The organism is Sporomusa acidovorans, from assembly GCF_900101845.1.
GTDB lineage: Bacteria > Bacillota > Negativicutes > Sporomusales > Sporomusaceae > Sporomusa > Sporomusa acidovorans.
Genome location: NZ_FNAM01000015.1, coordinates 1 through 57,671 on the forward strand (window position 1 = coordinate 1; position 57,671 = coordinate 57,671).

Below are 57,671 nucleotides of genomic sequence, written 5' to 3' on the forward strand. Positions count from 1 at the left end.
ATATAAATCCTGAGTTTTGCAGCAAAACAAGTAAAAAAGCTCTGCTAGTCCAGTAAATACGCGGACTAGAGAGCTTTATTTTTTTGGCAAAATAGTGCGGACATATAGGGACGTTCCTTTTTCGTCCCCAAAATGGTAAAATGTAAAAAAGAGTTGATAAAAAATTGTCCAGACAGGTCAGAAAGTTAAGCGCTACGGGTTATTACCATATAGTTTTCCGGGGGATAAATCGTCAGAGCTTATTTGGGGGGGACATGGGGACAGGCCCTATGTCCCCCCCAGAAATATACGGATAATGCCGTTTCCAAGACCGTCAATCTAAGTAGTAAAGCCACCAGGGAAGATGTTAAAGACGTATTTAACTAGTGGAGCGTCTACGCTGAAATCATAATTACTTCGCGGGCCTTTTTCCGCAATGCTTCGTTGTCGTCGGCTTACATATTCCCGATATGCGCACCTCCTCCGCCTCGCCTTGCGAAAAAATTCCCGCGAATTCTTTTACGCTTTCAACGTAGACGCTCCACTAGCCTATGAGACCGGTTGCAAAGGTGTAACCATCTACCTGGACGGCAGTAGAGACCTGCAGGTACTGAACATCGGCAAGGTTAATGGTAAAGAGACAGTCGACCAGGACAACAGACAGGAAGCTTTTGCCCCCGGTCCAGGCCGGATATCAGAAGTTCTATACTTTTTAAGAATAAATGTAGTAAATCCCAAGTGCGGGTAATTTTGTTAAAAGCAGGAATTATTACAAAATAAACAGAAAATAATTTTATTGGAGAAAGAAGGGATTAATATATTGATGGGAAATAGTGTAGATAAACCTGATGTGATGTTTGTGGATGACAGTACACCAAATGAACAGGGAGTAAATGTAGAGTGAGTAAGATTGGAATAGTGGGACCATATATGTCAGTAGAACGAATACTGAATATCGCCAAAAAAATGAAATTGAACATAGAATTTGTTCCTTTGCCATATGCGGAAACGTCTGAAGTATCTGATATTGTGAAGCTTAATGTTTCCAATGTAAAGGGATGGTTATTTTCGGGGCTGATTCCCTATATAGCGGCCCGAAAAGTTTTAAGCTCAGATGCGATTATATCGTACTGTCCTCGGACGAGCTATAGTATTTATAAATGCATCTTGCAAATGATATATCATCAAAAAAAAATTGTGAAGCAGTTCTCTTTTGATATGTATGAATTTATAGACGAAGCAGTAAATTTGAATGAATTGGTAATTCCGGATATTGGAATGATTACAAAATATTATGGTAGGGAAAGGATTGATTCTCGGGAGATAGTTCAGTTTCATCTTGACTTGTTTAAAACCGGAAAAGCGGACGGGGCAATAACGACACTGCAATCAGTTTACCTTGCACTAAAGCAAGAAGGCGTTTCTGTCTACCATGTAGATTCAAGTATCGAAGATATTCGCCATACTATTAATAATCTGGTCGAAAAGATAAATGTGTCCTATTTCAAGGAGGGACAAGTTGCTTCGGAAGTCATTGAAATAGCGGACTTTGATAAAATTATCCAAAAATCAAAAACGTCATATGAGTTGCAACATTTAGAATTACGATTAAAAAACATAATACTTCCGCTTTGCGAGAAAGTCAGCGGATATGTTGTGGAGAAAGGTGACGGTAGGTACGAAATCTTTAGCTCTCGCGGGAGAGTCGAAAAAGAAATAACGGTGTTACAGGAGGCTATCGAGCAGGTATCTGTTGACGTGGATCGGCCGGTATTTGTTGGCATTGGTTTTGGTAATACGGTTTATGCGGCCAGTAAAAATGCTTATCAAGCGCTTGAACATGCTAAGAAAAAAGAGCAACCGATTGTTATTATTCAAGATGACGGTTTCCTTGTAGAATATATGGGTCAAAAAGAAGAGTTGATGTACGATTATTTTTCCGACGACAAGGAACTATTGGAGAAACTGCATCAGGCAAGTGTCAGTATAAAGACATACAAAAAGATTGCAGCAATGATACGGCGTAAAGGCTGGAATTCTTTTACTGCGGTTCAGCTATCAGAAGAATTAAAAGTGACGGACCGTAATGTTCGTCGCATTATCGCAAGTTTGTGCAAGGTCGGTTTGTTTGAATGTATTGGTGAAGAAGATTCTTCCGTACGAGGTAGACCGAGTAAGGTATATTGTTTAAAGTAACTAGTACAAAATAAAAAATGAATTAATTTAAGATAATGAAGCCTTCGCATTTAAGCGCGAAGGCTTTTTATGTCTAATTGAGACAACGACGTCTTGGAGGGATAAGGTAATTTCTTAATAACTCCAGTTTCGCATAGGGCTGAAAATCTTGTTAGGCTTGGAACTGTGGGACCAACTGGAAAATAGTGAAACAGAATCGCAATCTATTTTTTGGATGATAACAATCAGTTTTTTGAATTTTACAATACTGAATGTTTTGTATTATCATAATAAAAGATAAAGTCTAATACTATATATATCTGCGGAAGTTGAGTCAAGTGAATATTATATTATAGGAGCGAACCAGGAGATAACTGAATTGGAATTGTGTGGAAGTTCTTTTGGTTTTCCATATTACAAAAGTAAAGGGGGCTGGAAGATCGTAAACGAGAAAATACTGCTATTTATGGAATACAAAAGGACAATTTCCTGATAATGCTAAATTTATAGCTTGCGAGTGAATATTATTATAGGAGCGAACAGGGTATAACTGGATTGGAATTGTATGGAAGTTCTTTTGGTTTTCCATATTAGAAAAGTAAAAGGGGGTTAGAAGATCGTAAACGGGAAAATACCGCTATTTATGGAACACAAAAGGATAATTTCCTTATAATGCAAAATTTATAGTTTGGGAGTGGGTCTTGTGGAAACTAGGAGTGAACAGAAGACAACTAAATTAGAATTACTACAATTTGGTTTTGGGGGAGGGGGTTTCAATCTAATTAATAATGGCTTAGTTGGCATGTATTTTTTGTTTTTTATGACAGATCAAGCTAAAATACCTGCGGCAATTGCCGGAACGTACCTTTTAATTGGAAAGTTTGTGCAAATGTTTTTGTATCCGGTTGTGGGAGCATTTTATGACAAAACCACTACCAGATGGGGGAGATATCGGCCTTATTTGTTATTTGTTACGCCTATAACTGCTGTTTTAGCAGTATTGCTATTCTCAGTTGTTTCCGGATTGTCGATAACGCAAAAGACGGTTTATTACGGAGCAATATATGTCGCTTTTTGCATTACTTGTAATATCGGTGTCGGACTTGCTATGCAATCTTTAATTCCACTAATGTCAACAGATAGAACAATAAGAAACTTCGCGGTGATGTCCAAACAGGTAATTGGGAATTTAGGAATTGCGGCAGGTTCAGCTATGGTGTTGCCGATGGTAGGCTTTTTTAGTGGAACTGCGCAGCCATGGCAAGCAGTGGCGATGGTATATGGGGCAATTCTTGTCCTCTGTATGTATATTTGCGCTTATGGAGTGAGAAGGTTTGACGTTGGGCAAGAAACAGTTGCAAAAAAGAAATCCGCAACGTTTAAAGAACAGATACAAATTCTTAGAGTCAACAAACCGCTCTTGTTTTTGGCTTGCGCTTATTTCTTCCTGCTCATGTCGGCGACTATAACCGGCAGTATTTCAATGTATTTGTATAAATATGTTATTAAGCAGCCCTCATTGATGGTTCAACTGCCCATGCTGCAGTTGCCGTTTGCAATCGCACTGGGGGTAGCGATGCCCTATATTTTTAAGAAAATTAGTAAGAGAACTTGTTTTATAACTGCTGGAGTCTTGTTATGTATTTATCCCGCAGTGCTTGTGGTTTTCAAGCCATTTGCCAATCAATTCTTGATCCTGGGATTAGGAGCTTTTTCAATAATGCTCGGTGGAATATGTGCCATAATTGGTTGGTCAATTTTACCGGATTGCATTGATTATGCAGAATGGAAGACCGGAAAAAGAAGTGATGCGCTCGTAACATCATGTATGTCGTTAGCCACCAGTCTGGGGATTGCGACCGGTCCTTTTTTGACTGGATGGTTATTAAGCGCCATAGGATATTCCGGTGGAGTTATGATGACCCAGAAGATGCTAGACTCCATTCTCTATATCGCAACAATACTGCCTATTTGTTGCACATTGATTGCCTTGATTTTCATGAAGTTATTCCCAATAACGGATACATTCTATAATACAATGCTTGCTGAACTTAAGGAAATTAGGCAGGCGAAACAAGCTCTTTAAAACCAAATATACTTTTTGAGCTAAGGGTCGGACATCGAATGCGATTGGGATGGAGTATTATATAAGCCGGTCAATTAGACAAGCAATTTCGAGACGACAAATTTGTGGGAAGAAAGTGATAGTGGAATGCGAAAAATTAGGCTGGATGAAATAATTGATGAGAAGCAAGATGTTTTTATTACTGTTAATAATAAAATATGGGAATATGCAGAAACGGGGTTTGAGGAGTTTAATTCAGCAGAATTATTGTGCGCGATTTTAGAAGATGAAGGTTTTTCTGTCAAAAAAGGCATTGCGGGAATTTCGACAGCTTTTGTGGCAAGTTTCGGGCGCGGAAAACCTGTTATCGGCATATTGGGTGAATATGACGCATTATCAGGAATGAGTCAAAAAGGCGGTATAGCGAGGAAAGAACCTCTTAGAGAAGGCGGGAATGGACATGGCTGCGGCCATAATACATTAGGCGCAGGCGCTCTTGCAGCAGCGGTGGCTGTAAAGCATTTTATGGAAGCAAATAATATAGCGGGAACGGTTCGTTACTACGGTTGTCCAGGGGAAGAGGGTGGCTCAGGAAAAACCTTTATGGCAAGAGAAGGAGTCTTTGACAATCTTGATATTGCATTAACATGGCATCCGCTAATACATAACATTATTGTTTCAGACAGTACGCTTGCCAACTATCAAGTCGCTTTTAAATTTCACGGTAAAAGCGCTCACGCGGGAGTGGAGCCGCATTTAGGCAGAAGCGCGTTAGACGCTGTTGAATTAATGAATGTCGGAGTCAATTATTTGAGAGAACATATTGTTCCGGAGGCTCGCATGCACTATGCGGTTACTAATACGGGAGGAAATTCTCCTAATGTGGTTCAGGCGAAAGCGGAAGTTTTATATCTCATTAGAGGGCCTAAAGTCACGCAAGTTCAGGAAATATATGAGCGGGTATGCAAAGTGGCAAATGGGGCAGCGCTCATGACGGAGACAGAATGTGAAATAGTCTTTCATAAAGCCTGTTCGAATTATATTTCAAACAATACGCTTGAAAAACTTCTGTATGCAAATTTTCAAGAAGTAGGTGTTCCGAAGCTGGATGAAAAAGATAAAAAATTTGCAAGAGAGATAAAAAGCACTTTATCAGATGCGGATATTAACAACGCTCTGATGCAGGCAAAGGGCGCTCTGGGCGAGCGCGGGCAAGAAACTGTAAATAAATTAAAAGAAAAAGAAGTAGCTGATATCATTTTGCCTCATGTGCATTCCTCTAGGGTATTACCATTTTCCACAGATGTGGGAGATGTGAGCTGGATTGTACCAACAGCGCAATTTGGTGTAGCCTGCAACGTTTTGGGCACACCTGTCCATTCTTGGCAGAATGTGGCGCAAGGAGTAACCGGTATAGCACATAAGGGGATGTTGATAGCAGGAAAAATAATTGCAAGAACTGTTGTTGATGTATTAATAAATCCCGAAATTGTTATAAAAGCGAAAGATGAATTGCGAGAAAAGCTTAATGGAGCGACATATATCTGTCCCATACCGCCAGAAGTGAAGCCATCGCAATCTACCTTACGCTAGTTCAATAATGATCGGTCAATTGAAAAATATTTATTACGTAGTTTGATGGGGGGCGAGTTAATCGTGAATATAAAGATCAGCGATATGGCAAAAGCACTGCAGGCGAAGACTGTTGCCAGACGGCGGGACTTTCATAAACATCCGGAAGCTGGCTGGACGGAATTTCGTACGGCGGCGGTAGTTGCCGATGCCTTGACACAGCTTGGATATGATGTTTTTGTTGGTGACGATGTAATCAATACGCAGGCGATGATGGGGGTCCCGACACAGGCAGAACTGGAACGGCAGGCTAAGCGTGCCTTGGAGCAGGGGGCCAATCCGGAATGGGTAGCGAAAATGAGTGACGGGAAAACAGGCGTTGTCGGAGTTATGGGTTTTAGTCGACCGGGACCGACAGTGGCACTGCGCTTTGATATGGATGCTAATGATTTAATGGAAGCCGAAGACGATAAACACCGGCCGTATCGAGAAAAATTTGCTTCTTTGAACGAAGGCGTTATGCATGCGTGCGGGCATGACGGCCATACGGCGGCAGGATTGGCAGTGGCTGAAATTATCAGTATGATGTCGGCAGAATTGCAAGGGACAGTCAAATTGATTTTCCAACCGGCTGAGGAAGGTGTGCGCGGGGCAAAATCAATGGTGGAAAAAGGTATGGTTGATGATGTTGATTTTATGATTGGTATGCATCTGGTTGGCGCTCCTTTCGGAATTGGACAAGTGGGGTATCCATCAGGGTTTATGGCCACTACCAAGGTCGACGCCGATTTCACCGGAGTACCGGCTCATGCGGGTGCTAACCCGGAAGCGGGGAGGAATGCGCTATTAGCCGCCGCAAACGCACTGATTCATTTGCATGCCATTTCCCGCCATAGCGGAGGTGATTCGCGGGTTAATGTTGGGGTGCTGCAAGGCGGCAGCGGGAGGAATGTAATTCCGGCCAATGCATCTATAAAAATGGAAATCCGAGGCAGCAGCAGTGAAGTGAATGACTACATGTACCATGAGTCTATCCGTATTATCGAAGCTGCTGCGGCCATGCAAGGCGTTGCAGTTACAACGAAACTGATGGGGAGCGCAGCCGGCGGCAGCAATAGCAAACAACTGGAGACACGCATCACGGACATTGCTAAACGATTAGGCATATTCAAGGAAATCACAACGCAGAGCCCTGCCGGAGCTTGTGATGATTATTCTTATTTTATGGAGAGAGTACAACAAAAGAGCGGACAAGCTGTCTATACTGTTGTCGGCGCTGAAACAGCTGCGGTGCATCATAATTCCTACTTCGATTTCAATGAAGATGCATTGCAGATGGCAGTCGTTTTTCTAGTCAATGCAACAGTTGAATTGCTTAAGTCCGAAAAATAGATATTTTCAGGAACAAAATGCCGACCTTGGAGGAGGTGTTTGTAGGGCTTTCGGCACGAAAAACATCGTTGATGAAATGTTTGCAAGCATTTCATCCTAAGAACGTAGAACTTTATATCTGTATGAGGGGGATATGAAATGAAAAAAACACTGGCGCTTCTTCTTACACTACTGTTTGTTTTGAGTACCTGCGGCGTTGCTTTTGCTGATTTCACTGATATTTACAGTGATGTTCCGACCAGTCATTGGTCCTATGATGCAGTCAAAAAGTTGGCTCAAGCAGGTATTGTTACTGGTTATAGTGACGGTACTTTCCAAGGGAACAGAGCTATCACACGCTATGAAATGGCACAAATTATAGCCAATGCTTTAACCAAGCTTGATAAAGCGGATGCCGAAAATAAAGCTATCATAAATAAGTTGGCCAGCGAGTATGCTGATGAATTAAAAAAACTCGACGTTCGGGTGAACAAGCTGGAGGAATTCAGAAAAAAAACAATTAGAGTCCGGTTTGACACCAATCTGGCCTTTGGGTTTGACAGCCCTCCCGGCAATATTCGGAAAGTACAGGATAATGATAGGTTTCACTGGCGTACACGGTTGTGGTTCAACGGCGATCTTAACGAGAAAACAAAATATACAGGGCGTATTACAACTAGTTTCGGCACCTTCGGCATGAATTCAACTGATATGGGAAATAACTCTACTCCTTACTTTGATATGGGGTATTTAACTTCATCTGATGTTCTTGGTTTTGATACCATCCAATATGGTCGCCACGGAGTGTCGCTGCTTGGCGGCTTAGTCAGCAAGGGGGGGAATAGTGACGGGGTTACCCTAACGAAAAAGCTGAGCGATAAAACGACCTTAAAGATGGCCGCTGTAGATGTTAGCAAACAGATCACAAAAACCCCAACTTCTAGTGGTCATGGGCAGACACTTAATTTCATTGAATTGACTTCTCAGGTTACTCCCAAATTGAAAATCGGCGGTATGTTCGTAGATAACAATGTGAAAGTACCAATGAACGCGACAGGATGGGGTTATAGCAATAACGGTTCGAAAATTGCGGGGGTTTCTGCGCTTTACAAGATGGGTGGCTTGATGTTGCTTGGTGAGTACGACTGGGCTCATGTAAATGATGTAGTAAACGGGACTTCTTATGGCGACTACAATGGTACTGCTAGATCTTCCGCTAATGCTTGGGCTTTTCAGATCACCAACGGAACAGGTTGGAATAAGACATTCTACCCGTATCAGATGTGTGTTGTTAACCTTAGTAAGCCAGGGGATAACGCCTTTGTTCTTTCGTACCATAAGGTAGAAGCCGGCGCAACTCCAAATTCTCTCGGTGCTTGGCGCAACACGGTCGCTACTTCTACCGCATATACGCTTGGAGGCGGTAAATATACTGACGGCGTTGACAATCTTAAAGGCTGGACTGTCAGCTACCAACACGTTTTGCAGAAAAACCTCGTATTGTCACTTGATTTTCAGAAACTGAACCGCGCTGACAATGGACGTTTCTTTGACAGGGTTTTCGGCATAGGCATTAGTAGCTATTTGTATTAATTAGCTTCCTAAAAAGGTCTATAGGTAGGAATATTACAAGGACAATACGGTTGTAGCATTGCGTGTGTTAAAATGTTCTTGCAATGGCTGATTGTAATAATTTGAGTTATGCTTTCAGGAAATAAAGGGACTGTCTCAGTAAGCAAATGAGGCAGTCCCATTGTTTTGAGGAAAATACGAGAGACAGGCTTCATGGAACCTGTCTCTTAATGTAAAATTAAACTGACATGAAAAACTTTCCCTACGCTTTTACTAACACCCTGCCTGTAAATTTTTATTGGATACTATATAGTTTTGCCCATGAATATTGAAATACTTATCCCGAAATAAAGGAGTAGTGGCTTGCGCTGCAGAAAAAATAATATTTACGTCGAAAATGTCGAAAATATAGAGGCAACTTATACAAATTAACTACTTCGACGACAATGAAAATATCAGAATTTTGAGATTAAGCAGTGTGCCGTTAAAGTGCCGGTTGAGATCTCCCGGGGCAAAAAATCCATTAACTTTAACTGCCAGGGGAGCCGGTAGTAAGAATTAATGCATTTTACGAAAAAAGAGGCGGGGTTACTTGATGAAAAAGCTTGCAATAGTATCCTACTCAAAAAAAGCGGGCCATTTACAATATCATATCCTTCAAAAACTTTTGCAGAATAAAGTTCTTATTGAAAGATATTCTGTAGAGGAAAACAGCCTGGAAAACGGTATTGATGCTGATTTGATTGTTAGTACGGCAAACATAGATAAAATTGTAAAGAAATATATTATTGGCGGTGGACGTCTTATTATTGCAAATTTAACTATTCTTAGAAGTGGATTTCGCCGTATTCTTTCTTTGCCGGCTCATACAAAGGCACTGCTGGTTCAAGCCGATATGCGGGAAGCAATGCAGTGTATCGATCAGATTTATCAATTAGGGGCCAAACATTTGGAGCTTATTCCCTATTCGCCGTGCAACGGAGAGGCGGACGACATTGAAGTTGCAATTTCTCCCGGAGAAAATCGCAATGTGCCGCCTTCGGTTAAGCAAATTATTAACATCGGTAACAGGGTATTGGATATTAGCACCATTATGTATATTCTTATTTATTTTAAGCTGGAGGATTTATTCAATACTCCGGTGATGCGAGATTATTGCGACAAAATTATGTTGTTTAATTTCACGCCAGGACTTGACTTTATTTATGTTCCGTCTAATTTAAATGATGTAATGATGGCTTATTATAAAACCGGTATTATTACTTTTTCACCAGCAGGATTTATATTGCACTATAATCATATGGCAGAAAAACTTCTTGGGCAGAGCGGCAAACTGGTGGTTGGCGGAAATATTCTTAATCTCTTTACGCAAAATTCAATTCAGGATGCTATCAAGAATATGAAACCGATGGTGCAAAAGCAAATTAAAATCAATGGAATGGATTTACTTGTAAAAATTGTCGTTGCTGGTTCCAGCACGGCTCAAATTCAACATTTGACAATAGAAAAGGCTTATGAATCGGCAGTGAAGCTGCCAAGCTTTAAAAAATATGCTATCGGCCGCGGTTATGTGGCTAAATACTATTTTGACGATATTATTACAATGGAAGAAAATATGAAAAAAGTTAAGGACATTGCCGCTAGGAGCGCAGTCTCCGATTCATCAATTTTGGTTACTGGTGAAAGCGGCACTGGCAAGGAGCTACTCGTGCAGGCTATTCATAACGCCTCAAAAAGGAAAGATAATCCTTTCGTCGCAGTGAATTGCGCGGCAGTTCCCGAAAACCTGATTGAAAGCGAACTATTTGGCTATGATGAAGGAGCATTTACCGGAGCACGGCATGGGGGGAAGATGGGTTTATTTGAGTTAGCTCATTCCGGTACGGTGTTTTTGGATGAAATCGGTGAAATGCCGGTTCACCTGCAAGCCAGATTGCTGAGAGTTTTACAGGAAAAAGAAGTTACCCGTATCGGCGGACAAAAAGTAATTAGTGTGGATGTACGGGTCATTGCCGCTACCAATTGCAATATTCCTGATTTGATCAATGCCGGTAAGTTTCGCCGTGATCTTTACTACCGGCTTAATGTAATTCCGCTTAGAATACCGCCGCTAAGAGAAAGAGTCAAGGATATTCCCCTGCTTTGTGAAGTATTTATGAAACGAATTGAAGCGGACTATTCCATCTCTGATGAGGCAATGTCACATCTTCAGCAGTACTATTGGGAAGGAAATATTCGGGAACTACAAAATTACATTGAGTATTTTCATAACCTCAATAAGAAAATAATTGATATAGCTGATTTGCCCTTTCCTGTGGAAACAGAAAAAATAAATCAGCTAAGTAAAGAGGAAGAAGAAGTCCTTGTAGAGTTGCGCTCTTGTGGTGAAAATAAGACTTTGAAATACCTTTTTGTTTTAGAAACGCTGAAGAGCTTGAGTGCTGATCATGCGCAAGCAGGTCGGCGCAGCTTGGCTGAGTATTCACGCCAGCAGCAGGAAAAAATTTCGGAAATAGAAATGCGCAAACTGTTAGCGGATTTGGAGCAATACAGAATGGTAAAAGTATGTAAAGGGCGAAAAGGAACAGTACTTACTGAATTAGGGGTAAAGGGAATTACCATAATTAAAAGAAGTTTAAAAGATAGATAATGCTTTATGATGAAAGATTGCAAGGATTACATTGGCTGCCGTTTTCACTATAGCTGGTGTAATCCTTAGTTTTTTTACACCAATTAAGGGATTAATGGGATTTTTTCATCCCATTAATCCCTTTTATTTTAGTCCAACAGAATTTATAACAGAATTTTATTTACATAAGTTCAACCATCCAAGACCCGTTGTTAGCTGTCTTTTCTAATATTTGCGAAAATACCGAATCTAAGCATTTCCTATATTTTTTTGAAAATTTTTATTTGGCATAAAACTTGCTCTAGATATAATTGTGCATGCGCAATATTAAAAAAGGGGGATAAGAAAGTGGATCAACGTGTTGTGAACAGTGAAAAGGCACCGCAAGCGATTGGCCCTTACTCGCAAGGAATCAAAGCAGGAGATTTTTTGTTTATATCGGGGCAGCTTCCGGTCAATCCAGTGTCAGGAATGCTGATAGAGGGTATTGAGGCCCAGACGCGGCAGTCTATTGAAAACATCGCAGCAATTCTGACAAGCGAAGGATTAGGGTTGGAGAGTATCATAAAAACCACGGTATTCTTAAAAGATATCAATGATTTTGAAAGTATGAATGCTGTTTACGGAAAATACTTTCCATTAAAGGCTCCGGCCAGAGTTTGCGTCCAAGTAGCTAAGCTGCCCAAAGACGCGCTAGTGGAAATTGAAGCAGTAGCTTTCTGCCGATAGCCGGCAAGGTATTGCGGAGTGGTCTGAATTTTAGTTGCCAGCACGACACTCACAAAGGATAAACGGGAGGTATTATACCTAATGAGATATGACTTTGATCAAGAAATAAACCGTTACAATACTGCTTCCTTGAAATGGGATGATGTAGAAAGACAATTTGGCGAGAAAGACCTTATTCCTCTGTGGGTTGCCGATATGGATTTCATGTCTTGCATGCCTGTTATCGAAGCACTGAAAAAGACTATGGAGCATGGTATTTTTGGCTATCCAATCCAGACAGAAGCTTATCGTGAAGCGGTTGTTAACTGGATGAAAAAAAGATTTCAATGGGAAATACGGCCTGAATGGCTGCACTATAGTCCGGGAGTTGTTGCTGCTTTAAGTTTTTTGGTACAGGCATTCACCCAGCCGGGGGATAAGGTGTTGATTCAATCTCCTGTCTATTATCCATTTAGTAAAGCAGTTACAGATAATGGGAGGCAATTGCTGCATAATCCGCTGAAGCATGAAGGCGAACGGTACGAAATGGATTTTGACGACTTGCGTCAAAAGATCGCTCTGGGTGCCAAAATGCTAATTCTGTGCAGTCCGCATAATCCTGTTGGCCGCGTATGGACCAAGGAAGAACTTACGGAACTCGGGGAAATTTGTATAGCAAATAATGTGCTGGTTATTGCTGATGAAATTCATGCCGATTTATTGTACCCGGGCTATAAACATACCCCTTTTGCTGCTATTTCGGAAGAATTTGCCCAGAACTGTGTTGTTTGTACGGCGGCTAGCAAGACTTTCAATTTAGCGGGTTTGCAGAATGCCAATATCATTATTCCCAATACTATATTAGGAAAAATGTTCCGTGCAGTGATGGATGCGCCGCATCTGGTACGCACTAATATATTCGGTGCTGTTGCCACAGAGGCCGCTTACCGTCACGGCGAGGAATGGCTGGAACAGATATTGGTGTACCTGCATCAAAATCTTCAATTCTTAACGCACTATATTGCCAACAACATAAAACAGCTTAAAGTGGTGCAGCCGGAAGGGACTTATCTCGTATGGATCGATTGCTCAGCGTTAGGCATGAATTCTAAGGAACTGGAACAGTTCATGCGTAAACAGGCGAAAGTAGCAATTGATGACGGCTATATTTTTGGTCCCGGCGGTGAAGGATTTATCAGAATCAATATCGCTTGTACCCGGAAAACTTTAGCGGCAGGGCTGCGCCGGCTTGAAAATGCGGTTAATGGCAAAAAGTAACGTGGTATGACATTTGCAGGGTTTCCTTAAACGAGATACAACGCATGAGGAGGAACTAGAATGGCAACTAGCCAGGAAGCTAATTTTAAAAAAGTTTTAGGGCTTAGCGACGTTGTTGGCATGGCTTTGGGTCAGATTATCGGGGCCGGTGTTTTAATCTTTACCGGAATTGGTATTGGCATGACCGGTAAGGGGATCATGATCGCTTTTCTTGTTGCCGCAGCCATGACGGCAATTACAATCTTACCGATGGCGCAATTGTCTTCAGCGATTCCGACTACAGGTGCCGCTTACCGGTATTCCAGCCGTTTACTGGGACCTAAGTGGGGCTTTTACTGGATGATCGGGTTAATGCTTTCTAAGGTGACCATTGCTTTGTATGCGCTTTCTTTTGCGCAGTACTTGCAAGGACTGGTTCCGTGGATCAATGTGAAGGTTGTTGCACTAGTCATGATGACTACGTTTTATGTTACTAACATTGTTGGAATCAAGAGTGCAGCAGTAGCGGAAAAATGGATGGTAGTGATTAAAATTTCGGCATTGGCCGTCTTTATTATCTGGGGGATACCTAATGTTGATTTTTCCTCGTTTACATTACCCTCTTTAGTACCGAACGGAATAGACGGGCTTCTCCAGGCAATCGGCTTACTGGCTTTTGCTGCGGTAGGAGCAAATAGTATTGCGGAATTGGGCGGAGAAATGAAGAATCCTGCCAGAGATATTCCTCTAGCGATGATTGGTTCAACCGTTGCAGTTGGTGTGATTTACTCCCTGGTTGGGGTTGTTGCTGTTGGCGTTTTGCCATGGGAAAGTGTGGCGAATAAGCCGCTGACAGATGTAGCGAGAGTCATCTTACCCGCCCCGTTGCTTTATTTCTTTATCATAGGCGGCGCTTTGGTGGCAATGGCTACTACGATGAATGCCGTGTTTGCCTGGGTGACCAAGGGAATGGTTATCGCCTGTCAGGACGGCTGGCTGCCGAAATCGCTAGGCGCAGTTAACAAAAAGTTTGGAACGCCGCATCGCTTGCTGTCGATATTTTATGCAATTGGTGTAACGACGATTATTGCCGATATTCCCATGGCGTCAGTTGCCAAAATTGGGATGGGAGTATTGACCGCGGTCAATATTATTCCGGTAATTGCGGCCTATTTTTTACCTACCCAATATCCCGAACAGCTTGCTAAGGCAAAATTTAGCATGAAGCCCCATGTCTTGCGGGTAGTTGTCGTGGTTTCAGTAGCTATTATGGCCTTCCAGGCATTCTATTCCATGAAGAGCTTGCCGAATGAGATTTTGTTATTTATAGCGGGCGTTATGACGGCTGGTTTAATTTACGTAAATATTGTAGGGAATAACGCGCGCTTTAAAACAAGTGAGGCAACGAGTTTCTACGTTGACAATGAGCAGGATGTGTCTGAATAAGTCCTAACAACATAGTTGAAAACCTATTTTACTAGGAGGAAAAGTAATGAAAAAAACATTTGTCATTATTCTGGCAATGCTAGTTACTTTATGTTTGGCCGCTCCGGCATTTGCAGCTCTCACGTCTCCGTTTAGCGATGTTCCCGCTGGGCACTGGGCATATGATGCAGTATCTAAGCTAGTGAAAGATGGTCTTGTGGAAGGGTATAACGGGCGTTTTGCCGGCGATAACAAATTAACCCGCTATGAAATGGCCGAAATTATCGCGAATGTTTTGACTAAGGTAGATCAGGCCAACGCTGAAGATAAGAGTATTATTCAAAAACTGCAAACCGAATTTGCTGACGAATTGAATAAACTCGGCGTCCGGGTCGCAACTTTAGAGAAGAAATCTTCCAGTATTAAATTTACCGGTGATGGGCGTTTGCGTTACCGGGTCAACGCGGACCAATCGGCGACGAATCTAAGTAAAACAACGAAAAGTCGTTTTGATGAACGCATTCGCTTGAACTTATCGGCTGATTTCACCGATCATTGGACATTCCTAGGCCGCATAGAACAAAATAACTACTCCAACAGCCGGGCGACTGATGGCACGAAAAAAACATCCACCACTGATTCGCTAGCTTTTGATCGTGCCGAATTTGACTGGAAAAACGGCGATACGGTTATTCAACTCGGCCGGTTCTGTCCTGAAATCGGCCAGGGACAATTATTATGGGCTTATCCTTTCGCGGTAGACGGCTTTTATATTAACAAAAATATAAATAAGGTTAGTTTATATGCCGGTTATGCTGATCTTTCCGCTGCATTTGACAATTATACCGGCGGAGTGGGGAGTAGTATGGGGTCAGTGAATGCCCTGCTGGCAAATGTTAAGTATAAATTCGACAAGAACGCGAACGTAACGCTTGGGTACTTGGATGTTCTGAATCCGCAAGATAATGGATATAAGTTTAAACAATTAGCCTATGGTACTACGTTTAAAAGTGGAGAGTTTACTGTTACCGCAGAAGGTATAACAAATCATGCGCCCGACCTTCCGGCTAACGCGGAAAAGAGTGGTTATTATGCTAAATTGCAATGGAAAGGGCTTGATTTGAAAAAGCCTGGAAGCTGGAGTCCGTATATTGAATATATGAAACTGGGAAACTGGGCAATTGATTCCACATACGCCATGATTGGTATTAACGGTGATGGTGGTAATGGAATTGGCAAAGATGGGGCAAAAGGATATGGTGGCGGTATCGATGTTGTACTTACGAAAGATGCTGTTTTTACAGCTGCAGCCTACTTCTTAAAACCATATGACAGAGAGCGCACCGGCGCTGCTTTTGATAGCTACAAGAATTTTTATGTTGTTCAAACCAGCTTCCGTTTCTAATTTAGAAAATACAGACAAACCAATTTTGGGGATTTATCCGTAGATTTGCCGGACAGTATTGTTTTTGCTTATTAGTTATGTTGACATAATAACGCGGATATCAAGGCAAAGCAACTGTTCAACTATATGAACAGTTGCTTTAACCTTTATGTAGTAAGTACAAAGCCAGACGGAGCATATTGGGCAGCGCGGGTTGGCGATGTGGGGTGAGGTTTTAGAAATTAATTCCGCGTTGGAAGGAATTCGCACATCAGTCAATAAACTTACAAATAGAAGTAAAATTCTGATAGCATTGTCGACGGGCAAGCCGCCTCTACTCAAAAAATGACAAATGACAGGCAAACCTTGGCTTCTTTAGCCAGTGAGTTGAGCCGGGCTGCCGATTCGATGGTTCAGGAGTAAGGACTTTGGTTTAGAATTAAGTGCGGTAAAATGGGGGAGTTAAGAATGATGAACAAAGATTTGGATTTATCTATTTTTAATAGGTTTGAGTTTGAGTACCAGCCGGTAGGGGTGAAGTTTTTACTGACGAAACCGGAGGGCCTAAAACAGCTTGACAAACATGTTGCTTTCTGCGAAATGCTTACTGTTGCGCAGACAGCGGAACCTTTTTATACGACAAAAGAAAATCATGAATGCAAGGCCGGACCTATTTTAACAGGGATGGTTGAACCTGACCCTGTTTTTGAGAGTGGCCAAGTCGGGCCTAAGTTGGGTGTCTATGAAGATCCTCGTGCAAACAGACAAATTTATCAGAGTATGTCGAGGCTGGAGCGAAACACAGTAAATTATATTGCCTATGCTTCCTTGGACAAACTAACATTCGACCCTGATTTATTAATTATTACAGCTAAACCGAGTCAGGCAGAAATTTTATTGAGAGCAGCCAGTTATAGGACCGGAAAAGGTTGGAATGCAAAAGGTACAAGTGTGTTGGGATGTGCCTGGCTTTATATGTATCCGTATGTGCAGGGTGAAATTAATCTTATGGTTACCGGCCTCCACCATGGCATGAAAGCGCGTAAGCTATTGCCTGAGGGTTTGCTTTTGATTACACTCCCCTATCAACTGCTGCCTGAAATTGCGGCAAATTTGGAAAAAATAGAATGGGATTTGCCACAATACAGCTGGGGAAAAGAAGCCCATAGGCAAAGAATGCAGGAAATTGCCGAGGAAATAAGAAATGAGATGGAAAAATAGGCAGACCCCGCGTTAGACGCGGGGGTCAGAAAAGCTAAATAATCGTTACCCTTAACCGCATCCTCTGAGGTGCGGTTTTTGCTTTCCAAACACAATTCCAATAATAAAAATATATAATTTTTTTGAAACTATAACAGGATTGACAAAATGTGACAAAAGTGGTAACTTTAATTATATAATCGATAATGCTTACAATTTAATATTGTACGAATTTGGGTGAAGACAGTGTTCCGCTGTCATGCTTAATAGAGAAACAGGTGTAAATCCTGTACGGTCCCGCCGCTGTAAGGATGAGCGACTTTGTGTTATGCCACTGATGAATAATCGGGAAGGTGCAAAGAAGCAATGACTCCAAGCCAGAAGAACTGCCGAAATTCAGGCCTCTTTAGATCAGGGTTGTGTCTAAAGACCATGCGGTAGACGTGGTAAAAGGCAGAGATTCTTTTCGGTATTATATTTGCGGAAAGATGTCTTTATGAAATCATTTAAATACTCCATTGCGTTTTTATCGCAATGGAGTATTTTTGTGTACGCCCAGCAGGGGGCGTCATCTATGACACACACAATCTGAAGGATGCTGGCGGCAAACATTTGACCCGAGGTACACGAACCCAAAGGAGAGAGGAACCTATGCGTTCGCGCAATGAGCAAAGAAAGCCGCCAACTTCATACGAAGGTTCGCGGCAAAAAGTAGCGGTGAAACCGCAAGGGTATGCCGGAGCGCCGAGCTCATCGCGGCCCATGGGCTATGGCTCGGGACACAAACAATGCCCTCGACACTTCCTAATGGAAGAATCGAGGGCTGAAGAGCTTACTTGAGCGGTTTTTTTTATTACTCTTGATTAGAAATTTTGTCTAAATTAAATAAATATGTTCTGTAAAACGGGGAAGTCGAGGAAGGAGTCGACGCTGTCACGCAACCGTGACAGACAAATTAGCCTGAAGTCGGAATGCAGTTTACAGGATTTTCCTTTAAGTCGGCGCATGACAGGCGGAAAATGCAGTTATTTTTACAAAACTGTGAAAGGGTTTATTCCCCTTGTGCTCAAATATGGAGGTTTTATCTTGGAAAGCGACGAGAACGTAATAGAAGTATTATGCGACAGAAGAATAACGTTGATAGAAAGACTTACTTTAAGCCAGCGGCTTCTGGTACAAAGAATGCTTCTTTTTGTAAAAAACGGACATACTCACAAATTTGTCTACAAGGCAAGTTTTTGTGATTTTAAGAAAATGCAGTATAAATACCTTGCTATGACAGGCAGGACTTATGAATTTCAAGACTTTTGCAATGATTTGTCCGAGATGGCTCAAAAAAGTGTTGAATATTACAACGAAGCCGGTGAAAAAGTTCGTCTGACATGGGTCATGAATGTCAAGATTAATAAATATTTTGCAAGCATAAAGTATAACCTGCCCAAAAAGTTATCCAGACTTTACCTGCATTTTGAAGGTAAGGCTTTTATCCTTTTTCTTCTGGATTTTATGGAATTAGAAAACAGGTATGCCAGGCGATTGTTTCACTTTATCTCCCTGTGCCGGAACAGCAGAATAACCTGTCATAAGGCAGAGGATATGCTGAAATACTTCGGAGTTTCTAAATCGGAAAGTATAGAGGATTTTTTGAAGGAAATCATTCAGCCGGCTATACAGGAAATAACGGATAAAAGTTTGTTTAGTTCTGGAATTTGACTGCCGAAATATTTGAAAAGGAGGGCGTGCCATATGTCAGAATAGCTTTTGTTTCTGCGGTTAAAAATTATATGTCGGATTGTACAAGCAGCCATAAGAAACCTAAGAAAATTAAATCAGAGAAGTGGATCAAATGCTAGGAGGCTTAGCCATGTATAGAAAACGGGAACTAGAGAAGAAAATAGTTATAACTCTTCTCTTAGGCTTAAGTTGCACAGGAATGGGATACGCAGAAAAAGTCAGCGATGGAAGCGATGGACCCAGCTTTGATTTGGGGACCATTACGGTCGAGGCAAAACGTCCGGATTGGGAAAGCAAGCTTTCGCCTGGCACAGTCACTGTTATCCGTCCGGATGACTACGAAGGTGAACAAAAGGATTTGTCTGAATTATTGAAAATGGTACCTGGTGTACATGTGCGTGAACTAAACGGCAAGGGACAGTATACTACTGTAAGTGTGCGGGGATCAACAGCTGCGCAGGTTGGGGTTTTTGTTGATGGTGTGCTTTATAATTTGGGCGGTGATGCTGCTGTAGATATTTCTACGATTCCTGTTAAGAACGTGGAACGCATAGAAGTTTACCGTGGCTATATTCCAGCTCGTTTCGGAGGGACATATATCGGCGGGGTAATTAATATTGTCACCAAAAGACCGTCTAAGCCTAATGTGTCGGCTAGCTTCGGGAAAAGCTCTTATGGCGGCTATAAAGGAAGCCTCCAGATAGATGCGCCTTTAGGAAAAGGAAGTTTTATGCTAGGCGTTAACCGTGATCAAAGCCAAGGGGACTTCAGATATCAAAATTACAATAACGATGAAGCCGTGGTATCCTATCAAAAGGTAATTGATGTGGAGCAAGGTTATATTGACTCCGCCTATGCCAGCGCGATAACAACTACTTTTAGTGCTTTAAAGGTTACTGAAATAAATGGCCATACTGCCGAGTACTATGCAAGTAATCTTGCGGAATGGAATACCTATCTTGCATCCAATGCGGCGTATAGTGCGGCATACGATACGGTAATTGCCGCAACATCAAGCACGTTAAGTGTAAATAAAATTGGCTCGCGTCTTTATAGCCTGAGCGATTATAATATAAGCAGTAATCCTAAATACACGTATGTTAAAGAAAGCTTAAGTGTCGCTGAACTGGCGATGGTTACACCTGTGTTGGCTTATGCCAGTGCATCGGAACGTGCGGCATACATCCAATCTATGATTAATAACGGAACATATACATATGCTGACTATTGGAATTTATATGTCAAGCTTACTTCACTGCAAAAATTATCATATACCTATGGGGTGCCTCTCTCCAATGCAAAAAGGCTGGCAGCCATTGAAAAATATAAATCTTTGCAAGAAAAATACGGCGATGGCACACGCTACAGAAAATATAACGACTACAAAAACACGGATGTTATTGCAAAATGGCAGGATGACCACTGGCTTGCCAAGGCAACTTGGAAGGAGATCGACAGGCATCTTCCGCGCAGCCTCATGTGGCAGAACAGTCCCAGTGCCGTGGTTGATACCGATATTCCCAGCTTTGCCAATGCCCGGACGAAGCAGACCATTATAAGCAAAGAAGCCCTGGTTGGCCGCCGCGATACGATAGGTAATCTGGAATGGGGCTGGAATATAAATTATCTCAATCAGGCCAAACGGTATAAATGTGAAAATTGGAAAGATCTGGACAAATTTTACAAATGGTTTTACGACACAGACAACGTACAAGACATGTACAGCAAGATTCCTATGCGCAAGTGGAGTGTTTATGACAGCAGACGTTGGGGGACATCTATAGATGGTACGTATAAAGCAGGTAATAATCATATGTTGGAGTTTATGATAAATTATTCTGATGAGAATATGGACGTAAAGGGATCAGGGATTACTGACGGGACTTTGGAAACAGGATATTCTTCTACTAACCGTTATCGTACTGATTATACGCAAAAGTTGTTTAATGTCCAGTTGCAGGATACTATAACACTGAATAAGAGAGGAGATTTATGGCTTACTCCGAGCATTCGTTATAACCAGTCTGAAATAAACAGCGGTAAGGCTGTGGGGTGGGCAACTAATGTGGGAACTCCGCCGGAATGGATGTTCGACAGTATTGACCAGCAGGATAATAAGGTAACATGGCAACTGGCTCTTAAAAAGCAGATCAATGAAAATTTAACTTTGCGGACTACCTGCGGAACTTATTACCGGTTGCTTAATCTTTATGAAATTGCCGGCGATGGCGGCAGCATTCTTCCAGCACCAATCAGCAGCAACAGCGCGGTTAAAAGCCTTAATTTTCCTGTACCTGAAGAAGGAAAACAGTTTGATATTAGTGCCATCTGGAATGGCAGGGCTTTAGGAGCGGACAGCAAAGTTCAGTTGACATATTTTTATCGCAATGCAGATAAATTGCTGATGCTGTGGCGATATGGCTATGATTATTGGAGTTACACAAATACTTCTAACGGCAAGGCCAAGGGCGTTGAAATTCAAACAGATATGTCATGGAAAAAATGGGATTTGAATCTGGGAGCAACTTATCTGAAGGCATCTGCCGCCCGCTGGAATGATTCACCTGCTGTAGGTCAAACCAGTGCTGATTCTTATTCTGTACATCAGACTTATACTCCGGAATGGGAAGGCTTCTGCAGATTAGGTTATAGGCCTGATAAAAAGACAATGCTTTTTGGCGAAATAAAGTATGTTGATGAAATGTATACCTCATATGATAAAAATATACCGAGCGTGCAAGATTCTTTAACTACAGTGGGTCTTGGGATAAAACACCAATTCGGCAAAGATTTTCAGGCAGTTGTCGGGTGCAGTGACATCTTTAATAAAGGACCACAACTGAAAGTACACGAAGGCAACATGACTTATAACGCGGATTATCCTTTGCAGGGACGTACTTATTACACGACCTTACAGTATAAATTTTAAAATGCTTTTTGGACAGATTATTGCTAATAATTCATTCTGTATGCCGCCTAAAGCGCAGCTATACATTTTACGGTCGTGCAGTTCTAACGAACGTTGCTAATGCCGTTTAGCCTCCTGGTATTACCATTCCTGTATTCTCGTACTGTTCCTTTCCGTATGGCAGGGGACAGTACGAATTATTTGGCGTATTTGTTTACGGTATGGAGCTAAATAGCGGCAGTGGTACGGAAGCATTGTGTCGTAATAAGACGAGGCGAATTTTAGTTGGTGGAAAGCTATAGTAATATTGGCGGTTTTAATCGACAAGGAGGAAAAATTAATGCGAAAGATACTAATGCTTTTTTTGATGGTCTGCGTTATTTTGCCATGCCTGCAAGCACGTGCGGCAGAAAAGACGGAAAAAGCGGACACAATTTGGGAGATGGAAATATCTGGAGAAAGAAAATTAACGTCGGAGGAAGAGGAAAGAAGTAGATGGATTGGTGTTTTCGCTAATGATATAGGGAGTTATCTGTTTGACAAGAAATCTTTAGCACGGGTAGAAAATAAAAAAGATCAGATAAAAGTGCTTGGAAGAACTATATTTAATAGCCCTGAAGTATTAGAGCAACTTCAAAGTCAATACAAAACAAAACTTCCAGCAGATGATAAAGTCGGTTTTAGTGACATTCAGATGATTTTCAATGTGGAAAAAAGGAAATATGCTGTTACAGAAACAAAATTATTTAGTGAGCATGGCATTTTACTGGAGGATATTGTTGCGAAAGAGGTTCTTTTTAAACCGGTGCCTGTTAAAACTTTCGCTGATTCAATGTATGAAATAGCGAAATTGTTTAACCAAAACCAATAAAGAGTTGGGAGGCAGGCCACAAATCTTTAAACAATAAGGATAAAAGAATTATGTGTAACATTGGTATGCTGATTTTATGTTTTCGGCGATGAGTGAAGTAAAAGGGACTGTTCGTGCGCCACGCAGGGGCGCATCATAGAAGAAGCAAGGGGACGTAGAATCTGCTTCGTAACAACACTTGATTTTATGCTTTCTGGAGGGGGAGCGGGGCCTGGCACAACAGAAGCAAAGTGTACGTCCGAAACCACTGAAAAAGTCAATAAATAAACAAACCTCCCTCTATTATGGTAAAATATAACTGTAGATATTTGCCGGAATGGAGGGTTTTACTTTGCTTAGACATGTGCCGCAACAATTAAGCATATATAGCGTACTCTATGACAAAATTTCCAACGACCATATACTGAAGATTATCGCTGCCAATGTTGATTTCAGTTTTATTAACGATTTGCTAAAAGATTCATATTGTAAGCACCTGGGGCGGCCTGCTAAAGAGCCCGAAATGCTAGCGAAGTTACTTATCTTGCAATATCTATATAACTTATCCGATGTCAAAGTCATTGAAGAAGCTAGACTAAACTTAGCCTATATGTGGTTTTTGGGACTAAATCCCGAAGATGATTTGCCAGAAGCCAGTCTACTTACCAAGTTTAGGAGACATAGATTAAAAGAAACAAGTGTGGATGATATTATCCAGGAAGTGGTCCGGCAATGCGTAAAAAAGGGCATTCTTAAAGATACGGGCCTGAGCTTTGATGCCACTCATACCAATGCCAATACAATTAAAAAAGTTCCGGAAAGAATCATGAAGCACCTAGCTAGAAGAATCATAAGGGCTATTGAGGAAGAAAACGGAGAAATTCCATCCGAGCTCATTGGGGAAGTTCCCAACTACAAGCTCATAGAGGACCACAACGAAGCGAAGCAGATTATGAAGACATATTTAGAAAACCTAATCAGTAAAGCCGAAAACCATGTAGATCTCTCCATTCTGCCCAGTAGCCAACAAGCTGTTAACGAAGCAAGGCAAATATTACAAGATCCTAAATTTATCATACAAAAAGGAATCCGGTCACTTGTAGATAAAGATGCCCGTGTGGGGTACAAATCTCAAACAGACAGCTTAGGGGACAAAGGGACAGGTTCCTTGTCCCTCCTTCACCTGCCCGCTTCACATGGCTGCAAAGTTGGACCCAACGTCAATTACCGCTCCGCCTAACGATACACTCAGGCCGCTTTGCTTGAATTCATACTTGTATTGGCTATCATAGGTATTGATGGTGTTGTCAATACTCACATTCTTACCGGCGATGTTGGTATCTTTGCCGCTGACAACCGTTGTGCCTTCGCTGGTACGTTGACGTTACCGGCAATAGAACCTACTGCGCTGCCGATTTCATCTTTGACTTGTTCGTTCAAGGTTGTGGTGGTGGATTGCTTGCCGATGGTAAAACCAAGGCCGCCGCCACTAAAGAGGCCAGATTTTTTACTTTTTAGAATGAGTTAAAGAACCGTCACCTGACTCATTCCGTTCCGTCCGCTATTCCACGTCCCATTGACAACGCCTTTCGCCCTGCGCCGCTGCTTCGGGACATTTTGTCCAGAAGTCCCGCCCGGATTTACCCCTCCTGTTCTTTGGGGGAGGACGGGGGCGCGGGGGCAGAGCCACCGTAAAAAGCTGTCGATTACCGCCAATGTAGCGGAGCCGGTTTTGCCGTAAAATAGGGCGGTCGGCAACGGGGCAGGATTTTATCCTGTTCCCCGTTGTCGGCGGCGCAATGGTACAGCAAAAATCCAGCCAGTCAAGGGGTTAAGAGTGGAGATTTTGCGTCAGCAAAATACTACTCGGCCCTTGACTGGCTGGATAGGCGTAGCGGCCTGATTCACAGACAATTTCATAACTGGACATTCACATTATACTTCTATTGTGACGTAAACTAATCAGCCATTTGATACTAAGATTTTACGAAATAGAAAGGCGCATTGTTCTGGATATAGTAGTGAATTGTTCCCGTTCGTAAAAGTTTTGCCCGATTTGGTTTTTTTCTAATACCATTAATTCAATATATTCAAGATTGCGGGATTGCGCCCAACTTTTCGCTTTTTCTAAAAGCAAATGCCCTATCTTCTTTCTTCTATATTCTTCTTTTACAAAAAAATCAATGATACAAGCGTATTTATGAGACTTAACAGAAGGGTATGGCGGCGTTGCGTCTTCTTCAACATGTACCAACCCAACAATTTCATTGTCAATTTCAGCTACAATAAAGTCACCAGTATTGCTGCTTATTATAGCACACGGATATTCACCGTTTTCTGTCACAGAAACATAATTTGCAGGCTGTTGACCAGCGTTATATGCAAAAAACTCCGTTAATAGGTTGCTAATCGCTTGAAGGTCATCAAGAGTTGCCAATCTTATATTCATATACTGTCTCCTTACCTTGTCAGCCTGATATTTCAAATGGCTACTATTGCTTACATTACTTTAATTACGAACCTATAACAAATTCATTCTACCACATAAAGCCAACCTTGTCATTTCTGTTTCTTTCTGCCCCGCTTTTTGCCTTGCCCCTTCAAATGCTTGGACTTTTGAAACACTTGAAGTGAGTCAAGGAACCGTCCCCTGACTCACTGCTGACTCACTGACTCACTTTTAACGGACGATACACTACAGAGGTTTATACTGGCGGCGAAGCGGAGTTCCGTTTTACAGAGTATACCAAGGGGCTTCATAATACTGACCTGAGTGCGCAGAATATTATTTGGAATGACCTTTTCAGACACTATTCCCGCGCTGCTGATGGGCAACTTGTTGTTTTGAATAAAGATAAAAAAGATTTGATGAATTATGACAGCAACTCGGTTGCTTTTATCGTTGGTACGGCAAAAGCTTTAATTGGAGGTAAAAAACAAATTGTTTTGGAGAAGGCACCAAAGGAAGCTTATGCGGATAAGACGCTGGTACCCTTGAGCGCAATTGTCCAGGTTTTCGGCGCCAAAGTGAAGTATGACTCAGATAGTAAACAAATTACCATTAGATATGGAAAAAATGTTGGGGTTTTGACTGCTGATAATCCGTTAATATCTATTAATGGGAATATTATTAGACAGATTGATTATATGAATCCGATTGTCGATGACGGCGTAGTGATGGTTCCTGTTCGACCGGTGGTTGAGCTAATTCTTGGTAAATACGTGTCTTATAGCAGCGGCGCCGTTTATATTTCAAATGATCCCTTTGTCCAGATAGGTCAAGGTACAGCACATGTATTAGGGAGAGTGCTGGAATGAGTTTTTTTCATTAAGCATTCAAATGATATTGGCGGTTGATATTCTCGGTAACGGCATGCTCTGCAAGGTGAGTGACAAGAGGCTTGCCTACTTGTTGTTTCAATAGAATGCAGATAGCAAGGCGAAGTGACTGTTCAATTATGGGAACAGTCACTTCCGTATATTGACTCTATTGTTCTCGTCTACTGGGCACCTTATGCCCCAAAACGTTGCTGCTTTGTTTCCATTATTTCCAACCCTGAACAATAGCAGATTTGGATTAAGGAGAAATGTGATGGCAGAAGAAAATATAAGGAAAAAACTTACGGCAGAAGAAGTGTTAGAAAGGTTTGCGGAAATTGTTCAATATTTACCTGGCATAGTTGCGGAGAAAATAGGTGTTGCTATAATAAAGGACGGAATTAACATTGCCGAAATGCGAGCCACACCTAATTCCAATCAACCATCTGACATTGGTAAACCGGTTAGAGGTGGAGTGAGTCTTGAATGCCTGGAGACCGGTCAACGTGTAGTTAAAGTAGTACCAATAGAAAAATCCCATATCGGAATGCCTTATGTTGCTTGTGCGCTGCCGATTAAAGAAGGTAATCGGGTGATAGGCTGTGTAACTACAGCTCAGTTTATTGATAAACAACAAATGGTTTCGAGTGTAGCGACAGACGTGGCTTCTTCCGCGCAGGAATTGACCGCTGGTATGGAAGAATTGTCAGCTGGTTCACAAACTGTTGCAGATACAAGCCGGGAACTTGATTTGTTAAGCCGGGAATTGTCAAAAGCAAGTGTAAAAACCGATGAAATTGTACATTTCATTAAGAACATTGCCGACCAAACTAACTTGTTGGGACTTAATGCAGCTATTGAGGCCGCACGGGTTGGCGATATGGGACGGGGTTTTGGGGTAGTGGCCGAAGAAGTCCGAAAGCTTGTAACAGCAAGTGCGATTCAGTAAAAGACATTAATTCCGCATTGGAGGGGATTCGGGCAGCAGTCAATAAGCTTACAGACAGAAGTAAAATTCTTGATACTATTGTTGACGGGCAAGCTACCTCTATTCAAGAAATGGCAAGTGCCAGTCAAATCTTGGCTTCTTTAGCCGGTGAGTTGAGCTGGGTTGCCGATTCGATGTATCAAGAGTAAGGAAAGGACTTTGGTTTAGAATTAAGTGCCGTAAAATGGAGGGAGTTAAGAATGATGAACAAAGATCTGGATTTATCCATTATTAATAGGTTTCAGTTTGAGTACCAGCCGGTAGGTGTGAAGTTCTTACTGACCAAACCGGAGGGCCTAAAACAGCTTGACTGGTGCTTTCTGCGAAATGCTTACGGTTGCGCAGACAGCGGAACCTTTTTATACGACAAAAGAAAATCATGAATGCAAGGCCGGACCTATTTTAACAGGGATGGTTGAACCTGACCCTGTTTTTGAGAGTGGTCAAGTCGGACCTAAGCTGGGGGTCTACGAAGATCCTCGTGCAAACAGACAAATTTATCAGAGTATGTCGAGACTGGAGCGAAACACAGTAAATTATATTGCCTATGCTTCCTTGGACAAACTAACATTCGACCCTGATTTATTAATTATTACAGCTAAACCGAGTCAGGCAGAAATTTTATTGAGAGCAGCCAGTTATAGGACCGGAAAAGGTTGGAATGCAAAAGGCACAAGTGTGCTGGGCTGTGCCTGGCTATATATGTATCCGTATGTGCAGGGTGAAATTAATCTCATGGTTACCGGCCTCCACCATGGAATGAAAGCGCGTAAGCTATTGCCTGAGGGTTTGCTTTTGATTACACTCCCATATCAACTGCTGCCTGAAATTGCAGCAAATTTGGGAAAAATAGAATGGGATTTGCCACAATACAGCTGGGGAAAAGAGGCCCATAGACAAAGAATGCGGCAAATCGCCGAGGAAATAAGAAATGAGATGGAAAAATAATTAGTACGATACATGGCATGTAATTCACTTTCCGCACCCTTTTAGAAAGCCTGTTAATAATTGGCCGTCATTTTGTAAAAAATCGGGAATATCAGTTTGACGGACATCCTCTGCAGTCGCCAGAAGCAGTAACTTGAGTAAAGGTCAGTATACGGTACGAAAAATAGAGACACTACTCCCTTTTACCACTCTACTGGTCTCAAAAGCAGAGATCGTTTACGGTTTTAAGAGATCTTCTTCCGTGACTCCCAATAGCCGCATTAATAATTGTAGCCGCTGAAACTCTCTGTCGTTACAGGGAGCATAAAAATGGTTGCCTTGGGTTGTTAAGATCCGATGATTAGTTAGCAATATCAATATTTTTTCGCATGTCGAGGATGCTATCTTGCGGTTATCCGTATCCCGAATCCTCTTCCTGGGAATCTTTGAGTCGCAACCGTGCCGGGCGCTGCATGTGACGAAAAAGGAACGTCCCTTGATGTCCTTCCTTGATGTCCTTCTTGATGTCTTCTCCTGGGCAGGACGGATGGGCAGATATCCAGGAGTCAGTTGTGCATTTTTTACCTGAAATTTACAGTTTCCGGCTGTTTGTAATCCAGTAAATGGATAAGCGGGCTATTGACTGTAAAATATTAGGCGATTCAGAGGGTATGATTCAATAAATAATGACAAAAAATCTTACGATTTTTTTCATGAACACGCCCTGTAAGGACCACCCACCAGCGAACAGGTTGATACACAATCACTGCAAACCAAAGAAGTGCCGATAATCGCGGCCGAGTAACCGAGGAGCCGGATGAGGGGAAACTCTCAACAAACCGCGTGAATACGAAAGCGACTACGTAATATGCCGCAATTGCAGCTTCAGCAAATGCGGTTAAAACAATTACAGTGTACAACATATAAACAAAAAGAGTTCAGGCAGGTACTGAACTCTTTTTGTTGTGCAGGGAAATTGATAAAATGCTTGGCTTTTGGAAAAGTAAATAAAGGAGTAGCAGCTCACACTGCAGAAAAATTAATATTTACGTTGCAAATATTAAGGCAACTTATGCAAATTTAACTACTTCGACAATAGAAATATCGGAATTGTTGAGATCAAGCAGCGTACCGTCAAGGCGTCTTACTGCCGGCTTTATAGACATGAAACTGCCAAAGTGAAGTACTTCTGCTTGGGTTTCGTCACTTAAGAGAACGGTAGAGCCTGTTAGTGCCGAAATCGCATTGCGGATAAAAAGTTTGCAGTAGTCGCGGTCAAAATGTATAAATATTTCGTTTGCCATGATCTCCAGGGCGGCAAAGGGAGTAATGCTATGCCGGTAGACCCGATTGGAAGTCATCGCATCATAAGTATCCGCGATGGCGATAATTTTGGCGAAAGGATGGATTTTATGGGAGGGAAGGCCTCCCGGATAACCACTACCGTTTTCCCGTTCGTGATGCTGCAAAATGGCATATTGGATTGCAGAGGGAATATGGTTCAGACTTTTTACCATATAATACCCATAAATAGGATGAAGTTTTAAAATGGCTTTTTCTTCTACAGTGGGTTGACCGGGTTTATCTAAAATGGACCGGGGAATTTGAGATTTGCCGATATCATGCATAAGTCCGGCCAAAATCAGAGATTGGACAGTCTTTTCTTTAAAACCGCACCAACGGGCAATTAAACCGGTGATTATTCCCACATCTACCGCGTGCAGATAGGTATATTCCAGTGGTGGTTTGGCCTGATACAAAAAAGTGAGCGTAGTATTGTCATCAATAAAATTGTATAAATCATGAAATGCCAGTTGACGGAGTGTATCAAAAGGCAGTTGTTCCTGATCACGCATATATTCAAAAATGCTGCCTGCCGTGATAGAAATTTTGTGATATTTATCTTCAAGTTTATTGCTATACCCGCTGACAAGAGAGGGAAACATGACATCATGATAGGAAGGTGGCCTGGTCGTATGTGATGCAAGTACACAAACTGAGGTAATTTTCCATTTTCGCAAGAGGTTAATCAAATGACTGGTTAATTCCGTATCTTTTTCCAAAATGACCTGCTTACGAGCCGACAAGACTGTTTCGGCCAGAATCATCCCTGGGACGAGCTTGCTTAAGTCTAGAATGGTTTTTTTCATAAGGGTAACCACCTCGGGATAGAGAGAATCTTGATGGTTTTTTAAAGATAACAAAAATATGGTTAAAGAAAATATAAAAGAGTACAACTTTATTATATTTGATATTAAACCATATAGTCAAGAGGTGATTTATTATTAAAGCAGAATCGCAGCAACTATTAATTCAAGTAGGTGAAAGACTTAAACAAGCTCGAAATGCCGTTAACCTTTCTACTTTAGATGTAGAAAGAAGTACAGGGCTTTCCAAGGGAAATGTAAGCAGTTGGGAAAATGCCAAATTTTTCCCAAGTGCATATGCATTGGTTGTATTATCTGAACTTTATGGCGTTTCTGTTGATTGGATATTAAAGGGGAAAGAATTCGATAAAAGAGAAAATATAAAAGAAGTAAAAAGTATGCTAGATGATGATCTGCAATTTATCGAGAAAACATTAAAACAAATAATGAGAAGTAATGATCCTGACCTTAAAAGTTGGGCAAAAGTGCAGTTTAAATTTGCTTTTGGTGATTATTTAAGAAAGCTGGAACAGAAAGAATAAATTACACATTTATAAGACAAAAAGCCATTTTTCCGGTATAATGTAATTTGACAGGTTGTTGTCAGGTTGAGATTAGGCGGTCATACTCCTGTTAGCAGGGTATGTCCGTTATTTTTTTTGAGGGAGGAGATACATAGTGCAGATTTCGCACGACGTGGATGATAACCAGACAGCGGATACAAAGCGGTGGACAGGCTTTTCGCCTAAGTGGCTTGCTGTACCGGCGTGTCTGCTTATGATATTTTCAGCGGGATTTTTGGTAAACGCTCACCAGGTACGCAATACCGGCGGGGTAACGGTGATTGCACAACAAAGCCAGCCCAGTGTGGCCGGGCAGGCTCAGGATACTGAAAAAATACAGACGGATATGGCTAAGCTGGCCACTACTCCATCTATCTGGCCGACAAGCGGAGAGGTTACTTCCGGTTTCGGTTGGCGGAGTTCGCCCTGGGGTGACGGCAGTGAAATGCATCCGGGAATTGACATTGCCAATAGTATCGGCTCGCCTATTTTTGCTACTGCTGACGGTGTGGTTGTCCAGAGTGGCTGGGCTGGCGGTTATGGGAATATCGTGCACATTGATCACGGCAATGGCATTGAAACCATTTATGGGCATAATTCGCGGGTCAGCGTCAGTGTTGGCCAAAGTGTGAAAAAGGGGCAGATTATTGCTTATTCGGGCAATACAGGGAGAAGCACAGGCCCGCATGCTCATTATGAAGTAAGAGTTAACGGGACTGCTGTTGATCCGATTCGCTTTTTGGTTCTGTAGTAAATGCAAAAGTATGTCCTGATTTATGCTGTTCATTGCTCATGATAATGTATTGGAAGTGTTATGAAAAAATCCCTGTCTGATCTAATGATAGGGATTTTTCATTTTATCTTTTTCAGCCACTCGAATTGTGTACAAGTTGATGTAGTTTTTTGAAAACGATTTTGTATTGCTTTTTGGAAACTAAAACACTATAATAGTTTATGAGTGATGGAAGATGGAATGATTAATTAACGATAAAGTAGGAGAATACAATGAATGATATAAAAGAGCTTATCCTTGATAAAGCAAAAGAACGCATGGATCGCTTTGGTTTTAAAAAAACAACAATGGATGAAATCAGTAAAGACTGTAAGATTTCCAAAAAAACAATCTATGAACACTTTACCGATAAGGAAGATATGTTTAGATGCCTGCTGTTGCGTGAATGTCAGCAAACGATGAAATTGTTATTTTCCCGCCTGGAGAATGTGGCTGACCCGTTCGAGAAGCTGATTTTGTTAATTAAAACGGCGGTAACGTACTTTAATCAGGACCATTTCATTACCAGGCTATTGAAAGATGAGGATGCCTTGTTCCTGACTATTTCCAACAAAAAATACCATGAATATATTGATGAAGAAGTTATCTCCATCATCGCCGGGGTGATCCGGGAAGGCAAACAGCAGGGCAAGTTCCGGGATGTTGATGAAAAAATTGTAGCGTATGCCGGGTTCAAGCTGTTTCAGGCCTTTAGTTATGCGCGTACAGGACAACTATACCAAGAACAGGACGAACAGCATTATACGGCGGTTCTTGTTGATTTTATTCTGCATGGGCTTGTGAAGAAATAGCGACAGCGATAAGCCCAATGTTTATAAAAGCTTGTTTTAGGCGACATGATTTTGAGGGGGAGGGTTTTGTTTGCAAAAGTCGGTAGGAATTTCTTTGATAGTTTGTATGCTGGTTTTATCTGTCGGTTTTGCCGGCTGTTCAAAGACGGAACCGGTCAAGGAAGCGGCACCGCTTGTTCGCTCGCAGGCGGTACAAGCGGATGCTTTGGGGCAAAATGCGAGCTATTCGGGTGAAGTGCGGGGCCGGTACGAAACGCAGCTTGCTTTTCAGGTTAGCGGCAAGATTATAAAGCGCAACGTTGACCTCGGCAGTGTCGTAAATCCCGGGGATGTGCTGATGGAAATTGACGCCAAAGACATCGCGCAGACGGTAAACATCAGTTCAGCGCAGGTAGCTTCGGCACAGTCGCAATTGAATTTAGCCGAGACAAATTTGGCGCGATACCGCAAACTGTATGAACAGGGGGCTGTCAGCCGGGCACAACTGGATCAATATGAAAATGCCTACGAAGTCGCGCTGGCTGCTGTCCGTCAGGCATCGGCCCAGTATACGCAAGGCACAAATCAGCTAGGTTATAGCTCGCTGGTGGCAGATAGTGCCGGGGTTGTTTCCGGTGTTAATGCCGAGGCCGGGCAGGTTGTCAGTGCCGGGGCGCCGGTTCTTACGTTAGTGAAAGACGGCGAGCGGGAAATTGAAATCAGTGTTCCGGAAAACCGCATTGACGAAGTGCGCAGTGCGCAGCAAATGCGGGTCAGCTTTTGGGCACTGCCGGATGTGACGGTGGAAGGAAAAGTCAGAGAGATTTCACCGGTGGCCGACAAAGTGACCAGGACCTACAAGGTCAGAATTACGCTTACCAATCCGCCGGCGGGCATCAGTCTGGGTATGACGGCCAGTGTAGCGGTGGCAAACTCAGCAGGTCAGCAGGGAGTATATATTCCGCTTTCAGCGGTTTATCAAACCGGGGATTCGCCCAATGTCTGGGTGATCCAAGAGGATACCGTAAGTCTTAGACCCATCAAAGTCGGGGCGTTTGGCGACGGAAAAGTACAGGTTGTAGAGGGGCTTCAGGACGGTGATGTCATTGTTACCGCCGGTGTCCAGAAGCTGAGGGAAGGACAGAAGGTGCGTATATGAGCCAATTTAATTTGACAGAATGGGCCCTTAATCATAAGCAACTTGTGTATTTTTTCGTCTTCCTGACTTTCCTGACAGGCATTTTATCGTATCAGCAGCTTGGGCGGATGGAGGACCCTGACTACGCAATCCGTCAAATGATCGTGTCTGTCGCCTGGCCGGGGGCCAGTGCCCGCCAGGTGGAAGAGCAGGTAACCGATAAAATTGAGAAGAAACTGCAGGATACGCCGGGGCTTGATTATCTGAAAAGCTATTCGCGACCGGGGCAGGCTGTCATTTATGTGAATCTAAAGGACTCAGTCAATGAAAAGGATATCCGTCCCACCTGGCTGGAAGTGCGTAATATGGTAAACGATATGAAAAGCACGTTACCCCAGGGGGTGGTCGGGCCTGCCTATAATGACCGGTTTGATGATGTGTTCGGCAATGTATATGCCCTTACGGCTGACGGGTACAGTTATGAGGAAATGCGGGCAAAAGCCGAGCAGATCCGCAGGATCCTGCTCGGGGTTAGTAATGTAAAAAAAGTAGAACTTATTGGTGTTCAGCCGGAGACAATTTATATTGAAATGGCAAGCAGTAAACTGGCCGAACTCGGTATTGATCCCAATTTGATTATTTCGTCGGTAAAAGCGCAAAGCGCGATGACGCCTTCCGGTATGGTGGAAACATCCTCCGATAACGTATATTTACGGGTTTCCGGGATCTTTGAAAATGTCGACGGCCTTCGCAATATGCCGATTCGGGTGAATGAGCGTACTTTTCGACTGGGGGATATTGCCAGGATTGAACGCAGCTATGAGGATCCCGGAGAACCAAAAATGTATTTCAACGGCCAGCCGGCGATCGGGCTTGCCCTGTCGATGGATAAGGGCGGAAACATTCTTACGCTGGGAAGCGATTTGGAGAAAACCATTGCCTTGATTAAAAAAGATCTGCCGCTCGGTTTGGAAATCAGTCAGGTGGCCAACCAACCGCAAGTGGTCAAAAATTCCATTGCCGAATTTGTTGAATCACTCTGGGAAGCTATCGTCATTGTCTTGGTTGTTAGTTTTCTCAGTCTTGGTTTCCGGTCAGGCATTGTTGTGGCTCTCTGCATTCCGCTGGTAATTGCCGGTATCTTTGTGTGCATGAAGATCGGCGGCATCGATCTGCACAAAGTGTCTTTGGGAGCGCTGATCATTGCGCTGGGTTTGCTGGTCGATGACGCCATTATTGCTGTGGAAATGATGACTGTAAAACTAGAGCAGGGCTGGGGGCGGTTTGAAGCAGCCTGCTACGCCTATACGGCAACAGCTTTTCCCATGCTTACCGGCACGCTGATTACTTGTGCCGGTTTTATCCCCATCGGATTTTCAAAAGGAGCGGCGGCGGAATTTACCAGCAGTCTATTCCCAGTTATTACCATTGCACTGTTGATTTCCTGGCTGGTTTCCGTGACGGTAACCCCGCTGCTTGGCTATAAACTGGTCAAACCCAAACAGCAGGCAACAGCGGGACACGACATTTATGATACGAAATTCTACCGGCTGTTCCGGAAAACGCTTATCTGGTGCCTGAATCGCAGGAAGCTGGTGCTGGTTCTAACCATTGTCAGCTTTATCGGCTCGATCTTCTTATTGAAGTTTGTAAAGCAGGAGTTTTTCCCGCCGTCAACCCGTCCGGAACTCATTGTCGAAATGACTTTGCCGGAAGGTTCGTCCCTGGCGGCTACCGAGCAGGAAGCGCAAAAATTTGCCAATGCTCTTACTGACGACCCGGATATCGAGAGTTACAGCTATTATGTCGGCAAGGGATCACCGCGGTTTATTCTCACGATTGAGCCCAAACTGCCGGCGGTGAATTATGCCCAGTTTGTTATTGTGGCGAAAAATCTGGAAGCACGCGAAACTTTAAATAAAAAAGTTGACAAGCTGTTTGCCGACGATTTTGCCAACGTGCGCGGGCATGTCAACCTAATTCAGACAGGGCCCCCGTCGCCTTACCCGGTAATGCTGCGGGTTTCCGGCTATGATCATGAGAAAGTGCGCGAACTTGCCCAACAGGTCAGCGAACAGATGATCAGTGACCCTAATCTCGCCAATGTCAATTTTGACTGGCATGAAAAAAGCAAGGTCATGCATTTGACTGTTGATCAGGATAAGGCGAGAATGCTGGGAATCAGCAGCCAGGGACTGGCTCAGGACTTGCAGACCCAGCTTTCCGGGGCTACGGTTGCCGAGTACTATGAGGAGGATAAAACGGTTGGCATTGTATTTCGGATAGACGCCGAAAACCGGAAAAACTTAGGCAGCATCAAGGACCTGCCGGTGCATATCGGTAATGGCAAATTTGTGCCGCTGGAGCAAATTGCCAAAATCAGCTATGATGCCGAAGAAGGCTTGATCTGGCGGTACAATCTCAAGCCGACAATTACCGTCCAGGCAGACGTTATTCCCGGCGTGACCGGCAATGACGCCACGCAAAAAATTTATGAAGCATTACAGCCAATGCGTGACAGCCTCCCCCCCGGCTATAGCATTGATATCGGCGGAGCGTCGGAAAAAAGCAAGACTTCGATGGATTTTCTGGTTAAAACAATTCCGGCCATGGTTGTGGTTATTGTAATTTTGCTGATGCTTCAACTGCAAAATGTGTCCCTGATGGTCCTGACAATTCTTACAGCCCCGCTTGGCATCATTGGGGTTACCCTGTCAATGCTCTTAACCCAGCGCTCGATGGGCTTTGTCGCCGAACTTGGAATTTTGGCGCTTAGCGGCATGATTATCCGCAACTCAGTTATTCTCATTGATCAGATTGAACAGCATAAAAAAGCAGGCGAGACGCCGTGGAATGCAATCATCGATTCGGCTGTGCTGCGATTCCGCCCCATTATGCTTACGGCGGCTGCGGCAATATTGGGGATGCTGCCCTTGATTCCAAGTACTTTCTGGGGGCCGATGGCGGTAGCGATTGGCGGTGGTTTGCTTGGCGCAACTGTGATGACGTTGCTTGTTTTGCCGACAATGTATGCTGCCTGGTTTAGGGTTAAACCCGACTCGAATAAAGCAGATAAGTGATATAGGAATAAAACAGAGAATCCGTAAGCCGAGGCTTACGGATTCTCTGTTTTATTTTGGCTATGAGGGGAAACCGACATTGAGCATTTCGCTGGGCAGACTATCCGGTTCTTTGGCAACATTTTCAGGGGCAATTTCATGGTCCGTGTCTTGTCTGGCCAGGAGATCTTCAGATGCAGGCCGATCATCGGTATGTTTATCAGTCAACGAAACCACCTCACACAATAATATTACCAGGGGAAGAAAACTTATCCTTAAAAGCATAATATAAGCATAAATTTACATATTGACAGTTAAGAATAGTCAGATTATAATCATATACAAGAATAAATGATCACAAACAATCATAAACAGGTAAGAACGTTCATGCGATTATTGCGCATACGTGGGGGAGCAAACATGTTATATGAAGAAGAACGCAAACTGAAAATTGTTGAATACCTGCAAGATCATTTAAGGGCTTCTGTACAAGAACTAAGTAAGGTTTTTCAAGTTTCGGAATCGACAATTCGCCGGGATTTGCAAGAGTTAGAAGATGCGAAATTATTAAAAAGAACACATGGCGGGGCCGTGTGTTTGGAGAATGTCAATGTTGAACCGACTTTCGTAGAGAAGGAAGATAAGTTCCGCAAGGAAAAGGCAAGGATTGCTCAAAAGGCGGCTGAGTTTATTCAGGACGGAGATACCCTGGTGATTGATTCAGGGACGACAACAGCCTATTTGGCTAAAGAATTGAGAAAATTTTCAAACATAAAAGTAGTAACGAACTCAATTATTTTAGCCCAGGAACTGCGGGGGTTTGAGGGGATCGAGGTTATTATGACCGGTGGAACCTTGCGGCAGAATACGTTGGCGATGGTCGGGCCGATTACGGAACATTCTCTTAGCATGCTTCGGGTAGATAAAGCTTTCATGGCAACAAACGGGCTGGATTTGCAAGAAGGACTGACAACCCCGAATCTTGTGGAAGCAGCAACAAAAGCCAGGATGATTGATATTGCCAAGCAGGTTATTTTGTTAACAGATCATACCAAAATAGGTAAAGTGGCTTTTGCTAGATTTGCCGGTATAGCAAGAATTGATACATGCATCGTTGATGACAAAATCCCGCAAGATGCAGTTAATGAAATGGAAAAATTAGGAGTTCGGGTTTGTGTAGTAACCCCATAGGAGGAGAATATGTTTGAAACCATCTGTAATTACAGTTACCTTAAATCCTGCAATCGATAAAACAGTTGTTATTGAAAAGCTTAACGTTGGCGGCTTGAATCGTGTGCAGAGTGTGCGGATGGATCCGGGAGGCAAGGGAATTAATGTTGCCAAGGTACTCAATCAATTTGGTGTCCCTGTTACGGCAGCGGGATTAATTGCCGGTACCCAAGGACAGAACTTGCTGCACCATCTGGCTTTAGAAAAGATTTCGGCCAGCTTTTTGACCATATCCGGTGAAACCCGCACAAATTTGAAAATAGTGGATAGCAGCTCCAATAGGACAACCGAAATTAATGAGGCCGGTTTTGTAGTCGGAGATGCAGAAATCAGTAGGTTTAAAGCTCAGCTTTCCAAACTTCTTGATGAGGCTGCCTACCTGGTTTTAAGCGGGAGCCTGCCACCCGGTGTCGGATGCGGCATTTATCGCGAATTAGTGGAAATCGCTAAGGGTAAAGGGGTAAAAACCATACTGGATGCCGATGATGCGGCGCTTTCTGAAGGAATCCAGGCAGCACCTTTCGCCATTAAGCCCAATATCCACGAATTGGGAAATCTAACAGGCCGTGATTTGGCGGATGATCAGGATGTCATCTGTGCAGGCCGAAAAATTTTGGAAAAAGGGATTGAAATCATTATTGTTTCCATGGGGGCACAGGGAGCTGTGGTCATGGACCAAACGGCAACCTACCGGGTATGGACTGATTCGATCATACCCAAAAGCACAGTAGGGGCAGGAGACTCCATGGTTGCCGTGCTGGCCTATTCGCTTTTACGTCAATTTTCTTTGGAAGAAACGGCGCAATGGGTTACAGCCGCCGGTACGGTAACAGCTTCAAAGCCAGGCACGCAGGTGTGTTCCCTGGCAGAAGTCCGGCAATTTCTAAATAAAGTAAAAATTAAAAGAATGTAGAGACGCAATTATAAAAATATGGGGAGGTTTTTGGGATGAAAAAGATTCTGGCGGTTACAGCATGTCCAACAGGTATAGCACATACCTATATGGCGGCCGAAGCCTTGCTGCAGGCAGCCAAAGAAAAAAATGTCGAGATTAAGGTTGAAACCCGTGGTGCAGTGGGTATTGAAAATGAATTAACCGCAGCGGATATTTCTGAAGCGCATGCGATTATTGTTGCCGCAGCTACTGATGTAGAAGAATCACGCTTCGCTGGTAAGCCGGTTGTAAAAGTTGCCATTGGGCAAGCCATTAAAGATCCCCGGAGTATCATTGAAGAAGCGTTGGCCGTGAAGCCATCCGCCAAGGATTTTATTGATCAGGCGGCGCAAAGCAAAGAAGCAAGAAAAGCACAAATAACCGGGCCCTATAAACATCTGATGACCGGTGTATCCTATATGCTGCCTGCGGTTGTTGCCGGCGGCCTCTTAATTGCTGTTTCGTTCATCTTCGGCATTGAAGCTTTCAAGCAGCAAGGGACGCTGGCAGCGGCACTGATGGATATCGGCGGCGGGACGGCGTTTGCGTTGATGGTTCCCATTCTTGCCGGTTTCATCGCCTTCTCGATTGCGGAGAAACCGGGTCTTGCTCCGGGCCTTATTGGCGGGATGCTGGCTTCGAAAGTTGGAGCAGGTTTTCTTGGCGGGATTATTGCCGGCTTTTTGGCCGGTTATGTGACGAAATGGATGAAAGAAAACATCAAATTGCCGAAAAATTTTGCTGGTTTGGTACCCATATTGATTATTCCTTTCTTCGGCAGCGCGATTGTCGGCTTGATGATGATCTATGTGATTGGCAGTCCGATGAAAGCGATCATGGACGGGCTTAGTGGCTGGCTTACTAATCTTGGTACCGGCAATGCAAGTTTGCTGGGCTTGCTTTTAGGGGCGATGATGGCCTTTGATATGGGCGGGCCGGTAAATAAAGCGGCTTATACCTTTGCGGTCGGGCTGCTTGGCAGTGACCTTTATGGGCCGATTGCTGCTGTTATGGCAGCAGGAATGACCCCTCCGCTCGGGTTATGGCTGGCGACTGTTCTTGCACCGAAAAAGTTTTCCGTTGAAGAGCGGGAAGCAGGCAAAGCAGCGGGTGTGCTGGGAATTTCGTTTATTACTGAAGGGGCTATTCCGTTTGCCGCCGCCGATCCTTTCCGGATTATTCCCTCAATTATGGCCGGATCAGCCGTTGCCGGTGCATTATCGATGGCCCTGGGAGCCACGTTAAGGGCACCTCATGGCGGAATTTTCGTTCTCATGATTCCTAACGCGGTGGGGAATTTGGCTATGTATGTATTTTCGATTGTTGCCGGAACAGTCGTAACCGCGTTATTAGTTAGTTTAGTCAAGAAGAATAAAACGTCTGTCTAAAGGTGAATAAATAGAACAACGGCAAGTGTTTCTTAAATACCGGGAGGTGCAACTATTAATGGAGATTTTAACTATTATCAAAGATGAAACTGTTTTCTTGGAACTCAATGCAGCAAGCCGGGAAGAATGTTTGCAGGTTATGATTGACGGCATGGAAAAGGCCGGATTTGTCAGGGATAAGGCTGCTTATTTGGCAGCGGTGAATGAACGGGAGCAAAAAGGATCGACAGGTATTGGATTTGGGGTGGCCATTCCACACGGCAAATCCAGTGGTATAGTTTCCGCCGGTTTGGCATTTGCCCGGTTGGCGAATCCAATTGACTGGAATTCTCTTGATGGAAAGCCGGTACAAATTGTCTTTCTGATTGGCGTATCAGACCAAGATGCCGGTAATGAGCATATGAAAATATTAATTGCATTATCGAGAAAATTAATCCATGAGGATTTTCGGAAAAAGCTATTGGCAGCAAATTCATCTGCAGAACTTTATGAAGTTTTACAATCCATTTAGGAGGTACGGCATGATCGTTGTGGAAGGTATATTGCAAAATAAGACCGGTTTTCATATTCGTCCGGCTCAGCTGTTTATGGAAAAGGCAAATGAATTTAAGGCCGGCGTAATGGTGAAAAACGAAGAAGGAATGGAAGCTGACGGTAAAAGTATTCTGGGATTAATGACTATGGGGTTTGAATACGGGTCTAAAATTATCATTGAGGCCAATGGGGATGACGAAGAACTGGCGGCCAAAGCACTGCTGGACTTAGTTAACAGCAAGTTCGGCGAATAATTTTTTTGAAAGGTGAAGGGTCATGGCTGAAATCAAATTGTCCGGTATTGGGGTTTCCGAGGGAATCCGGATTGGAAAGGTAATCCTCTATACTCATAGTGTCCGGAACCAACAGTTTGCGGATATTTCAGAAGCTGATGTCACTGGAGAAGTAAACCGGCTTGCTGAGGCGAAAGCAAGAAGTATTCGGGAAACTGAAAAACTGATTGAACAGGCGCAGCAGACAGTTGGCGCTGAAAAAGCAGGTGTCATTGAAGCGCAAAAAAGCATATTGTTAGATCCGACTTTTTGTCCGGAAATGGAAAAGCTGATTAATAAAAAATTATTTTCGGCCGAAAAAGCCGTTGAACAAATTGTCAACCAAGTCGTGGCAATTTTTGAGAAGATGCCGAATGAGTATATGCGGGAACGGGCTGCTGACGTAAAAGATATCGGCAGCCGGTTAATGGCTGCTCTGACTGGCGTAAAAGGTATAAACTTGGGCGACATTCGTGAAGAAGTTATTCTGATTGCCGATGATCTTGCGCCTACCGATACCGTACAGTTAAATAAAAAATATGTACAGGCTTTTGTTACACAAAAGGGCGGAAAAACCTCCCATACAGCCATTTTTTCCAAGACATTAGGCATTCCGGCTGTTATTGGCATTGGTGCCGGCATTGAACAGATTCAAGACGGTGACACTGTGATTGTTGATGGTACGGGCGGTATTTGTATTATTAATCCTAGTGAAGATACCATTCGCAGCTATTCAGAAAAGATGGCGAAAGAAACCAAAGATGAAAGTGTCTGGCAAGCCTATGCAGCACAAGAGGCTGTTACCCAAGACGGTCACCGGATTGAAATTGGCGCCAATATTGGCACGGCGGCCGACGCCCGTTATGCTGTGGAACAAGGCGCAGAGGGCATAGGGTTATTGCGAACCGAACTTATTTATATGGCAGAGGCTAGTTTGCCGGACGAAGAAATGCAATTTAATGTCTATAAAGAGATTGTCCGGGTCATGGGCGATAAGTCGGTAATCATCCGCACCCTGGACATTGGCGGCGATAAAGAACTGTCCTATTTGAAAATCCCTAAGGAAATGAATCCGTTCCTGGGATATAGAGCCATTCGTCTCTGTCTTGATCAGAAGCCGCTCTTTGTAACGCAACTGCGGGCAATTTTACGGGCAAGTGCCTACGGTAAGATAAAAATCATGTTTCCGATGATTTCCGGTATTGAGGAATGGCGAAGTGCCCGAAGCATTGTGGAAGAAGTCAAAGGACAGTTGAGAACTGAAGGCCGTGTTTTTGATGAAAACATTCAAGTGGGGATCATGGTGGAAGTACCGTCTGTGGCGGTCATGGCAAGACAATTTGCCCGAGAAGTTGATTTTTTCAGTATAGGTACCAATGATCTCGTGCAATATACGTTGGCGGTTGACCGGATGAATGAAAAAATTGACTACCTGTATGATCATTTTAATCCAGCCATCATTAACCTACTCCAAACTGTTGTAAATGCGGCTCATGCGGCAGGGAAATTCGTCGGCATGTGCGGCGGTATGGCCGGAGATCCTAAAGCAGTTCCTCTATTGCTGGCATTGGGTTTGGATGAATTAAGTATGTCGGCGACAGCAATTCGCAAAGTAAAACATGCTGTCAGTCAAATGGAATTAACGAAATGTAAAGCTTTACTGGAAGATGTCCTGAAAATGAGCACCGCGCAGGATATTCGCCTGAAGGTAGAGTCTTTTTGCGAGAATAACGGAATTTAAAACCGACTGCGTTCACCGTGAAAACTTCGTTCATTTGCTTCCCGGCAATGAGACGAAGTTTTTTTATATTTCCTCCATAGTAGTTTGTGTAGAATTTTCTTGCTTTTTTGTACATCCTATGGGATAATAATAGTGTAATAGAAAATTGGATTAATCCATTAATCCAATTGGCTGGGGATGATGATTTTGATTGTGCAAAAACTTGGCATACCAATTTATTTACAAGTCAAGGCGTATATTCTGGACAAAATAAAACAGGGTCAATACAAACCGGGTGATAAATTGCCGACTGAACGCCAGCTGTCGGAAGAATTGGGGATTAGCCGCAATACAGTCAGTGCTGCCTATAAAGAATTGCTTTTGGAAGGAATTCTTGAAGCCAGGCAGGGACGCGGTACTTTTGTGCGCGAGCAGGCAGCGGATATAACGGCGGCGGGTGCTGATGTAGCAGGCAGCCGGTTGGAGCGGGCGCTTAAAATTATTGATGCGGCCATGGCGCAGGTAGTTGAACTTGGTTTCACTATCGAACAATTTGCCGCAATTACGACGATTCGGGCCAAAGAACGGGAATTGGCGACCCGGCAGCTCAGAGTGGCTGTTGTGGAATGCACCCGCGAATACGTTGAGCGGTTTGTCGGTCAATTAGGACAAGTAGCCAACGCTCATTTTGAGCCGATTACCCTAGCGGATGTAACGGCGGGAAAAGTGAAAACAGAGTTTCTACTGGCCTGCGATTTGGTAGTCACAACCTTAGAGCATCAGACTTTGGTTGCGGAAATTCTTGGCAATAATACAAAGTTGATAGCGGTGGCCACTACCCCCAACCTGGAAGCCGTCATCAAACTGGCCCGTTTGTCTGCAGGCAGTGAAGTAGCTGTTGTAGCTAAAACTCAGGAATTTGTCGATGCCTTATATCGTCTACTGAACAAGATTGGCTGTAACGGGATTACGCTGATTCCCTGCTTTAAGGAGGAACGGGAAGAAATCAGGCGATGTATCAAGAATCACCGGGTTGTTATTAGCGCTGAAGCGCTGCAGAATGTAGTGCGCCAGGTAGCCGAAGAAGCACAGGAAATCATCACTTTTTATTATGAAATCGACCAGGGATCGCTCCAACAGGTTGCCAGCCGGTTGGTCGCGAAAGACTGATAAAGCAAAGGAGTAGTGAAAATGACAAACAAGGTAAAGGTTGTATTAGGTGTAATTGGAGCTGACTGTCATGCTGTTGGCAACAAAATTCTCAACCATGCTATTACCGCAGCCGGTTATGAAGTAATCAATCTGGGTGTGTTGGTTCCGCAAGAAGAGTTTGTTAACGCCGCTATCGAGACGGATGCAAAAGCTATATTAGTGGCTTCGCTTTACGGTCATGGTGAAATTGACTGCCGTGGATTACGGGATCGTTGCCGCGAAGCCGGTATCGAGGATATCCGGCTTTATGTCGGCGGCAACCTGGTTGTAGGTAAAACGGACTTTAAGAAAGTTGAACAAAAATTCCTCGACATGGGCTATGACCGCGTATATGAGCCGGGTACGCTGCCGGACAAAGTGATCGCCGATATGAATGAGGATTTGAAATAAAAGGGGTTTTGTACTTTGAAAAACATTTTGCTTATCGATTTTGGCAGTACCTATACCAAAATTACGGCAGTGGATGTTGATCAAGAAAAAGTTGTAGGCACAGCCAGAGGCATTACAACAGTTGAAACCGATATTATGGATGGCTTGAATCAGGCACTGGCGGCATTGTTTGCTAAAACCGGCAAACTTGAATTTAGTGAAGTGCTGGGCTGCTCAAGCGCGGCCGGCGGGCTAAAAATGATTGCCAGCGGTTTAGTGCCGGAGATGACCGCCGAGGCAGCCAAGCGGGCAGCTTTGGGTGCCGGCGCCAAGGTATTAAAGGTATATAGTCATGAGCTAAGCGAGTATGAACTTGAGGAGATGCGGGAATTAAAGCCTGATATTATTCTCCTGGCCGGCGGTACCGATGGCGGTAATCAGAGAGTTATTATGCATAATGCTAACATGCTGGCACAGATCGGTTTGGACGTTCCGGTGGTAGTAGCCGGCAATAAGTCAGTAACTCCCACGGTTGTAAAGATTCTGTCAGAAAAACTTACAGAGGTGCGGCCCACTGAAAATGTAATGCCCAAACTGGACGAACTGAATATCGAACCAGCCCGCATCGTTATTCGCGACATATTTTTAAAACGTATTACTGAGGCCAAAGGATTAACTCGCGCCAATAAAATGGTTGACCGTTTGGTTATGCCGACACCGGCTGCGGTTCTGAAAGCCGCGGAATTGTTAAGCCAGGGCGCGGACGGGGAACCGGGACTGGGTGATTTAATGCTCATGGATATTGGCGGGGCCACCACAGATGTGTATTCCATTGCCAAAGGCGATCCGACTGCCGGCGGTGTGTCGTTAAAAGGGTTGGCTGAACCGTTTGGCAAGCGGACAGTGGAGGGAGACCTCGGAATGCGCTATAGCGCAGGCGCCTTGCTGAAGGCGGCCGGCGCGGAAATGATTGGAGCTTATGCCGGGTGTTCACCGGAAGAAGTGACTGATTATGTTGCCAAAGTGGAAGCCGATATTGACTATTTGCCGCAAACTGAAGAAGAATCCCGAATCGAGATTGCCATGGGGAAAGCGTGTGTGCGGTTAAGTGCCGACCGGCACGTTGGTCGTATCGAAGTTTACTATACGCCCTTTGGTACAAGTCAAATCCAGACAGGCAAGGATTTGACCAAAGTGACTACCGTGATTGGAACCGGCGGGGTTATTATCAATAATCCCGAGCCGGAAAAAATATTGCAGGGCATCACGTTTGATGAAACCACTCCTCAAATTCTGAAGCCGCAACAGCCCGCATTCTTTATTGACAAGGAATATATCATGGCATCGATGGGGTTGCTGGGGGAAGCATATCCGGCAACGGCTGTGCGCATGATGAAACATTACATTATAAATAGATAATTAAGGAGGCTTTTGCCACATGGAACTTAAGAATAAAAAGTGGACTCATGACGAATTTAACGCCATCCGCCAAGAGGTTCTTGCCCAATGGCCGACTGGCAAAGATGTTGATTTTGAAGAAGCCGTCAAATACCATGAAAACATTCCCGCCAAACGTCATTTTGCCAAACGTCTGGTGAAAGCTAAGAAAAACGGCGACACTCTGACACAGCCGCGCGCCGGGGTTGCGCTTATTGATGAACATATTAACCTGTTAAACTTTTTGAAGACGGAAGGGGAAGCCGATCTTTTGCCGACAACGATCGACAGTTATACCCGCCAGAACCAGTACAAAGAAGCGCAAAACGGCATTGAAGAAAGTCTGAAAGCAGGACGTTCGCTGCTGAACGGCTTTCCGGCAGTAAATCACGGCGTGACCGGTGTGCGCCGGGTCGTTGAAAGTGTTGACGCGCCGCTGCAGGTTCGCCATGGTACGCCGGACGCCCGCCTGTTAGGTGAAATTACAATTGCTGCCGGTTATACCTCCTATGAAGGCGGCGGTATCTCCTATAATATTCCGTACGCGAAAAGCGTTTCCTTAGAAAGGACTATCCTGGACTGGCAATATTGCGACCGCATGGTCGGGCTGTATGCCGAGCATGGCATCGAGATCAACCGCGAACCGTTCGGGCCGTTGACCGGCACTTTGGTACCGCCCAGCGTATCCCATGCAGTTGCCGTGATTGAGGGAATTCTTGCCGCCGAACAAGGGGTTAAGAACATTACCTTAGGTTATGGCCAGTGCGGTAACCTGATCCAGGATATTGCCGCCATTCGGGCGCTGGAACAGCTTGCCGACGAATATATGACCAAGCATGGCTATAGCGATTGTGTACTTACTAGCGTATTTCATCAGTGGATGGGTGGTTTCCCGCAGGACGAAGCAAAAGCCTTTGGCGTTATTTCCTGGGGAGCGGCGGCAGCCGCACTTGCCAAAGCGACGAAAGTTATTGTGAAAACTCCGCATGAGGCACTGGGCATTCCTACGAAAGAAGCGAACGCCCAGGGTCTGAGAACCACCAAGCAAATGATTAATATGCTTAAAGACCAGGCTTTCCCGCTGACCAGTGAATTGCAGGCCGAAATCGATATTATCAAAGCTGAAACCCGTTGCATTCTAAACAAAGTATTTGAATTAGGCAGCGGCGATTATGCGGTTGGCGCAGTTCGTGCTTTTGAAGCCGGCGTGCTTGACGTACCGTTTGCACCCAGTAAGTTTAGTCTGAACAAAATTCTGCCTGCCCGTGATAATAATGGGGCCGTACGGTTATTTGATGTGGGCAATCTGCCGTTTACGCCGGATCTGATTGCTTTCCACCGGGATAAAATGGCACAGCGGGGCCAAGCCGAAGGCCGTCAACCCAGTTTCCAGATGGTTATCGATGATATTTATGCGATTTCCAAGGGATATCTGGTAGGACGTCCCCGTTAACAACAGGCGATAATAGCGATATAAATAAAGGAGCGATTTTTCATGAAAATAGTTGATGTTGTTTGTGCAAAAGGCCGCACTGGTTTTTATTTTGATGATCAGCGCGCAATTAAGGCCGGGGCTGCCCATGATGGTTTTACTTATATCGGGAAACCCATTACGGATGGTTTTAAAGCAGTGCGTCAAGCCGGTGAAGCTGTGTCGGTGATGATCATTTTGGAAGACGGACAAATCGCTTATGGTGATTGCGCTGCCGTTCAGTACAGCGGTGCGGGCGGACGTGATCCCCTCTTTTTGGCCGAGGATTTTATCCCGGTTATCGAGAAAATGATTAAGCCCCGTCTTGTCGGCCGTGAACTCAATTCCTTTAAACAACTGGCGGAGGAAGTCGATAATCTGCATGACGATGCCGGCAAACGGATTCATACCGCCTTACGTTACGGTGTGACACAAGCGATACTGGATGCTGTCGCCAAGGCCAAAAAACAGCTTATGTGCGAAGTCATTGCCGACGAGTATAATACCCGGGTAAGTGACGAGGAAATTGCTATCTTTACCCAATCAGGCGATGACAGATATAATAATGTTGATAAGATGATCATTAAGCACGCTGAAGTATTGCCTCACGGATTGATTAATAATGTCAAGGAAAAGTTAGGGGAAGATGGCGAACTGCTGCTGGAATACGTAGGCTGGCTGCGCGACCGTGTCGCCAAGCTTAAGACTACGGCTGATTACGCACCTGTACTGCATATTGATGTGTACGGCACGATCGGCTTGGCGTTTAACAATGACGTTGACCGTATAGTGGCATACTTCCGCCAGTTGGAAAAGGCTGCCGCACCCTTGAAACTGCGCATTGAAGGCCCTGTTGATGTCGAAGAACGGGAGAAACAGATAGCAGTGCTTGCCGAAATTACCGCTCGCCTCCATAAGGAAAATATCAAGGTGGAAATTGTTGCCGATGAATGGTGCAATACCTTTGAGGATATTAAGGACTTTGCCGATAAAGGCGCAGGCGACATGCTGCAAATCAAAACGCCTGATTTGGGCGGGATCAATAATATCATTGAAGCGGTGCTCTATTGCAAGCAAAAAGGAGTTGGCGCCTATCAGGGGGGAACCTGCAACGAGACAAACCGTTCAGCGGAAGTGTGTGTTCACGTCGCTATGGCAACCCAGCCGGCGCAAATGCTGGCGAAACCAGGTATGGGCGTTGATGAAGGCTATATGATTGTCTATAATGAAATGCAACGTATTCTGGCAGTAAGGAAGTCTCGCAAGTCAGGAAAGTAAGAATTGGGGGTCTAATTAGATGAAGTCCACGTTTACGCTTGGTCTTGGCGATCAACTCATGTATTCCAGCTATTTTGCGCCGCGGGGCCGCAACCGGATGTACATTCTGGGACAGCAGTTAAGTGAACGTTATTTATCACCACTTGACCGCCTTATCGGCATTATTGGCGATGCCGGCGCCGGTAAATCCTCGTTGGTAAAAGGGATGTTCCCCGGTCTGGAACTCACCAATGACGACGACGGCGTTAATATCCGGCCGCTGCCGCTGTTAAAGAATATTGACAGAGGATTTTTTTCCAGTCATACCTACCATGTCGATATCCGGTTTGAACTCGCGTTCACGCAGATACATGTTTTGGCGAAAGCCGTTCAGCAAGCGTTAGACCATGATAAACGGGTTATTGTGGAACACTTCGATCTTTTATACCCCGTACTCAAAACCAACGCCGATGTGCTCATCGGCGTTGGCGGCGAGGTTATTGTTGTGCGGCCTACGGTATTTGGTCCTGTGCCGCACGAAATACGCGATGTTGTTGTCAGGACCTTACAGTACCGCAAGATGGCCCATACGGCGGAAGACCTCACGACCCGTGTTTTAGTGAATGATTATGGTGCTATCCTGGAATTTAGGCATCGTGATGTGCACCATGGGTTTGTGCTGGAGTACCCGCTCGAATTGTCGGCTGAATTACCGGAAGTGGAACGCAAGGTAAAGAGACTGATTGATGAAGGGATCAGCATTAGTTATTGTGATGAAGGCCATATTAAAATCGGCGATATGACCTGGATGTGTTCCGGGCCCCGCACTCATGTGCGCAATACCGAAGACATCGAAAATTTCCGGCTTATTCCTGAATATAAATATGATCCGAAAACCCGGTCCTATCTCATTATCGGTCTTGTCGGACCCTCATCCAATACACTTGACGGGTTTACGCTTATGAATACCATCTAAGGATTGGAAACCGGACATTGTTTTTGATTAGTCTGCTTTTCTGAAGGAGGTTATTATGAACGAATTAAAACCGGCGCAAGCCGGTACGCTTGAATCTAACGATATTATGATAACCGTGGCACCAGGTGCGTCAGGCAGCGGTGTCGTCATTGAACTGGAAAGTATTGTGCTGGCTCAGTACGGACAGTTGATTAAGCAAGTAATCGCAGCTGTTATTGCCGAACAAGGCATTCATGATATATATATAAAAGCAGTTGACCGGGGAGCGCTTGATTGTACCATTAAGGCCCGTACGTTAGCCGCGCTTACCCGGGCGGGTGTCATTCTCCCAAAGGAGTTGATCTAATGGATTTACGTCGAACGATGCTTTTCATGCCGGGAAATAATCCGGGTATGTTGCAAAACGGTGGGGTATTCGGAGCCGACGCCCTTATCCTTGACCTTGAGGATGCCGTTGCTCCCCAGGAAAAGGACGCGGCCCGGCTGCTTGTCGCTCAGGCTTTGAGAACCGTCGACTACAGCACCAGTGAAAAGGTGGTGCGGATTAATCCGCTGGATACATTTGCTCGGGAGGACATAGAGGCAATCGTGCCTTGTTGTCCGGACGCTCTGTTAGTACCTAAGGTAGAATGCCCGGAAAACATCGGCGAGGTGGCCCGGTTAGTGGCTGCAACCGAAAGATCCGGTCAGGAGCCGGTAAAATTGATTGCTCTTTTGGAAACCCCGCGCGGCATTGCCGAGGCTTATCAAATTGCCCGGGCGGACAAGCGGGTGGTGGCTCTGGCCTTTGGGGCGGAGGATTATACAGCGTCTTTGGGAGCCAAACGTACCAAAGAAGGTACGGAAATATACAGTGCCAGGGCAATTGTCGTGAACAGTGCCGCGGCAGCCGGGATACAGTCGATCGATACCCCCTTTACTGATGTCAATGACCGCGAAGGACTGATCGCTGACACCCAATTAGCCAAGCAGCTTGGTTTTAAGGGCAAACTGACAATTAATCCGCGGCAAATCGAGGATATCCATAACGTGTTTAATCCCACGCAGCACGATATTGTCTGGGCCGAACGGATCATCAAGGCCATCCGCAAAGCGGAAGCCGAAGGCTCAGGGGTGGCTTCGCTTGACGGCAAAATGGTGGATGCGCCGATTGTTGCCAGAGCGGAACGCATACTGTATCTGGCCCGTTTGCTGGGTCTGGTAGAGGAGGGCTTACTATGAATCAATTAACAAATGCCATTGGTCGTGTTCTGCCGGAAGCTGTTGAAGGCTATGGCAAAGTACGGCCTTTTGCCGGTGCGTTTGCAACTGTACCGGCTATGATGCGCCAGGCGCCCAAAATTAAACGGATTTTGCCTGATGAGCAAAAACTGGTAAAGGATATTGAAACCGTATTTAAACAAATCCCCATAAAAGATGGTATGACCCTTTCCTTCCATCATCATTTACGCAACGGTGACGGTGTCGTCAATATGGTACTTGCTGTTGCCGCCAAACTGGGGCTTAAAAACCTAACGGTCGCATTGAGCTCGGTTTTTCCCGTACATGCGCCGCTGGTTGAACATGTTAAAAACGGTGTGGTGGCCGGTCTTGATACGAACTATATGTCCGGGCCGGTCGCACAGGCTGTATCGCAGGGCGTATTCCCCCGGCCGGTTGTATTCAGAACCCATGGCGGACGGGCGCGGGCTATTGAATGCGGCCAGTTAAAAATTGATGTAGCTTTCATAGCGGCCCCTGCAGCTGATGACTATGGCAATATTAACGGGGTAGCAGGTCCTGCTGCCTGCGGTTCTCTGGGCTATGCCTTTCCGGATGCTCAGTATGCCGATCATGTTGTCGCGATAACGGATCACCTTGTGTCTTATCCGTTATCACCTGTTTCCATTCCGCAAACACGTGTCGACTATGTTGTGCAAGTAGATTGTATCGGCGACCCGCAAGGAATCGTTTCCGGCACCACCAAAATTACCCGTGATCCTGTCGGCCTGAAAATTGCTGAGACTACAGCCAAAGTAATTAAAGCCGCCGGTTTGCTAAAAGAAGGATTTTCCTTCCAAACCGGAGCGGGCGGCGCTTCCTTGGCGGCTGCCGCTTATGTCCGGCAAATGATGGAAGACGAAGGAGTGACCGGCAGCTTTGCCCTAGGCGGGATTACCGGTTATATGGTTGAGATGCTGGAAGCCGGACTTTTTAGAAACCTGGTTGATGTTCAAGGGTTTGACCTTGACGCCGTGCGGTCTATCGCGGCAAATCCCCAACATTTGGAAATAGGGGCCGATTTTTATGCCAGCCCGTTCAATCGGGGAGCTGCCGTAAATAAATTGGATGTAGTAGTGTTAGGGGCAACGGAAATCGATACGGCTTTTAATGTTAATGTGGTTACCGGTTCTGACGGGGTTGTTATGGGTGGTTCCGGCGGCCACAGTGATGCTGCCGCCGGGGCTAAAATGACAATTATTGTTGCCAATTTGCTGCGTGGCCGTCTGCCGATTATTGTGGACAAAGTATTGACGGCGACAACTCCCGGCGAGACAGTGGATGTGCTGGTTACCGAACGCGGCGTAGCCGTTAATCCCCAGCGGCAGGATTTATACGAAAAATTCAAAGCGGCAGGATTGCCGCTGAAAAATGTAGAAGAATTAAAACAGCTTGCGGAAAAAATTGCCGGCGTACCACAGCAGATAACAACCGGGGATAACATAGTCGCGGTTGTCGAATATCGTGACGGAACCGTGATTGATGTGGTACGGCAAATAAAATAAGGTCTGTTATTTAAGGGAGCAATGTCAATGTGGGCTGACTATGATATAAGAGAAATTAACCTTGACAGTCCTAGAGAAGTAGCGGACGTTCGCACTTTTCTTGCCGGTTTTGATCTTACTTTTGCTGCTGTTGTTGATTATACGATAGCCTTTTACCAGCATGATAAAATCATTGCTACCGGTTCGCTGGCCGGCGAGGTATTACGCAATATTGCCGTTTCTCCCCATTTGCAAGGGGAGGGTCTAACGGCCAAGGTAGTCAGTTATCTGATTCAACAAGCAGGTCAGCGGGGAATTTACCACTATTTTATCTACACCAAACCCAGTGCGGCGCCGATGTTCACCGCACTGGGATTTAAAGAATTGGCCCGGAGTGAGCCCTATGCCGTATTATTGGAATCCGGCATAGGGTCGATTGACGATTATTGCCGGGAAATAGCTAACAAGGTCAAAGTATTGCCGGCAGGCTCCCGGGCGGCAGTGGTTGTCAATTGTAATCCGCTTACGTTGGGGCATAAGGCTGTTATCGCGAAAGCAGCCAGGGAAAACCAGGGAGTGGTTGTCCTGGTTGTCAGTGAAGACAAGTCGTTATTCCCGTTTGATGTTCGTTTCCGCCTAGTACGGGAAGGTCTGGCTGAATTTGACAACGTTGCCGTGCTGCCGGCCGGTAAATATATTATTTCGGCTGCAACTTTTCCCGGATACTTTACCCGCGGGGAAGCGACGATTGCAGCCCAGACACAGCTTGATGCCGCGGTTTTTGCCCGCTACATCGCTCCGGCACTTGGCGTTACGAAACGTTATGTGGGCGAAGAACCCTATTGTGCAATGACCGGCGGCTATAATGACGCTTTGTCGGAAATTTTACCGCAGTACGGGCTTGCCCTTACCGTTATACCCAGAATTACTATTGGTGGCGAAATTATCAGTGCATCGCGGGTGCGGGAATTTATCCGCCAGGATAATTGGCCGGCAATCAAAGAAATGGTTCCTGACACTACCTATCATTATTTGACATCGCCGCAAGCTCAGCCGATTATTGAACGAATAAAGGCCAGTGATTCGCGACATTAGAAAAATTCCTTCTTCAGAAAAGTCACATTTTTGCAAGGAAATATTGTATACAAAATACATAGTACGTGTTATAATTATTTCGACAATTCCTATCATAATCTTAGGAGGATAATTATGCGCGTAGAACGTGATTTTCTCGGAGAAGTGGAGTTACCTGATCAAGTCTACTATGGTGTACAAACGATGCGGGCTGTCCAGAACTTCCCAATTACCGGGCATAAACTGGATAAGGAATTTATTATTGCCTTGGCGATTGTAAAGAAGGCGGCCGCCAAGGCCAATATGAAGACCGGACGCATGCCGACGCATATTGGCGCTGCCATTGTGGAAGCCGCTGTTGAAATTATGGCCGGCAAATGGCATGAGCAATTTGTGGTTGATGCCATTCAAGGCGGTGCCGGGACTTCTATGAATATGAATACCAACGAGGTAATTGCCAATCGGGCTCTGGAAATTCTGGGCCGCCAAAAAGGTGATTACGAATATCTGTCTCCCAATAATCATGTTAATATGGCACAGTCTACCAATGACGTTATTCCTACTGCTATTCGTATTGCTTCTATCAGGAAGGCTACCCGCCTGTATAACGAGCTGGTATTGCTGGCTGAGAGTCTGAATCGCAAAGCCGATGAATTTAGCCAGGTATTAAAAATGGGCCGGACCCATCTTCAGGATGCGGTACCTATTACCTTAGGCCAGGAGTTTGCCGCGTACGCCGCCGGCGTGAAGCGAGCTGCCAAACGGGTGCAACGGGCCATGCAATTCTTATTGGCAATCAATATGGGCGCTACTGCTGTTGGAACCGGTTTAAACGCAGAGCCTGAATATATTGAAGAAGTAGTTCGCCAGATTTGTTGGCTGACGGATGAACACTTTATTTCGGCTCCTAATTTAGTTGATGCCACGCAAAATACGGATGAACTGGCTGAGTTCTCAAGTACTCTTAAAATTTGTGCCTTAAGCTTATCCAAAATGGCTAATGATTTAAGGCTGATGGCTTCCGGTCCTAAATGCGGTTTTAATGAAATAACGTTACCTGCCATGCAGCCCGGTTCATCCATTATGCCGGGAAAAGTCAATCCGGTTATTCCTGAAATGGTCAATCAAGTCGCTTTTCAGGTCGTCGGCAACGATCAGGCAATTAGCCTGGCAGTGGAAGCCGGACAATTTGAACTCAATGTTATGGAGCCGGTTATTGCATATAATCTCTTTAATTCGCTTACCATATTAACGAATGCGGTAATCATCTTGAACAACCGTTGCATTATGAATATTGTGGCTAATGATTCCAGATGTCAGCAGATGGTTGATGACAGTATCGGGGTTATTACGGCGCTTTTGCCCCATATCGGCTACGAAACCGCTTCGCTGATTGCCAAGGAAGCCATCGCCAGTTCGCGTCCGGTAAAGGAAATCATCAAGGCCAAAGATCTGATAGCCAGTGACCGGCTGGAAATAATTTTGGCACCTGGTGAAATGACTAAACCGGGAATTGCCGGCAAGCAATACTTGAGCAGCACAAAAGAGGATATCGCCTGATAGTCGCTAAATATATTGTGTTTAGTGATTTACTATAAAGCACAAAATGCTAAGATTTGAGGGGGTTACAATATGGATATTCGCGAAGCGTCATTAAAACTTCACCGTGATAACCAGGGAAAATTAGCAGTGGCTTCAAAAGTACCATTATCTTCCCGGCATGACCTCAGCCTGGCCTACACACCGGGTGTTGCCGAACCCTGCAAGGAGATAAAAAATAATAAAGACTTGTCTTTTGAACTTACTTGCCGGGGCAACATGATTGCGGTTGTTTCGGACGGTACCCGGGTTTTGGGGCTGGGTGACATTGGCCCTGAAGCCGCCCTGCCGGTCATGGAAGGTAAATCTGTCCTGTTTAAAACATTCGGTGATGTCGACGCGGTGCCTATTTGTCTTGATACTAAAGATCCTGATAAAATTATTGAGACAGTTAAACTCTTACAGCCTACTTTTGCCGGAATTAATTTAGAGGATTTTTCCTCGCCCAAATGCTATGACATTGAAGATACTTTGAAGGAACAGATGGATATACCCGTATTCCATGACGATCAACATGGGACAGCAATTGCTGCCGTATCGGCGCTTATTGGCGCCTTGCGGTTTGTAAAAAAGGATTTGGCCACCGCCAAGATTGTTGTGAATGGTGCCGGGGCTGCGGGTACTGCCATTGGCCGGCTGCTGGTTAATGCCGGGGCGAAAAATGTAATTATGGTGGACGTTCATGGTGCCTTATACAAAGGTATGCCTGGCCTTAACCGTATTCAGACCGAATTGGCCAAGGTTACGAATCTTACTAAGCTGGAAGGCAAACTGGAATTTGTAGCCAAACATGCCGATGCGTTGATTGGTGTGTCGGCTCCGGGTGCTTTTACTAAAGAGATGATTCAAAATATGAACCCTGACCCGATTGTGATTGGCATGGCCAATCCGGTACCGGAAATCAGCTATGAAGAAGCCAAAGCGGCCGGCGCCAAAGTAGCCGGGACAGGTCGTTCGGATGCACCTAATCAAGTCAATAATGTATCCGTATTTCCCGGCGTATTTCGGGGGGCCATAGATGTACGGGCCCGTCAAATCAATGAGGCCATGAAAATTGCGGCTGTTTACGCAATTAGTAATTTAATTCCCGAAAATGAATTAAGGGAAGACTATATTGTACCGGATCCTTTTGATCCGCGGGTCGCACCCGCCGTTGCCGCCGCTGTTGCCAAGGCAGCTATGGACACTGGGGTTGCCCGGATTAACGTTGATCCTGAAGAAATTCGCAGAAGAACAGCAGAACGGATTAAGCTTAACCGCTAAGCAAGGAGAGAAAAGAATGCGCACAATCGATGCCTCGCAGATCACAGCCGCTGTCGCTAAGCTGGCTGTTGATGCCAATTATTATTTATCTAACGATGTTCGCAGCGCTTTAGAGAACGCCCGGGAGCATGAAGAGTCGCCATTAGGGAAAACCATTCTTGACCAGTTAGTGGAAAATGCCTGCATTGCCCGTGATGAGCAAGTGCCGATTTGCCAGGATACAGGGATGGCTGTCGTGTTTATAGAAATTGGCCAGGATGTCCATGTTACCGGCGGCAGCATTGAGGAAGCTGTCAATGCCGGAGTAGCTAAAGGCTATACGGAAGGTTATTTGCGAAAATCAGTGGTGGCGGAACCTCTGTTTAACCGTAAAAACACAGGAAATAATACTCCGGCTGTGTTGCATACCACTATTGTACAGGGGGATAAAATTAAGATTACGCTGGCACCCAAAGGGTTTGGCAGTGAAAACATGAGCGCGCTAAAAATGTTTAAACCCTCGGATGGGTTGCCTGCTATCCGGAAATTCGTCGTCGATACCATTTTTCATGCAGGTTCCAATCCCTGCCCGCCGATTATCGTCGGTATCGGCATTGGCGGTACAATGGAAAAAGCAGCTTTTTTGGCTAAAAAAGCCCTGATCCGCCCAATTGATAAGCAGAACTCTCATGCCGAATATGCCCGGCTTGAAAAGGAATTTCTGGATCTAATCAATCAAACGGGAGTGGGGCCGCAAGGCCTTGGTGGAAGAGTAACAGCGCTTGCTGTTAATATCGAATATTATCCAACCCATATTGCTGGTTTGCCGGTGGCAATCAATATCAACTGTCATGCCACGCGTCATGCTGAAGTTGAGTTATAGAGAGGTACTAAAGATGGAAGAAACAATAAAATTGGTCACTCCGTTGACTGAGGATAAAGTCCGTAAGCTTAAAGCCGGTGATTTTGTGCTTATTACCGGCACCATATATACTGCCCGGGATGCCGCTCATAAGCGCATGGTGGAAGCCTTGGCGGCAGGAGAAAAACTGCCGGCTGACTTTACTGACCAGATTATCTATTATGTCGGTCCGACTCCGGCCAAACCAGGCAGGCCGATTGGTTCGGCCGGTCCGACTACCAGCGGACGTATGGATGCCTATGCTCCGCGCATCATGGAAGAAGGGCTGCGCGGCATGATTGGTAAGGGGTATCGCAGCCCGGAAGTTGTTGAGGCGATGAAAAAACACGGTGCGGTTTATTTCACAGCAACCGGTGGAGCGGCGGCATTGATTGCCAGAACTATTAAAAAATATGAAATTATCGCTTATGAAGATCTGGGGCCGGAAGCGCTGGCGCGGTTGACAGTGGAAGACTTCCCGGCAATTGTTGTTATTGACAGTGAAGGCCGGAATTTCTACGATGAGGGACAAAAAAAATACCGTAACATTACCTGCTAAAGTACTGCGGCTGCCGCCGGCATATTGCCCGGCGGCAGCCGAAAAATACCTAAAAAGCCTTGCTTGACAAACAAATAAAATGTCAGTATAATATGTTCTGTGACTACGGGGCGTGGCTCAGTTTGGTAGAGTACCTGGCTTGGGACCAGGGGGTCGCAGGTTCGAATCCTGCCGCTCCGACCACATTATGCAAATCCTTGACGCGGGTGTAGCTCAATGG

At 44.5% G+C, this 57,671-nt stretch carries 49 protein-coding genes, 2 tRNA genes, 1 pseudogene and 1 riboswitch (1 of these 53 running past the window's edge); of the genes and pseudogenes, 48 read left to right on the plus strand and 4 right to left on the minus strand.

From position 1 onward, the window contains the following. Positions 1-415 precede the first annotated feature (415 nt). The 17 genes from BLR65_RS11790 (at position 416) to BLR65_RS29055 (ending at position 24,357) form a co-directional block, all read left to right on the plus strand. Positions 416-727 carry a hypothetical protein gene (locus BLR65_RS11790; protein ID WP_093794393.1) on the plus strand — a complete coding sequence of 104 codons (312 nt, stop codon included), beginning with the start codon at positions 416-418 and terminating at the stop codon, positions 725-727. Positions 728-879: 152 nt separating this feature from the next. Beyond that, a complete protein-coding gene (locus tag BLR65_RS11795; RefSeq protein ID WP_093794394.1) occupies positions 880-2,175 on the plus strand; it encodes a helix-turn-helix domain-containing protein in 1,296 nt (431 codons plus the stop codon). A 682-nt stretch (positions 2,176-2,857) separates the two neighbouring features. Beyond that, positions 2,858-4,240, plus strand: a complete 1,383-nt coding sequence (locus tag BLR65_RS11800; RefSeq protein ID WP_169716752.1) for an MFS transporter — start codon at positions 2,858-2,860, stop codon at positions 4,238-4,240. Positions 4,241-4,366: 126 nt separating this feature from the next. Further along, complete coding sequence (locus BLR65_RS11805; RefSeq protein WP_093794396.1) at positions 4,367-5,812, plus strand: M20 family metallopeptidase; 1,446 nt, start codon at positions 4,367-4,369, stop codon at positions 5,810-5,812. A 63-nt stretch (positions 5,813-5,875) separates the two neighbouring features. After that, positions 5,876-7,183, plus strand: coding sequence for an amidohydrolase (locus BLR65_RS11810; protein ID WP_093794397.1), 1,308 nt, complete (start codon positions 5,876-5,878; stop codon positions 7,181-7,183). A 138-nt stretch (positions 7,184-7,321) separates the two neighbouring features. Then, complete coding sequence (locus BLR65_RS11815; RefSeq protein ID WP_093794398.1) at positions 7,322-8,755, plus strand: S-layer homology domain-containing protein; 1,434 nt, start codon at positions 7,322-7,324, stop codon at positions 8,753-8,755. A 646-nt stretch (positions 8,756-9,401) separates the two neighbouring features. Beyond that, complete coding sequence (locus BLR65_RS11820) at positions 9,402-11,384, plus strand: sigma-54 interaction domain-containing protein (RefSeq protein WP_176772735.1); 1,983 nt, start codon at positions 9,402-9,404, stop codon at positions 11,382-11,384. A gap of 327 nt (positions 11,385-11,711) precedes the next feature. Further along, positions 11,712-12,092: a RidA family protein gene (locus BLR65_RS11825; protein ID WP_093794400.1), complete on the plus strand. Its 381-nt coding sequence runs from the start codon at positions 11,712-11,714 to the stop codon at positions 12,090-12,092. Positions 12,093-12,173: 81 nt separating this feature from the next. After that, positions 12,174-13,349 (plus strand): MalY/PatB family protein, encoded by a 1,176-nt coding sequence (locus tag BLR65_RS11830; RefSeq protein ID WP_093794401.1) that lies wholly within the window; start codon positions 12,174-12,176, stop codon positions 13,347-13,349. A gap of 60 nt (positions 13,350-13,409) precedes the next feature. Beyond that, positions 13,410-14,774 (plus strand): APC family permease, encoded by a 1,365-nt coding sequence (locus BLR65_RS11835; protein WP_093794402.1) that lies wholly within the window; start codon positions 13,410-13,412, stop codon positions 14,772-14,774. A 46-nt stretch (positions 14,775-14,820) separates the two neighbouring features. Beyond that, positions 14,821-16,158: an S-layer homology domain-containing protein gene (locus tag BLR65_RS11840; RefSeq protein WP_093794403.1), complete on the plus strand. Its 1,338-nt coding sequence runs from the start codon at positions 14,821-14,823 to the stop codon at positions 16,156-16,158. Between the two features lie 447 nt (positions 16,159-16,605). Next, the gene (locus BLR65_RS11845) at positions 16,606-17,358 is read left to right on the plus strand and encodes a DUF169 domain-containing protein (protein ID WP_169716754.1); all 753 of its coding nucleotides are present in this window, start codon (positions 16,606-16,608) and stop codon (positions 17,356-17,358) included. A 197-nt stretch (positions 17,359-17,555) separates the two neighbouring features. Further along, positions 17,556-17,745: riboswitch (cobalamin riboswitch) on the plus strand. A gap of 678 nt (positions 17,746-18,423) precedes the next feature. Then, on the plus strand, positions 18,424-19,050 hold the full coding sequence (locus BLR65_RS11855; protein WP_169716755.1) for a replication initiation protein: 627 nt from the start codon (positions 18,424-18,426) through the stop codon (positions 19,048-19,050). Positions 19,051-19,201: 151 nt separating this feature from the next. Beyond that, positions 19,202-22,000, plus strand: coding sequence for a TonB-dependent receptor plug domain-containing protein (locus tag BLR65_RS11860; RefSeq protein WP_176772736.1), 2,799 nt, complete (start codon positions 19,202-19,204; stop codon positions 21,998-22,000). Positions 22,001-22,319: 319 nt separating this feature from the next. Continuing rightward, a complete protein-coding gene (locus BLR65_RS11865) occupies positions 22,320-22,850 on the plus strand; it encodes a hypothetical protein (protein ID WP_093794408.1) in 531 nt (176 codons plus the stop codon). A 343-nt stretch (positions 22,851-23,193) separates the two neighbouring features. Continuing rightward, the gene (locus tag BLR65_RS11870; protein WP_176772737.1) at positions 23,194-24,069 is read left to right on the plus strand and encodes a transposase; all 876 of its coding nucleotides are present in this window, start codon (positions 23,194-23,196) and stop codon (positions 24,067-24,069) included. Positions 24,070-24,108: 39 nt separating this feature from the next. Beyond that, positions 24,109-24,357, plus strand: a complete 249-nt coding sequence (locus tag BLR65_RS29055; RefSeq protein ID WP_143122562.1) for a hypothetical protein — start codon at positions 24,109-24,111, stop codon at positions 24,355-24,357. Here BLR65_RS29055 and BLR65_RS29060 read toward each other — a convergent pair. Together BLR65_RS29060 and BLR65_RS11875 are read right to left on the minus strand one after the other, a co-directional pair. After that, positions 24,354-24,587 (minus strand): hypothetical protein, encoded by a 234-nt coding sequence (locus tag BLR65_RS29060; RefSeq protein WP_143122564.1) that lies wholly within the window; start codon positions 24,585-24,587, stop codon positions 24,354-24,356. The genes BLR65_RS29055 and BLR65_RS29060 overlap by 4 nt on opposite strands. A 226-nt stretch (positions 24,588-24,813) precedes the next feature. Beyond that, on the minus strand, positions 24,814-25,278 hold the full coding sequence (locus BLR65_RS11875) for a GNAT family N-acetyltransferase (RefSeq protein WP_093794410.1): 465 nt from the start codon (positions 25,276-25,278) through the stop codon (positions 24,814-24,816). 395 nt (positions 25,279-25,673) lie between these two features. On the opposite strand from BLR65_RS11875, the gene BLR65_RS11880 reads away from it, so the two are divergent. The 4 genes from BLR65_RS11880 to BLR65_RS11890 all read left to right on the plus strand — a co-directional run bounded on the left by BLR65_RS11880 (position 25,674) and on the right by BLR65_RS11890 (position 28,083). Continuing rightward, positions 25,674-26,147: a stalk domain-containing protein gene (locus tag BLR65_RS11880; protein ID WP_093794411.1), complete on the plus strand. Its 474-nt coding sequence runs from the start codon at positions 25,674-25,676 to the stop codon at positions 26,145-26,147. Positions 26,148-26,421: 274 nt separating this feature from the next. Further along, positions 26,422-27,096, plus strand: a complete 675-nt coding sequence (locus tag BLR65_RS31405; RefSeq protein WP_281241532.1) for a methyl-accepting chemotaxis protein — start codon at positions 26,422-26,424, stop codon at positions 27,094-27,096. 17 nt (positions 27,097-27,113) lie between these two features. Further along, positions 27,114-27,284, plus strand: coding sequence for a hypothetical protein (locus tag BLR65_RS29760; protein WP_169716757.1), 171 nt, complete (start codon positions 27,114-27,116; stop codon positions 27,282-27,284). Between the two features lie 157 nt (positions 27,285-27,441). After that, entirely contained in the window at positions 27,442-28,083 is a 642-nt protein-coding gene (locus tag BLR65_RS11890) for a DUF169 domain-containing protein (RefSeq protein ID WP_093794413.1), read from the plus strand. Positions 28,084-29,132: 1,049 nt separating this feature from the next. Here the strand turns inward: BLR65_RS11890 and BLR65_RS11900 are convergent. Next, positions 29,133-30,212, minus strand: coding sequence for an HD-GYP domain-containing protein (locus BLR65_RS11900; protein WP_093794415.1), 1,080 nt, complete (start codon positions 30,210-30,212; stop codon positions 29,133-29,135). 161 nt (positions 30,213-30,373) lie between these two features. On the opposite strand from BLR65_RS11900, the gene BLR65_RS31410 reads away from it, so the two are divergent. The 5 genes and pseudogenes from BLR65_RS31410 to BLR65_RS11925 all read left to right on the plus strand — a co-directional run bounded on the left by BLR65_RS31410 (position 30,374) and on the right by BLR65_RS11925 (position 36,553). Then, positions 30,374-30,751 (plus strand): helix-turn-helix domain-containing protein, encoded by a 378-nt coding sequence (locus tag BLR65_RS31410; protein ID WP_281241533.1) that lies wholly within the window; start codon positions 30,374-30,376, stop codon positions 30,749-30,751. Between the two features lie 379 nt (positions 30,752-31,130). Beyond that, a pseudogene (locus tag BLR65_RS11910) lies at positions 31,131-31,523 on the plus strand (M23 family metallopeptidase); the annotation flags it as partial. A 254-nt stretch (positions 31,524-31,777) separates the two neighbouring features. After that, positions 31,778-32,356: a TetR/AcrR family transcriptional regulator gene (locus BLR65_RS11915; RefSeq protein ID WP_093794417.1), complete on the plus strand. Its 579-nt coding sequence runs from the start codon at positions 31,778-31,780 to the stop codon at positions 32,354-32,356. A gap of 70 nt (positions 32,357-32,426) precedes the next feature. Further along, positions 32,427-33,494 carry an efflux RND transporter periplasmic adaptor subunit gene (locus BLR65_RS11920; RefSeq protein WP_093794418.1) on the plus strand — a complete coding sequence of 356 codons (1,068 nt, stop codon included), beginning with the start codon at positions 32,427-32,429 and terminating at the stop codon, positions 33,492-33,494. Further along, complete coding sequence (locus tag BLR65_RS11925; RefSeq protein WP_093794419.1) at positions 33,491-36,553, plus strand: efflux RND transporter permease subunit; 3,063 nt, start codon at positions 33,491-33,493, stop codon at positions 36,551-36,553. The genes BLR65_RS11920 and BLR65_RS11925 overlap by 4 nt, the downstream gene beginning before the upstream one ends. 60 nt (positions 36,554-36,613) lie before the next feature. On the opposite strand, the gene BLR65_RS29765 is transcribed toward BLR65_RS11925, so the two are convergent. Beyond that, complete coding sequence (locus BLR65_RS29765; protein WP_169716758.1) at positions 36,614-36,760, minus strand: hypothetical protein; 147 nt, start codon at positions 36,758-36,760, stop codon at positions 36,614-36,616. A 192-nt stretch (positions 36,761-36,952) separates the two neighbouring features. Between BLR65_RS29765 and BLR65_RS11930 the strand changes: the two genes are divergently transcribed. The 22 genes from BLR65_RS11930 to BLR65_RS12035 form a co-directional block, all read left to right on the plus strand. Continuing rightward, positions 36,953-37,723, plus strand: coding sequence for a DeoR/GlpR family DNA-binding transcription regulator (locus BLR65_RS11930; RefSeq protein WP_093794420.1), 771 nt, complete (start codon positions 36,953-36,955; stop codon positions 37,721-37,723). A gap of 13 nt (positions 37,724-37,736) precedes the next feature. Next, on the plus strand, positions 37,737-38,675 hold the full coding sequence (pfkB, locus tag BLR65_RS11935; RefSeq protein ID WP_093794421.1) for a 1-phosphofructokinase: 939 nt from the start codon (positions 37,737-37,739) through the stop codon (positions 38,673-38,675). A 35-nt stretch (positions 38,676-38,710) separates the two neighbouring features. Then, entirely contained in the window at positions 38,711-40,084 is a 1,374-nt protein-coding gene (locus BLR65_RS11940) for a PTS fructose transporter subunit IIC (RefSeq protein WP_093794422.1), read from the plus strand. 58 nt (positions 40,085-40,142) lie between these two features. Then, on the plus strand, positions 40,143-40,595 hold the full coding sequence (locus BLR65_RS11945) for a PTS sugar transporter subunit IIA (RefSeq protein WP_093794423.1): 453 nt from the start codon (positions 40,143-40,145) through the stop codon (positions 40,593-40,595). A 10-nt stretch (positions 40,596-40,605) separates the two neighbouring features. Beyond that, the gene (locus BLR65_RS11950; RefSeq protein ID WP_093794424.1) at positions 40,606-40,872 is read left to right on the plus strand and encodes an HPr family phosphocarrier protein; all 267 of its coding nucleotides are present in this window, start codon (positions 40,606-40,608) and stop codon (positions 40,870-40,872) included. A 22-nt stretch (positions 40,873-40,894) separates the two neighbouring features. Next, positions 40,895-42,631 carry a phosphoenolpyruvate--protein phosphotransferase gene (ptsP, locus tag BLR65_RS11955; protein WP_093794425.1) on the plus strand — a complete coding sequence of 579 codons (1,737 nt, stop codon included), beginning with the start codon at positions 40,895-40,897 and terminating at the stop codon, positions 42,629-42,631. A 177-nt stretch (positions 42,632-42,808) separates the two neighbouring features. Next, the gene (locus BLR65_RS11960; RefSeq protein ID WP_245692713.1) at positions 42,809-43,780 is read left to right on the plus strand and encodes a GntR family transcriptional regulator; all 972 of its coding nucleotides are present in this window, start codon (positions 42,809-42,811) and stop codon (positions 43,778-43,780) included. A gap of 21 nt (positions 43,781-43,801) precedes the next feature. Beyond that, the gene (gene glmS, locus BLR65_RS11965) at positions 43,802-44,212 is read left to right on the plus strand and encodes a methylaspartate mutase subunit S (protein ID WP_093794426.1); all 411 of its coding nucleotides are present in this window, start codon (positions 43,802-43,804) and stop codon (positions 44,210-44,212) included. A 15-nt stretch (positions 44,213-44,227) separates the two neighbouring features. After that, entirely contained in the window at positions 44,228-45,610 is a 1,383-nt protein-coding gene (gene glmL / locus BLR65_RS11970) for a methylaspartate mutase accessory protein GlmL (RefSeq protein WP_093794427.1), read from the plus strand. A 19-nt stretch (positions 45,611-45,629) separates the two neighbouring features. Further along, the gene (locus BLR65_RS11975; protein WP_093794428.1) at positions 45,630-47,081 is read left to right on the plus strand and encodes a methylaspartate mutase subunit E; all 1,452 of its coding nucleotides are present in this window, start codon (positions 45,630-45,632) and stop codon (positions 47,079-47,081) included. 42 nt (positions 47,082-47,123) lie between these two features. After that, positions 47,124-48,377 carry a methylaspartate ammonia-lyase gene (locus BLR65_RS11980; RefSeq protein ID WP_093794429.1) on the plus strand — a complete coding sequence of 418 codons (1,254 nt, stop codon included), beginning with the start codon at positions 47,124-47,126 and terminating at the stop codon, positions 48,375-48,377. A 19-nt stretch (positions 48,378-48,396) separates the two neighbouring features. Further along, positions 48,397-49,332 carry an alanine-tRNA synthetase second additional domain-containing protein gene (locus tag BLR65_RS11985; protein ID WP_245692714.1) on the plus strand — a complete coding sequence of 312 codons (936 nt, stop codon included), beginning with the start codon at positions 48,397-48,399 and terminating at the stop codon, positions 49,330-49,332. A 52-nt stretch (positions 49,333-49,384) separates the two neighbouring features. Continuing rightward, complete coding sequence (citD, locus tag BLR65_RS11990; RefSeq protein WP_093794430.1) at positions 49,385-49,678, plus strand: citrate lyase acyl carrier protein; 294 nt, start codon at positions 49,385-49,387, stop codon at positions 49,676-49,678. Continuing rightward, on the plus strand, positions 49,678-50,553 hold the full coding sequence (locus BLR65_RS11995; RefSeq protein WP_093794431.1) for an HpcH/HpaI aldolase/citrate lyase family protein: 876 nt from the start codon (positions 49,678-49,680) through the stop codon (positions 50,551-50,553). Before citD ends, BLR65_RS11995 begins: the two co-directional genes overlap by 1 nt. Continuing rightward, positions 50,550-52,097 carry a citrate lyase subunit alpha gene (gene citF / locus BLR65_RS12000; RefSeq protein ID WP_093794432.1) on the plus strand — a complete coding sequence of 516 codons (1,548 nt, stop codon included), beginning with the start codon at positions 50,550-50,552 and terminating at the stop codon, positions 52,095-52,097. The genes BLR65_RS11995 and citF overlap by 4 nt, the downstream gene beginning before the upstream one ends. A 27-nt stretch (positions 52,098-52,124) precedes the next feature. Then, positions 52,125-53,171: a [citrate (pro-3S)-lyase] ligase gene (citC, locus tag BLR65_RS12005; RefSeq protein WP_093794433.1), complete on the plus strand. Its 1,047-nt coding sequence runs from the start codon at positions 52,125-52,127 to the stop codon at positions 53,169-53,171. Between the two features lie 114 nt (positions 53,172-53,285). After that, the gene (locus BLR65_RS12010; protein ID WP_093794434.1) at positions 53,286-54,710 is read left to right on the plus strand and encodes an aspartate ammonia-lyase; all 1,425 of its coding nucleotides are present in this window, start codon (positions 53,286-53,288) and stop codon (positions 54,708-54,710) included. 72 nt (positions 54,711-54,782) lie between these two features. Beyond that, the gene (locus BLR65_RS12015) at positions 54,783-56,012 is read left to right on the plus strand and encodes an NAD(P)-dependent malic enzyme (protein WP_093794435.1); all 1,230 of its coding nucleotides are present in this window, start codon (positions 54,783-54,785) and stop codon (positions 56,010-56,012) included. A gap of 16 nt (positions 56,013-56,028) precedes the next feature. Continuing rightward, complete coding sequence (locus tag BLR65_RS12020) at positions 56,029-56,874, plus strand: fumarate hydratase (protein ID WP_093794436.1); 846 nt, start codon at positions 56,029-56,031, stop codon at positions 56,872-56,874. Positions 56,875-56,887: 13 nt separating this feature from the next. After that, the gene (locus BLR65_RS12025) at positions 56,888-57,451 is read left to right on the plus strand and encodes a Fe-S-containing hydro-lyase (protein ID WP_093794437.1); all 564 of its coding nucleotides are present in this window, start codon (positions 56,888-56,890) and stop codon (positions 57,449-57,451) included. A 106-nt stretch (positions 57,452-57,557) separates the two neighbouring features. Further along, positions 57,558-57,634 (plus strand) — tRNA-Pro (locus tag BLR65_RS12030). 19 nt (positions 57,635-57,653) lie between these two features. Then, a tRNA-Gly gene (locus BLR65_RS12035) sits at positions 57,654-57,671 on the plus strand; it runs 56 nt beyond the window's last position.

What these genes read in the sequence shown, in the direction of transcription:
- BLR65_RS11790 (WP_093794393.1), top strand. Translation starts at nt 416, where the DNA reads ATGCTTCGTTGTCGTCGGCTTACATATTCCCGATATGCGCACCTCCTC.
- BLR65_RS11805 (WP_093794396.1), top strand. Translation starts at nt 4,367, where the DNA reads ATGCGAAAAATTAGGCTGGATGAAATAATTGATGAGAAGCAAGATGTT.
- BLR65_RS11815 (WP_093794398.1), top strand. Translation starts at nt 7,322, where the DNA reads ATGAAAAAAACACTGGCGCTTCTTCTTACACTACTGTTTGTTTTGAGT.
- BLR65_RS11830 (WP_093794401.1), top strand. Translation starts at nt 12,174, where the DNA reads ATGAGATATGACTTTGATCAAGAAATAAACCGTTACAATACTGCTTCC.
- BLR65_RS11835 (WP_093794402.1), top strand. Translation starts at nt 13,410, where the DNA reads ATGGCAACTAGCCAGGAAGCTAATTTTAAAAAAGTTTTAGGGCTTAGC.
- BLR65_RS11840 (WP_093794403.1), top strand. Translation starts at nt 14,821, where the DNA reads ATGAAAAAAACATTTGTCATTATTCTGGCAATGCTAGTTACTTTATGT.
- BLR65_RS11845 (WP_169716754.1), top strand. Translation starts at nt 16,606, where the DNA reads ATGATGAACAAAGATTTGGATTTATCTATTTTTAATAGGTTTGAGTTT.
- BLR65_RS11860 (WP_176772736.1), top strand. Translation starts at nt 19,202, where the DNA reads ATGTATAGAAAACGGGAACTAGAGAAGAAAATAGTTATAACTCTTCTC.
- BLR65_RS11865 (WP_093794408.1), top strand. Translation starts at nt 22,320, where the DNA reads ATGCGAAAGATACTAATGCTTTTTTTGATGGTCTGCGTTATTTTGCCA.
- BLR65_RS11875 (WP_093794410.1), bottom strand. Translation starts at nt 25,278, where the DNA reads ATGAATATAAGATTGGCAACTCTTGATGACCTTCAAGCGATTAGCAAC.
- BLR65_RS31405 (WP_281241532.1), top strand. Translation starts at nt 26,422, where the DNA reads ATGGCAGAAGAAAATATAAGGAAAAAACTTACGGCAGAAGAAGTGTTA.
- BLR65_RS11900 (WP_093794415.1), bottom strand. Translation starts at nt 30,212, where the DNA reads ATGAAAAAAACCATTCTAGACTTAAGCAAGCTCGTCCCAGGGATGATT.
- BLR65_RS11915 (WP_093794417.1), top strand. Translation starts at nt 31,778, where the DNA reads ATGAATGATATAAAAGAGCTTATCCTTGATAAAGCAAAAGAACGCATG.
- BLR65_RS11925 (WP_093794419.1), top strand. Translation starts at nt 33,491, where the DNA reads ATGAGCCAATTTAATTTGACAGAATGGGCCCTTAATCATAAGCAACTT.
- BLR65_RS11930 (WP_093794420.1), top strand. Translation starts at nt 36,953, where the DNA reads ATGTTATATGAAGAAGAACGCAAACTGAAAATTGTTGAATACCTGCAA.
- BLR65_RS11940 (WP_093794422.1), top strand. Translation starts at nt 38,711, where the DNA reads ATGAAAAAGATTCTGGCGGTTACAGCATGTCCAACAGGTATAGCACAT.
- BLR65_RS11945 (WP_093794423.1), top strand. Translation starts at nt 40,143, where the DNA reads ATGGAGATTTTAACTATTATCAAAGATGAAACTGTTTTCTTGGAACTC.
- BLR65_RS11950 (WP_093794424.1), top strand. Translation starts at nt 40,606, where the DNA reads ATGATCGTTGTGGAAGGTATATTGCAAAATAAGACCGGTTTTCATATT.
- ptsP (WP_093794425.1), top strand. Translation starts at nt 40,895, where the DNA reads ATGGCTGAAATCAAATTGTCCGGTATTGGGGTTTCCGAGGGAATCCGG.
- BLR65_RS11960 (WP_245692713.1), top strand. Translation starts at nt 42,809, where the DNA reads ATGATGATTTTGATTGTGCAAAAACTTGGCATACCAATTTATTTACAA.
- glmS (WP_093794426.1), top strand. Translation starts at nt 43,802, where the DNA reads ATGACAAACAAGGTAAAGGTTGTATTAGGTGTAATTGGAGCTGACTGT.
- BLR65_RS11975 (WP_093794428.1), top strand. Translation starts at nt 45,630, where the DNA reads ATGGAACTTAAGAATAAAAAGTGGACTCATGACGAATTTAACGCCATC.
- BLR65_RS11980 (WP_093794429.1), top strand. Translation starts at nt 47,124, where the DNA reads ATGAAAATAGTTGATGTTGTTTGTGCAAAAGGCCGCACTGGTTTTTAT.
- BLR65_RS11985 (WP_245692714.1), top strand. Translation starts at nt 48,397, where the DNA reads ATGAAGTCCACGTTTACGCTTGGTCTTGGCGATCAACTCATGTATTCC.
- BLR65_RS11995 (WP_093794431.1), top strand. Translation starts at nt 49,678, where the DNA reads ATGGATTTACGTCGAACGATGCTTTTCATGCCGGGAAATAATCCGGGT.
- citF (WP_093794432.1), top strand. Translation starts at nt 50,550, where the DNA reads ATGAATCAATTAACAAATGCCATTGGTCGTGTTCTGCCGGAAGCTGTT.
- citC (WP_093794433.1), top strand. Translation starts at nt 52,125, where the DNA reads ATGTGGGCTGACTATGATATAAGAGAAATTAACCTTGACAGTCCTAGA.
- BLR65_RS12010 (WP_093794434.1), top strand. Translation starts at nt 53,286, where the DNA reads ATGCGCGTAGAACGTGATTTTCTCGGAGAAGTGGAGTTACCTGATCAA.
- BLR65_RS12015 (WP_093794435.1), top strand. Translation starts at nt 54,783, where the DNA reads ATGGATATTCGCGAAGCGTCATTAAAACTTCACCGTGATAACCAGGGA.
- BLR65_RS12020 (WP_093794436.1), top strand. Translation starts at nt 56,029, where the DNA reads ATGCGCACAATCGATGCCTCGCAGATCACAGCCGCTGTCGCTAAGCTG.
- BLR65_RS12025 (WP_093794437.1), top strand. Translation starts at nt 56,888, where the DNA reads ATGGAAGAAACAATAAAATTGGTCACTCCGTTGACTGAGGATAAAGTC.